A 52,087-nucleotide genomic window follows, 5' to 3' on the forward strand; every position below is an offset into this window, starting at 1 on the left:
ATCAGAAGCACCTGTCAAACTCCTGTTCGTGCCTCCTGAACATTCTCTATCCCTGTTTTCCGGATAAAGGTCAACCCCTGCTCCCCAGTCCGGCGATCCCACGGGTAGTTAGGGGTACCGCTCTCAAACTTATCGGGCAAAAAGTCAGGCTGGTAAACCTGCTCTGACAAAGACCCGGTCCCCCCTTCGATGAAAGAACTGATCTCGAGCCCAGGCCTCATGTATAGCCCACCCGTTCCCTGGGCCCCAGCAGCCCTTTATGCCCGGTAAAGGCCAGGATATCGATCCTTTGCTTCTCCACATCCACCGGCAACACCCCCGCCGTTTGCGCAGCATCCACCATAAATAAAACCCCTTTGCGGTGGGCAATCTCTCCTACAGCATCTATAGGCATAATGGTACCGGTCAGATTTGATGCATGGAGCAGGCAGACAAGGCGGGTTCGTTCTGTGATCGCTTGCTCTATCTGAGAGGGATCAAGACTGCCGTCTGGTGCACACTGGACAGTGGTCACTTCCACACCCTTCTCTTGGAGAGCGTAAAGTGGACGGGCCACAGCATTGTGTTCCATACTGCTGGTAACAACATGATCACCTGGTCTAAGAAGGCCTTTGAGCCCGATGTTTATAGCTATTGTGACATTACCTGTAAAAACGATGCGTGAACTGTCCTCGATGTTGAATAACCCCGCCAGATCCTCCCGTGTTTGGAGCAGCATCTGTCCTGCAGCTACGGTTCTGCTGTGACTCCCCCTCCCCGGGCTTGCCCCTATCCTGCGATTAAACTTTTCTACCGCCTGATAGACACATTCAGGCTTCGGCCAGGAAGTAGCCGCATTGTCCAGATAAATCTCCTCTCCAATTTCCATGGTTTTGTCCTCCATCTAAAACTGTATATAGTTTCAAGTCACATCTTTGGTTGTTTCCGGTAATAAGCAGATCTATAACAATATGTTATAGTTTTATTTGCCTAATATAAATATTATGCACCCATTCCTGATATCCTGCCAGATTATCGATAACATTTTGTTATGTAATCAGTATAATGAAAACAGCGGCCGAAGTCATGTTATGTTGCGGAATTAGAGGAAGCGGTTCCTGATAATTTCCGACCTCCGACCTCTATTTTCAGTAGGGACGCAAATAATCTTTTAAAAAGTTATAAAATGCCTCTACCAGCGGGCTAATTACCTGATCACGCCGAGTGATAAAATAAAGACCTCTTTCCAGCGGCAGATCGTCGATAGGCAGTACAGCAATTTCTCCCGCTTTGATCCGGTTCTGCACAGCAAAACGGGATACAAGAGAGATACCCAGTCCTGCTGCAACAGCATTAATCACAGCCTCTGTACTACCCAATTCCAGTCGCGTTTTCAGACTGTCCGGAGCTATGCCTTTTTCTATTAACTTATTCTCAATGACAAGTCGTGTTCCAGAACCCGCTTCTCTAAATATCACTCGCTCTTCAAGGAAATCTTCCAGAGCAATTGATTTCTTTTTGGTTAATGGATGTTGACTGGATGCAATCACGACAAGTTCATCTTCAAAAATATGTTCCTGCTTCAGAACAGGGTTTTCTAGGATCACTCCGATCATCCCCGCCTCAATTTTTCCATCCTGGAGCAGCTGACCTATTTCTGTACTGTCGGCTATCTCAAGTTTTACCTTAACCTGAGAGTGAAGTGCTTGAAAACGGCCGAGAGCAGCAGGCAGTATATATTCCCCCGGAATTGAACTGGCACCCAGGAGTAAACTGCCGTATAGATCTTTTTGTAGGGCTTGTACATCAGCCAGACTTTCGTTAATTTTGGATAGGATCTGCTGGCTGTATTCATAAACCATTTTGCCGGCTTCCGTAACTTCCATATGCCGGCTCGTCCGATGAAGCAAAGATGTTCCATAATATTTCTCCAGTGAATTGAGTTGTTTGCTCACAGCGGGTTGGGTCAAATGCAGCACCCGCGCTGCCTTTGTAAGACTTTTTTTTATCAACAATAAGTATAAAAGTCTGTAACCAGGTTAAGTTCATAGCTACACCACACTTTCTTTCATGATTATTATTTATTTCTATCCTTCCATTAAAAAATCCTTTCTATCATTGAAGAACAGGTTTTTCTTAATATCAAAGTAGACCCGAGAAATGCAACAACTAACTAACCATTCACAAACGACCATTACAGCAGAGCTGTTCAGTTTCTAACGAATTCGAACCAACGACCAACTACTATATTAGTTGTCTGCCACTGCATGATCACTTAAAATAATAAACGAGGTGATTGCTATGCGCACCGGATATGTAGATCTCCCTTTACACGGGGGACATTGCCCCCCCTGGCTTTTCCAGCGCATGACTAAGCTGGGTCGGTCTCTGCTCATCATTCTGACCCGGGAGGAGGGTACATCAGGTGTACTGGAAAGACTGGCTGATCCCTTCTGGTTCCAGGCTCTGGGTTGCCTGCTCGGCTTTGACTGGCACTCATCTGGTCTGACCACAACCGTATGTGGCGCCCTCAAGGAAGGGCTGCGTGGGTGCGAAAGGGAACTTGGGCTCTTTATAGCTGGGGGAAAAGGTAAAACATCCCGTAAAACCCCCCAGGACATTATTACCTGTGCCGATAAGTACGGCCTCGCGGTACACCCTGACAAACTCGTCTATGCCAGCAGAATGAGCGCCAAGGTGGATAATACAGCTGTCCAGGATGGCTACCAGCTCTATCATCATACCTTTATTTTTACCGGCAAAGGGGATTGGGCTGTAGTTCAGCAGGGAATGAACACCGGCAGCAGGCGTGCCCGCCGCTACCACTGGCTGGGAAGCCGGGTGGATGATTTTGTTTACGAACCGCAGAACGCCATCTGCTGTGACCATCAAGAAAAAGAGGTCCTGAACCTGGTGGACCGGACAAGCTCAAACACTCGCCAAACAATCGCCTCACTAAGCTGCGCCAAGCCTGGTGAGATTGCAAAAGAATACAAGAAGCTGGTGCTCCCCTCACGGCATTCCCTGGACGAGAGAGACATCCAGCCTAAAAATTTGGAACGAATCCTGATAAAAACATACGAACAGCAGCCTGCTAATTTTGAAGGAGTGCTGTCCATTTCAGGAATCGGCCCCAAAAGCATCCGCGCCCTTTCCTTGATCTCAGAGCTGGCTTACGGGGCACGCCCCAGTTATGATGACCCGGCAAAATACAGCTTTGCCCACGGAGGAAAAGATGGTTACCCATACCCGGTCGACAAAAACGTTTACGATCAGTCTATATCTATTCTGGAGCAGGCCATCAAAGAGGCTAAGTTAGGGAGAGAAGAAAAGCTCAATGCCTTTAAAAGACTGCGGTTTATTGAGAATTCAATAAACCGTTAGCAATGTCCAGAAACATGACATTCCAACAACAATGGAGATACCTGCCGTCACCGGCAGCAGTAGAAATGGATCAGGAGAACTGTCCCCCTGATCTCTAAAAGAGATCACGAGTCATCGTCCCCCCGATCTCTCAATAACAAAACCAGGTACCCCTGTAAGATACCTGGTTGTTATCCCAACAGCAAGCAGTCCTATAAGCCGGGTTCTGTGCCTTCGTTACCGAAGGTGGTGATCATCTGTCTGGGACCCTGGTTACCCGGGGCCTCTAGCAACCTACCCGGAGGCGAAGCGGGCAGCTTCAATGCCTCCCTATTCGGTCTTGCTCCAGGTGGGGTTTACCTGGCCGGCCAGTCACCTGACCGCCGGTGCGCTCTTACCGTACCGTTGCACCCTTACCCAGCACCGCTGGGCGGTTTTCATTTCTGTGGCACTATTCCTTGGGGTCACCCCCACTGGGTGTTACCCAGCACCCTGCCCTGTGGAGCCCGGACTTTCCTCACGCACTGCCTTTCGGCATCTGTTACGCGCAATCACCCAGACTGCTTGCCTTTCTTTATTCAATTCTTTAATGGCTTAACGATTATAACACCATCCTGCCCTATATGCAAATTTGTGCAACTTTCCTCTACATGGAAGACTGATCACTGAGTTCGATGGCCTTCTGCACTTCTGCTTCCAGCTCTTCAGGCAGGCCCATGATCTTCACATTCAAGAAGCCCCGCACGATCATGGCTGTGGCTTCTTCTTCGGAAAAGCCGCGGGCCATGAGGTATTCGATCTCCTCCTGGGCGATCTTGCCTACTGCAGCCTCATGAGAGAGGTCCACACCATCCACCCGCGCTTCCAGTTCAGGAACAGCATAGATAACTCCCTCCGGGGAGAGCATCAAACCCTGGCACTCCAGGTGCCCTTTCACTCCCACCTGTTCACCCACCAGGTGGCCGCGGTTGACGATCCGTCCGCCCCTGGTCAGAGACCTGGCGATGATTTCAGCCTTGCTGTCTTCACCCTGCAAGACCACCCGGGATCCCACATCTAAATTGGAATTGGGGTACCCCACTATGATGGAATGGTACCTGGCCACACTGTTCTTTCCCTTCAAATAGGTGGTGGGATACATCTGCACAGTCCTCACCGGAGTCATACTGATGTAGTTGGACAGATAGGTGCCGCCATCCTCAACAACCGACACAGTGCGCGGCCGCACAACAACTTCCTCACCCCAGTTGTGCACCATTGTAAAGCTGAGTTTGGCATTTTTCTTAACATAAATTTCCGTGATCCCGATATGCATACCGGAACCGATATGGCGTCCTGTAGTACACCCTGTAATCAGGTGAAGATCTGCTCCCTCTTCGGCGATAATAATATTGTGGGCACTCTGCAGTAATCCTTCCTGAGCGATGAACATACATGCCTGGATAGGATAGACAGCTTTTACCCCCGGCAGTGCACGGATGAAGTAGCCGCCTTCCCCCTCCAACCCTGCTTTTGCCGTATACTTATCTGTATCGATCTCTACCAGATTCCAGTAGTAGTCTTGAAGCCAATCATATTTTTCCAGAGCGTCTGCAGTTCCCAAAACCTCCAGCCCTTCCTGAAAAACGCTGGCGTGAACCACAGTATTGTCTTCTAAAATAAAACTGCCTGTCCTCTCCTTCTCTGAGGTATCCACCCCGGCGATCAGCATATCCTCTTTATCTTCCTCTGCAAGCTCCTCCAGCTTATTCAGATACGGGTGTTCCTTTCCCCCGGCACTAAATTGATCCAGATCTATTTCCTCTCCCAGGGAAGCTTTTTTATTCAATGCCTGCTGTGCTTTGCGGCGTAATTGATCCTGCATTTCATTACCTCCTTATGCTAAACAACGGGTACAGTGAGCATATCCGTATTTATGAATACAGCCCAGCAGTTCCTGTGGGTTAAATCCACTGCATGAAAGCTGGCCATCATAAAGCACATGCCCCAGATCCGCGGGAACATAGTCAAGAATATATCCGGTGTGGGTAATAATGAGGCCTGCTTTGTTGCGCCCTTCCCTTATCTCCCGATGACAGCGTTCATTGCCGGGAAATTCCCCCTTCTGCAGCAGTTGATTGACAGCCTGTCCGATCAGTGCGATATTTTCCAGGTCAACCCCTGATTCAGGTTCATCCAGCAGTACAAAATTAGGGTTCTGTACCAGAAGCTGCAGCATTTCAGAACGCTTAACCTCTCCGCCGGAGAAACCGTAATTGACATCCCGCTCCAGGAAAGATTTCAGGCGCAGGGGTTCGGCCATTTGATCAATATCATTATCTTCCGGCCCGGTAGCCTTCAAGAGATCACCCAGTGACACTCCCCTCAGTACAGGAGGGCGCTGAAAGGCAATCCCGATCCCCATTTTTGCCCGTTCATGGACTGATAAGGAGGTAATATCCTCTCCTTTAAACAGGATTCTTCCACTTGTTACCTCAAATCTTGCAAAACCCATGATGGCTCCTAACAGGGTGGACTTGCCTGACCCATTGGGGCCAAAGAGCACATGGGTTTCCCCCGGTTTTATATGAAGGTTTACTCCTTTTAAAATAGGTTTATCCCCCACTGCCACATGAAGATCCTCTACTCTAAGCATCGCTGCCTCCCTCATTTCATAATCTAAACTATCTACAAAGATAAAATTCGTTATTATTGCCGAAAAACCTTCTCTAAGCTAAAAAACCCCGATCTCTATTATAACGAGATCGGGGGAAAATCTCCAATGAATAAACTACTAAAGCACAGTTGTTGCACCCCTGTAAATTAAACCCCTCATACTGTCCACAGTTATCGTACCGCCATCCTTTAATAGCTTGGTTGCCCCATCAACACCTACTACAGCAGGAATACCCAGATTTAAGCCGACAATTGCAGCATGAGAGGTGAGGCCACCTTCTTCGGTAATAATCGCCCCCGCATTCTGGATAGCGGCAACAAAATCCCGATCAGTGCTGGCAGCAACCAGAATATCCCCGGTCCGCACCTTTTCCAATGCCTCTTCCGGGGTTGAGCAAATTCTTACTTTGCCGATCACGGCGCGGTTCCCAATTCCAGTCCCACGGACCAGCACTTCACCGACAATATGTACTTTGATCAGGTTGGTGGTGCCTGGTACCCCAACGGGAACACCCGCGGTGATCACAAGTAAATCACCGCACTTGATCATCCCTTCAGCCAGGCTGGTATCCACTGCCTGTTTAATCATCTCATCTGTGCTCTGAATCTCCGCTACACCCAGTGGCCGTACCCCCCAAACAAGACACAGTTTCCTGATTACCCTCTCATCTGGGCTGACGGCGATAATGGGTGCCTTTGGTCTGTATTTGGAGACCATCCTTGCAGTAAAACCTGATTTTGTGGAAGTGATAATTGCAGCAGCCCCCAGATCCTGAGCAATTGTACAGGTTGCATGACTGATGGCATCAGTGGTTGTACGCGGCATTTCCGCTGTCCTTTTTAGAAGCAGGCTCTTGTAATCAAGTGCTTCTTCTGCTCGCTCTGCAATCCTGGCCATCATCCTGACGGCTTCCAGAGGGTATTTACCTGCTGCTGTCTCACCGGAAAGCATGACGGCATCTGTGCCATCAAAGATAGCATTGGCCACATCACTTGCCTCAGCCCTGGTGGGACGCGGGTTGCGGATCATAGAATCGAGCATCTGGGTGGCAGTAACAACCGGCTTCCCCACACGATTGCACTTTTCGATAATTTTCTTCTGGATAAGAGGAACCTCTTGAGCTGGGATAACAACACCCATATCACCCCTGGCTACCATGATCCCATTGGAAACCTTGATTATCTCCTCAAGATTGTTGACTCCTTCCTCATTTTCAATCTTGGAGATAATATGAATGTCAGCCTCCCGAGATTCCAGGATACGCCTGATTGCCAAAACATCACTGGCTCTCCGGACAAAGGAGGCAGCAATCAGATCAACGCCCTGATCAATGCCGAAATGGATGTCTTTGATATCTTTTTCAGTCAGTGCAGGCAGATCCAAAGTAACACCTGGGACATTGACATTTTTCTGATTCCCCAGTTCTCCCCCAATAATAACCTTACACTCGATCTCTGTATCAGTTGAAGAGACCACTTCCAGGTGCAGCATTCCATCGGCAATCATGATGGTGTCACCTGGAGCTACAGCGCGCGGAAGTTGGCTGTTGTTGATCGAAAAACGATTTGCATCACCAGTAATCTCTTCAGTGGTCACCATAACACGTAAGCCTTCTTTTAAGGTGATGCGATCCCCCTGCATATACCCTGTGCGAATCTCCGGCCCCTTGGTGTCCAGCATGATCGCCAGTACCTGCTGTGTTTCCGCGGCTGCCTGGCGCAGCCTCTTGATCCGCGCCTCATGCTCTTCATGAGTACCATGAGAAAAATTGAGGCGTGCCACATTCATGCCCGCTTCAATTAAGTTTTTCATAATCTCTAAAGAATCACTGGTTGGCCCAATCGTACACACAATCTTCGTTTTTCTCATCAAGGCCCTCCTTTTGTTAAATAGCGAGAATTGCCGCCAGTTCCCAGATGCTGCGGTCCAATTCTCTTTTCTGATCCAGCACTTCTTCCAGATCAACAGCAACCAGTTGTTGTGCCATAATCCCCACCATCTGTTTGCTGACACCTTCTCTGAGTAGATCTACGGCTTTTGCCCCCATGCGGCTGGCCAGCACCCGATCCATCGCAGTTGGCATGCCCCCGCGCTGTAGATGCCCGAGGATTGTGATGCGTGTCTCAAGTCCCGTCCTTCTTCTGATCTCCTCACCGACAGCCATCCCACCGGTGGCACCCTCTGCCACAACAATGATGCTGTGGAGTTTGCCGCGGTTCATGCCTCTCTGTAATTTAAAGATCACTTCATCCATATTTAGGGGTTCCTCAGGAATCAGAATCGATTCCGCACCCCCGGAAAGACCCGCAAAAAGGGCGATATGCCCTGTTTTTCGACCCATCACTTCGATAATAAAAACTCGCTCATGTGAAGTGGCTGTATCTCGTATTTTGTTGATGGCATCCACCACATTATTTACCGCTGTGTCAAAACCGATAGAAAGCTCGGTGCCTGTAAGATCATTATCAATGGTGGCCGGAATCCCAACCACTGTCATTCCGTATTCCGCCAGTGCAAGGGCGCCGTGCATCGACCCCTCTCCACCGATGACAACCAACCCATCGATGCCTTCATCCTGCAAATTTTTTAACGCCTCCCTCTGCCCCTGCTCTGTTTTGAACTCCTCACAGCGCGCAGTATGCAGGAAGGTACCCCCGCGGTGAATAATGTCAGCCACAGACCCCAGGGAAAAGCGGACAAACTCTTTCTTTAACAGACCCAAAAATCCTCTCCTGATTCCAACAACTTGCAGGCCGTGATAGATCCCCTTCCGTACTATTGCTCTCACAGCGGCGTTCATGCCCGGTGCATCACCACCGCTTGTCAGCACACCGATTCGGTTTACTCTATGCAAAGAACTCACACCTTTTTGTGGATCAGGGATCAGGGAGACGGTTCTTCTGATCCAAAACTACATTTTACATCATAAAGATATTTTCCCCTTCTATCTTGATGCCTATGCCAATTACTATGGACAATAAGCATTAATAAAATACCTGCGGTTATCAATTGCCGCAGGTAGTACTACATGCAGTGTGTCCTCTTTTACTCAGGATATAAGATACCATGATGCCCATTTTGAAATGCTCCCACGGCTAAACTCGTGGGATTCAGCTTCATTAGAAGGATGCCAGGCATTACAAGTTCGTCTTCTTTGATCAGATTACAACCATGCCGGCTAAAATCTCATGTGCTTCCTCTGCTTCTAACTCCGGCACCAGGATTTCTACCGCCCCCCCATTTCTAGAATGGGGAAAACCGGTAGGACGAAGTGTAACCATCAAACCCTCAGCTATTAATATTTCTTTTAGTGACTCGGCGCGCGCCAGATTAGACGCAATATAAACTACTGTCCACATGAATTTTGGTTCCCCCCTTCCAAAATTCTTGCGGTTAATCAGTTCGCCCTGCTATGAAAAGATTCCTTCTTTTTGACCCTGGCAAATAAATCACTTGACTTCAGTGTCAATTGTTCCATGCCTGGTGTAGATAACAGCACGGCCACGCACCTTGATCGCTGATGTGTCTTCAGTAAACTGTGCGATCATCACTTCACCCTGGTCAAGCTTCTCAGTATGGTGAAACTTGGTGTCCTTCCCGCGGGTGAGCCCTATAATTGTTACCCCATTTTCCAGAGCCTTGATCGCTATATATTCAGCCTGCACAACATTACGAACATCCATACGACAAACCCCCTTCTTCTTTATAATGAAAAATACTTAGCCCTTAACTCTGAAAACTGTTTCCCGTTGTATAAGATACCGTCCCGGGTAAACCAGGCCGCTTAATCCAAAGTTACTCTATGGTATTTAGAGTAATTCACAAAAGTATTTCCAACGACCAACCTGAAATACAGAAGTCGGAAGCCTGAGGTCTGAAGTCTGAGGGGTAAGAGGGAACTGTTTGCGTATCAGCGTAAGGTTTTTGTGGCCACCCCTTTTTAATGAACAAAGCAATCTTTTGACTTCTCCGACGATTAACCACTAAACTGACCCCCTTGCACGTGCGGAAATACACAGAAACCAACGACCAACGACTAACGACCAATGGACTAACTTACTAACTACTAACTACTATTTCCCTATCTTCTTCTAATAGTTTGGTCAAGAATTCGGAATCCTTATCAAGATAATAACACGAACCCGGCCCACATAACTCCTCAACCAGGTAGATAAGCCCTGGTACTTTATCTACTCCAAAGGATCGGCCAGCCTGGATCAATGTCTCCTCTTCAACAAAATAAAACAGGATCGGATTTACTCCGCGGTACTGCACAAGAAGCTCACGCAGTTTTTCCAGAACCTCAGGTGTAATAAATGCATATGAGTTAATTCTGATATAAAGAAAGCAGTCGGGTTCCACATGCCCCGGCACCAGGGGTTTTACACCCTCTCCGAAGATCCGGCAGGAATCATCCTGGATGCTGACACGCCCATCAACAAGGATCAGGGCATCCTCCCGCAGACAGGAAATATCCTCCGGATTTTTGGGTGGGAAGAAGATGACATCCACACTTCCCCCTTTATCCTCCAATGTAAAATAGATTACCCCATTACCCCGTTTCGTAGTACCGCGCCTGCATGAAGTAGCCATACCCCCTACCCTGACCCGCGCCCTATCTCTATATCTACCCAGTTCTGCAATCCTGGTTTTTGCCCTCTTGGCCAGGATATGCTCATAGCCATCCAGCGGGTGGCCGCTGACATAAAAACCTAAGACCTCTTTCTCCCGGGCCAGGAGTTCCTGTTTGGGGTATTCATCAATCGACGGCAGGTTCTGCTGAACTTGCTGTTGCTGTGGTTCTTCAAAGATGTCAAAAAGGGATACCTGCCCGGATAACTGGGATTCTTTATCTTTCTTATCTGCCTGTGCATTTTCTATGCATTCATCGAGCACTGCCATCAGCTGAGACCTGAAAGCCCCCAATGAACTGAAAGCCCCGCACAGAATCAGACTTTCTATCACCCGTTTATTTACCTGTCGCAGATCCACTCGCTGGCAAAAATCATCCAGTGACTGGAAGGAACCCCCCTGTTTTCTGGCAGCAATGATCGCCTGAACAGCCCCCTCACCCACATTCTTGACCGCAGCAAGCCCAAATCTAATATATTTATCTCCTACAACTGTGAAGTTCTCCAGAGACTCGTTCACATCAGGAGGCAAAATCTCAATCTTCAACCTGCGGCACTCCTGGATATAATAAGAGACCTTGTCCGAATTGTTCCGAAAGCTTGTCAGCATAGCTGCCATAAAGGCCACAGGATAGTGTGCCTTCAAGTAGGCGGTCTGGTAAGCGATAAAGGCATAAGCAGCAGAATGGCTTTTATTGAAACCGTAACCGGCAAAGTGCTCCATCAGCTCAAAGATCTCCGCTGCCTTCCGGGAATCCACATCGTGTTCCCGAGAACCGTTAAGGAAGTTCTCCTTCATTGCTGACAGCACTTCCGGTTTTTTCTTCCCCATAGCTCTGCGCAGGGAATCGGCCTCTGCCATGGAGAACCCCGCCAGATCACAGGAGATCTGCATTACCTGCTCCTGATAAAGAATTACTCCATATGTTTCTTTCAAAATGGCTTCCAGGGCAGGGTGTGGATACTCTACCCTGGTTTCACCGTTTTTTCTGCTGATAAAGTCATCTACCATTCCACTCCCCAGGGGACCTGGACGGTAAAGCGCTACCAAAGCGATGAGGTCTTCAAACCGCTGCGGTTTCATATTCTTCAAGATATGACGCATCCCTGTGCTTTCCAGCTGAAAAACACCACTTGTTTCCCCGGAGGATAACAGCTCATAGGTTTGTTTGTCATCCAGGGGAAAGTGATCCGGATCCAGTCTTTCTTGATACTGAGACTCAATGGTCTGCAAGGCATCCCCGATCACAGTGAGTGTGCGCAGCCCCAGGAAATCCATTTTTAACAGGCCAATCTCCTCTACGGTCTCTTTAGGAAACTGGGTAATCAGTGCACCCCCATTCTTCTGGAGGGGTAAAAAATTTACCAGGGGTTCACTGGAAATCACAATCCCGGCAGCATGTGTTGAAGCATGTCGTGGCATCCCTTCAATACCCTGGGCGAGATCCAGGAGCTGTTTTACCTCTGGGTCACTATCATAAAGCTGCTTGAGCTCCGGGGTCTGGACGGCCTTCTCCAATGTGACCCCTAATTCTTCGGGAACGAGTTTGGCAATCCGATCCACCTCTGACAGGGGAAGGTTTAAGACACGCCCAACATCCCTGATCGCTGCCCGGGCCATCATGGTTCCAAAGGTAATGATCTGAGCCACATGGTCATCCCCATATTTGGAGATCACATAATCGATCACTTCCTCACGGCGCTCATAACAGAAGTCGATATCGATATCAGGCATGCTGACACGGTCGGGGTTGAGAAAACGCTCAAAGAGAAGCCCATATTTTAATGGGTCAATATTGGTGATCCCCAGTGAGTATGCTACAAGTGAACCCGCCGCGGAACCGCGACCAGGACCCACTGGAACCTCACGTGTGCGCGCCCAGTTGACAAAATCCTGAACGATTAAAAAGTAACCGGAAAAGCCCATATGCTGAATAACTCGCAGTTCATAGGCCAGCCTCTCTTTGGCCTCTTGTGACACTCCATCGGGATACCTTTTGGAGATCCCTTCTTCACAAAGCTTTCTCAGGTAAGAATCCAAATCATACTCAGCAGGAACCTGAAATTCCGGCAGGTGCATCTCGCTGAAATCAAACTCCACATGACAGCGGTCAGCAATCTCTCTTGTTCTCCTCAGGGCATCCAGGTCATTGGGGAACAGGGAGGCCATCTCCTGTGGTGACTTCAGATAAAACTCCTGTCCGGTGAAGCGGAGGCGGTTTTCATCTTGTAGTGTCTTTCCTGTCTGGATGCAGAGCAGAACATCATGGATGCGGGCATCCTCTCTCCGCAGATAGTGGGCGTCATTGGTAACAACAAGCGGTATTCCCGTCTCCTGTGAGAGCTTTCGCAGAGCCTCATTGACCATCCGCTGTTCAGGCAAATGGTGATCCATCATCTCCAGGAAATAATTATCCCTACCGAAGATCTCCCTGTACTCACAGGCGACATTTCTGGCTTTTTCATAATCCCCATCGAGGATTAACCTTGGGATCTCCCCGGCCATACAAGCACTTAAAGCAATAATCCCTTTATTATTCTGTGCTAAAAGTTCTCTGTCAGCCCTGGGCTTATAGTAGAAACCATCCAGGTAGGCATTGGATACAATAGAGAGCAAATTCTTATATCCTTGTTCATTTTCAGCCAGGAGTACCAGGTGATTGAGGGTATCATCGATGTGGGCCTCTTTATCAAAACGGGTGCGCGGTGCCATATATACTTCACAACCCAGCACCGGGTTAATACCCGCCTTTTTCGCCAGTTTATAAAAATCGATCACACCGTACATCACACCGTGGTCTGTAAGAGCGATGGAAGGCATCTCATATTCAACTGCCATCTGTACCAGATTCTGAAGTCGGGATGCCCCATCCAGCAGGCTGTATTCACTGTGTACATGTAGGTGAACAAAATCCGCGGTCATCTTAGTTCGCTCCATTCATGAAGAAAATACCTGTAAACGCAGCTAGAAATACAAGAACATGTTCAAGGAAGTTATTGATCAACTCCAGGGGAATTCAACAGGTTCCGGTTCTGCCTGCGCGCCCCGGTTTAAGGAAATTGAGCAACTCTAGGGGGATTCAAACACCGGTTCTACCTGTACACCCCAGTTTAAGAAAGTTATTAATATACTCCAGGGGTTTCTGTCCCGTCTTTTTGAGGTGGGCCAAGTCTGGTCATCATATCACCACAGATGGGGAGAAGTAAGATCCCCCTTCAAAATGAAGCGCTATAATTCTGCCAACAGTTTAACATAAGCTTCCTGGTGATACAAGTTTCCCCCGGTGGTTTAAGACAGCAGGTGAGATGTTGGAAGGGGAGGACCCATTGGAATGGATCTCTGTTTGGGATTGGTCTCAACACCTCTCATTATCTGAATCTGAATTCATCCAAATCCATCTGAATTCATCTGAATTCATCTGACACCGGCCTCTTCTTTTTTTTCATCATCTGATAATACCCTACATTCCCGGGGTCGAGGGTTAGGAGGCAGCAGGCTATTCTCCTTTTTCTATCCCTCTGATAATACCGCTAAAAAAATAAAACCTTCTCTTGAACAAAAAAATGTCGAAGGTCGAAGATGCGATAATATTAAAAATGGTCGGGATGACTGGATTTGAACCAGCGGCCTCACGGTCCCGAACCGTGCGCTCTAGCCAAACTGAGCTACATCCCGAGCTCTGCTGAAATCTATTTTACTTCTTTTCATCAAACCAGTCAAGCACACCTTGAGCCGTTCACTGCTGACGCACAAAAGTATTTACCGAGTACAAGGTACATCCCAGGTACCTGTCACCATTTTGGCGAACTTGTATATTTGTATATATCATCTTCCACTGCTGATGACTTTTAACATATTTCTCATCACCAAGAACCTACCTGACCATGTTTTACATGTTTACCAACTCGGCCACACGACTTAGCAGGATTGAAAGGTAAAATATGTCATTTACCGCAAGGCCATATCTATATCAGTACTATTACAAGATTATATATAAAGGTTTTTACAGATATTAAGATGTACTACAAAACATCCTGTTTTGTGACGTTATTTGTTATGAACATCGACAGGAATGGACAGCTTACTGATCTCACCTTCGCTATAATGATAAAGGGAGGTGCTTTTTTTGGTATCAAAAGAAAAAACAGGTTTTATTTGCGATGGACAACTGCTTATCTATATCGTTTATAGCTCTGAAGATTTCGAGGATCTTTGGGGTGGTGGCCTAAATGAATATAAAGATTTTTTATTAGCTCGCCAGCGGGAGTTCCAGCAGTGGCAGGAAGAACACTTTGGTGCCTGGATTGTCCTGGTACCCTTCGATAAACATGACTATTCCGACTGGCTGAAAAAAAACCCGATCCGTCGCTATTACCGCGACAAACATGCCTCCTGGGCACTATGGGTTGCCCAAAACCCCAAGCACCTGGAAAATATCCGTGCGCGTCATCCACTGCAGCACTATATATTAAAGGACGAATCCCTTAAAGCTCTTCTTTTTGGCTGGTTTCTTCCTGTTATTGTACCTAACGCTTCCAGTATGCGCCTGCTGAAACGCCCACTGCCCCAGGATTTGATCTATCAAATCAGACAGGAAATTATCTCCCAAATTCTACAGCCACTTCCGGACTTCCGTCGCACCTCTTACCTGCGTGGCAGTGGTGTAACCATACTGCCCGGTGATCGGCTTGTATACCCAAATGTAATTGACAGGATCAGTGAACAGATTGAACAATCCCTGATAACTACACAGGAAAACACTTCTCCCTCTTACATAAATATCTCTGACTCAAATCATATTTCAATTAATCCATATTGGTGCTACCCGCGGATAGCAATTTTATGTCTTCCCCTGCTTATATTGGGATGTGCCTTCGACTGTGAAACTGTGACTGTTAGGCTGAGCAGAGCAGAGTGCAGTGACCTCCCACTCAAGATCTGGAAGGACTACTTTCACAACTTCGATGTAGAGCTTTATCCAGGCAGGGGTGCTGATTTCGCCATAGCAGGCTTTACAAAACACATCCACAATGAAATCAAAAGAGACCTACCCCTGGACAAAGAACTCAGCCAACCACAGCGACCAGAATACATCATGCGCATAAAATAAGTGGCCCAAATTAGGGGCCAGGTTGCTTTATTGTTTTATCGCACTCGACACTAAGCCCTCTACATTTCATGAAGTTTAAACCACCTTTTCTAAATGAAAAAGGACACCCCGGATTTTACCTAAGTGCCCTTAATTATTTCATCGTTCAGTCTACACCAGGCGTACCAATGCCACTACCAGCACCACCGCGCCAAGCAAAAATCGGTACCAGACAAAAGGAAGATAATTTTTCGTCTGCACATATCTTAAAAGGAAGCCGATGCTGGCTACCCCGGCGATGGCAGAAACGAGTATTCCGATCAAAAAAGAGGCATTTACCATACCCGGGTTTGCTATGATATCAGGCAGCTTGATCAGGCCAGCCCCGAAGATGACCGGTGCTGACAGAAGAAAGGAAAAGCGTGCTGCACCCTCACGGGTAAGGCCGAAAAGCAGTCCTGTAGTCATGGTGATTCCAGAGCGGGAGACACCTGGAATAATGGCCAAAGCCTGGGAAACACCGATCAGCAGACTCTGCCCCAGGCTGATCTTCTTTACATCAGTCAGTTTCCTTCCCCTGCGGTCAGCCCAATAAAGGATCACACCCAGCAGGATCAGCATGGTCGCAATCAGGACAGGGTTGCGAAAAACCGTCTCTGCTTTTTCTTCCAGTAGAAAACCGATCAAGGCACCTGGTATCGTTGCTATCACCAGATACCAGAAGAGACGTCCCTCTGTGGTTTTGGTGCCGCGAAGCCCCCCCCCTGATTAAATCAACCCAGTCTCTCCAAAAATAAGCGATCACAGCAACCAGTGTTCCAAGATGAAGAGCAATATCAAATGTCAGTCCCGGATCGTGCCACCGAAAAAGCCATGGCACCAACACCAGGTGCGCCGAACTGGAGATGGGCAAAAACTCCCCAAGACCCTGCACAATGCCCATCACCACAGCCTGCCAGATTGTCACAAAAACTACCTCCTATCAACTTGTCTATTCACAGAATATAAATTAATTCTTTGTCAATACTCAATTACCTGCTTTTTAACGAATGCGCCGCACCCGGCTTGCTCCTTGCTTCATCTCCATCAGGTAGGCAATATCTGCAGAGTCAGCCAGGTGCTGGTTATGGGAGACCATGATCACCTGGCGCCCCAGGGATTGGCTGAAACCCTTTAAGAACTGCGCCAGCTGTGGGGAATATTCCACAGAGACATGCTTCCCGGGCTCATCCAGGATTGCAGGGCCCCCTACCGGCGGCCGAAAGGCATGCAGTAAAGCAAGACGCAGGGCAAGAGAAATGACATCCACAACCCCTCCTCCCCGGGCATCCTCGGGAGTGGTCTCCACTTTATAATCCCCTTCGTAAGTAGAGCAGACAAAAAACTCCGCTTCCGGGCGGTCGCGCTTTTCCTCCACCACCACCTTGAACTCCATATCTGCTCCAAAAACAAACTGCAGGGCCTGGGTAACCAAGAGTTCTACCTGGCGGCGTCCCTGTTCCCTGGCGTGTTTAGCTGCCTCCAGCAGCAGAAGGCGCACCTGTTCCAGGCACTCCCCTTCCTCATGTATCTCTTTAAGACTCTCCTGAAGAGATGCCTGCTTCTCCAGAATTTTGCGCTCCTCACCCCGCTGCCTGTAATAAACTGCCTTCAGCTGTTCAAGACTCCCTTTCAGGGCAACAAGGTCGTCTTTCACCGCGAACGCTCCTTTTCCAGGAGGTCCCAGGGGATCAGCTTACCGGTCTCCTTCAGCAAATTATCCATCTCCTCTTTCAGAGAAGAGATCTTAGCTGCCAATTCCTCCGGTTTAACCCCGTGCTCTGCTGCTTTCTGGTAGAGCTTTTCCCTCTGCTGCTCCAGCAGTTCTTTTTGGCTCAAAGCCCGCTCCCTCAAGTCACGGGATCTGCGCAGGGCATCCTTGAGGTAATTGATTTGCTTTTCATACTGGATCTGCTCCTTCGCTCCTGCCAAAATCGCACCCCTCCCTTACTTATATTCGTTCAATACTCTCTTTACCGCTTCCTGATCGAGATCCCCGAAACAGAACGGGCATTTCCCTGCCTTTAGCAATAACTCCTGAAAGTCATTCAAATGCCTGTTGATCTCCTTTTGATAGCGTTCCGCTGCCAGGCAGGTGCCGCGGTATGCCTGGTCATGCTCCTGCCACCCCTGCCATAATTCCTGGTAAACTTCCCACCTTCGCCTGCCCTCCTCGATCTCTGCCAACTGTTTTTCCACCGTTCCTAATTCTTTTGTTCGTCCTGTGATATACAGTATTTTCTGCAAATAACGGGCTATATTCTGCAGATCGCCGCTGATCAGGCTGAGTTCCCTCCACTCTTGAAAAAGCGGGTCAACTCTCTGCAGACAATCATCCACAGTAGGCACCTGCACGGTATCTTCGATCACCTGGTCAGCCTGTTCGAGCTGCCGGTTTACCTGGCTGATTTCTATGAACAAATTAATAAGACTGCGGTACTCTTCACTGCATTTTTCCAGATGCCGGCATCCCTCTTCTGCCTGGTCGAGCCTGTCCAATGACGACAGAACCCGCTCCACCCCAGCTAAAGCTTTTTTATTCTCTTCCCACTCATTTTTTATAGCGGTCAGCTCTTCTATTTTTCCGGCGGTCTCTTCCCCCTTGCTGACAAGAACCCCGATCTGTTCGATTTTCTCCTGCAGCTCAGGAAGGTGCTCATAGGACTTCAGCGCTTCTGACAGCAGCAGCAGTTCATCCTGGCACCGCTTCTCCTGCTCCCCTAACCGCCGCAGTTCTGTGTTCACTGACCTTTGTGCCCAGTCCAGGATGTGAACACCTCCCAGCTGCCCGATCACCTTAGCTCTAACAGCTCCGTTTTCAGACAGCAAAAAGGGCCCCTCCAGCTGTGCCCCCAGGTTCAACTCCACTTTGCTGCGCTCATCGATCACGATTTTCCTGATTCCGGTGGCTTGAATGATCTCCACAGGGATCTCATTTCCGAAACCCTCGAAAACAAGTTCATCCTCACCTGGTCTCTTTAACAGGTACTGGTTCTTGCCCGTTGTGCTCCGCAGACGGGTAACAATAGCCCCCTCATCCATTTCCACTTTTACCTTGCAGACCTTCGCTCCGGCGCGAATGAAGTTTGCTCCACGGGGCTCATTATAGAGAACCCACCTCAGTGCCCTTACAAGAGCGGATTTACCGAAATCTGAAGGCCCCACAACAACATTAAGCCCTGAGCCGAACTCCACCTCTGTGTGTTGATGAGACTGAAAGTTATCAATAACAAGCCTTTTGATGCTGCTCATGCCTCATCCTCCCCTCTAGCCAGGGCTTCCTCTGCTAAAGAAATCCTGCGCAGGGCTTCATCAATGACAGCGGAAGGCAGTTTTTCCATTGTTGCAATTTCTTCCAGCAGCACCCGGACGTCAGTGCGCTGGTAGGAACCTGCAGCCTTCACCTCTGTCAGGTACCCCGCCAACCTCTGCTCCCGAAAAGCAGCCTCTTCCAGGCGCGACCTGTCCAGAATATCTTCTCCTGGTGCAGCGCTCTTCAGCCTGATTTTCTCATAAGTCGGCGGATTTTCGCAAAAGTCGATGATCATCACCTGTACCGGTCTTTTCATCTCCTGCTGGTGATTGGAAAGGCGCACCAGTGCCCCGGGGTTGAGGAAATACTTCCCATCCCTTTCCGTGTCGGGGAACCCCAGGTGGTTGTGCCCAGCCAACGTAAAGTCAGCCTCAGTATCCCAGATCTGCTCAATCAGAGTATACAACGCTCCCGGGAAGAGGGTTTTCTGCAAGAGCATCCCATGCACCATATGAATGGCATAGTCACAGTTCTTTTTCTTGATCACATAGTCCAACTGCCGATCACGGCGGTCCATCTCGAAGTGGTAGCCTTGCCCGGTCAACTGCACCCGCAGTCCCTTTTTCTCAAGATAAATGGGCTCTCTCCCCAACAGGTGCACGATCCCCAGCCTGGCAGCAAAACCAAGCATGGTACGAGGCAGGGTTTCGCTGTTGTGCCCAAAGAGGTCGTGATTGCCCGCAATGGTGAAGACAGGCACCGGAAACTGCTGATAGATCTCCAGAAAATCCGCACAGACACTGATGGCAGGAGCAGGAACATCGAAGAAATCCCCCCCGTGCAACACATAGTCCACTTCCTGTTCCCTGGCAATGCTCACCACCTCTTCGAGCTTGCGCGCAAGAGTCGCAGGAAAGTTATCCTTCCTATTCTCAGGAGTAGTACCCCTCTTATGATCATCCGTAAAAAAAAGGAACCGCATACTCATACCTCCCAGGTGCCCAGGTGCCTGTCACCAAAACCCCTAACTTGTCTATACAACTCCACCAAAATGGTGCCTGTCACCAAAAACGCCATCTTGTCTATACAACTGTAACTGTCACTCGCTCCATCTTTTTTCCGTCCTCCGACCTCAACCTCCGACCTCCGACTAGCGCATCTATTTCGAAGCAACTCTTTTTCCAACGCCCAACCACCAACTTGGCTTCCGGCATCTGACCTCTATTCTTCTTTTTTCCGACCTCCGACTTCCGGCATCCCACATCTATTCCCACTTCCAACCTCCCACTTCCAACCTCTCATTTCTCGTAGGTAGGTCCGAAGGGGCCCTCTATCTTCTTAAGTTTCCCCGCTGCCGCCAGTCCCTCAAGGGATTCTTGCACTTCATCTACAGTAATCGTACGGTTGAGAGCATTCTCCAGATCAGGCAGATGAAGGCTGATCTGCCCGATATGCAGAGGAAGAATATTGGTGATTGCTTTAAGAAACTCCTCATCTACGCTGCCGAAATCCTTTTCTAATTCTGTGAAAGGATTTATTGTGCGAGGAGCCTGTGTTCTTGCACAGCGAATCCTTACAGATACCGTTCTTCCTACAACAGCTGATGAAACAAAGGCCATACCTGATGGAAGATAGGGAAGCCTTCCCGCCTCCTCCCCGGAGATATCGGTTTCCTCCTGGATCACCTTGATGTCACTTGCCCTGACCGTGCGGAAGATGATCTTGGTGTTGAGCTGAGCAGTGATGGTTTCATCAAGCAGGGCGGGGCGCTGGGTGGCCAAGACCATGAAAACCCCATACTTCCTTCCCTCCTGGGCCACTTCCCGGAAGATGCTGCGTGCCGGTGAAACAAACTCGATCCCACGGCGGGCAAAGTTGTGTGCCTCATCGGTCACTATAATGAAGGGTGGGAACTTATCCCCTGGTGGATCACCGCGCTGGATGGCATCCTGATAACTGCGGCGCATCCCATAGAGCTTTCGTATCAGATAGGCGCTGAAAACAGTAAGCAGCCAGATGGGTCCCCGGATCACTGTCAGTCGCCTGCGATTGAGCGCACCGGTAATGGGTGTTACATCCTTTTGGAAGATCCCTTCCCTATTCAGGCGATGAAGCCGCCAGCGGATACCCCGCAGACTGCTGGGATGTCCCGCCTGACGGGCTAAATTTACGATTTTCTTTTCATAGGCAGAGTGTTCACCGTAATTTTTACGGATCTCTGCTAATGTTTCCTCCTCTTTCTCCGCCAGCCCGATGCAGTGATCAAGCTTGCCGGCAAAACTTATGAAGGAGTCCTTCCCCTGATGAATGGTCTTCAAGGCATTATCCATCCCCTCAGTGAAGTTCCCCCCTGCAGCTGTAAGGAGAGAGGCCAAATCATTGCTGGTCAAGTCTTCGAAGCTCACCCCGGTGTCCCGGCCCACAGTCAGAATCTCTGTCCTGGCTTGATATTTTTTGGCCCTATCCCCATCCATCCCCTCAAAGGATGTGGCAAGGCTCATCTCGAATAATGGGGTCGAAACCAGAGTGGGGATCTGCTTTTCCAGGAGCTCCTCCAGTATCACCCTCATGCCAAAGGATTTGCCTGAACCCGACCCCCCGAAGATACCGATATGGGGGTACTCCTGCATAGCACAGTGATCGAAAACAAAGGGCACACCGCGCTGGGCTAGTATCCCTAACCCTTTTTTATAAAGGGGGGCAAGGCTTTTCAGCTCCTCAGGCAGTGTTTCCTGCATATCCTCAGTTCCCAGAATCACTCCCAGGACAAGCCCTGCATCTATCGGGCAGGACAGCAGAAGGTCATCAACCTCAGCAAAAGAAGGCAGGTGCACACCCGCCCCTACTGCAACAGGATAAGGGATATCACTTAAAACCCGCACCTTCGCCAGGTGGATGGTTTCCTCACCCAGGCGAAAACCAACCTGCTCCAGCCCATCCCAGACTGCGGGATCGATCAAGGGGCTGCGCTCCATAGTGAGGGGAAGAAACCGATTAAAGGACTTAGTTTCTACAACCTCACCGCGAGGCTTCAGCTCCGGGTCATCTATGACCAGAACCTCCCCGATGCGAAACTTCCGCTCCCGGGAAGCCACATAGATATACTGCTGTGTTGTTACACCAACCACCTGCATTAAAAAACCTCCTTCTACCCCATTTCTCTTTTTCGGGGCCAGGCTAGCTTTATTGCTTTATTGCTTCATGTTGCTTCATGTTGCTTCAGACCCGCCACGGGGACGGCCACAGGGACGGCCCCGTGGGTGACAAGGGAACGGTCCTTTTGTCACACTACTGATACATAGGGGACATTCCTATTGCTCCAAATAGCAGCGGTCTCCCCTATAATTCTCCCCTATAATAATATACATTTTAGATCCTTAAGATCGGATATCAGATGCCAGATTCCGACTTCTGACCTCCGGCCACTGACCTCTATTTACTACAGCTCCCTGCTTGCCCTCAGCGGCCGCAGAAAAACTTCAGCCATGGCCGGATCGAGACAGGTGGCGATCATAGCCTCCACCTCTTCCCTGCTCAGGCGCACCTCCGCATCCACCACATCAAGCCAGAGTGGAAAACCCCTCCCATGTGATGGCGTAATACTGTATAAAAAATTAAGCGCTGGCTCAAAGACACTTTCCTGATCCCTCAGGTAGTCAACAGCCACAACCTGGGGGTGCCTGGCAAAGCGGGCATAAAGACGTCCCTGCTCACCGCTGTCCCCCTCGTGCAGCCGGTATGTTTCTCCTGGCTGCAGCAGTCCGAACAGGATCTCCCGGTCACCCATCAGACCTGGTAAACCCTGCTCCCCCTCTGCAATAAGTGTCTGTGCCAGGGAACAGGTGGCAATCTCCTCGGTCACCCCGAGCAGCAAAACCTCTTGCTCCAATGCGGTAACTTTCAGCTCATTCCAAATTTGGGGGGCATGCATTTTAAGGCGGGCAAAACCACCATCAAAAACTACAAGTCGCGGCCTCGACTCAAGTACCTGCAGTGCCGCCTTGGCCTCCAGTGTTGCCAGGGTTTCCCAGCGCAGATGGGCCATGGCTTCATCGGGATTCTGCCCTTTGCTTATGCGTTCCTCCATTTTCTCCTGGTACCTGGGAAGGAGAGGTGAAAAGATCTCCTGAACCCATATCCTCTCATTACTGCTGCCACTGCTGGTTGTGTGAGCCAGTGCCCGAAAAAAAGTTACCACATACGGGTAACTGGCACCGTAAGTAGCCAGGGAACCATCCACACCTACCAGCGGCCTTCCCTGGAAAAAAGATGATATTTCCTTTCCGGAGAGTCCTGACAGGGGAGCAAAAACCCCCTTTTGCTCTGCCTGCTGTCGCCTTTCCCCGGTGGTTCCTCCCACCCTGTGGCGCTTTTCTAAATAGTTGTTCAGTTCCTTGAGTTCAGAAACCAGTTGATCCTCATGAAGCAAAGAGGCCACCCCTTATCAAAATGCTAAAGAACTCTGGCTGTTAACTATAAGGATATCAAAAATAACCTGATTACTATCACAACTTATGAACTCTATCTTCTCCCGTTCGATATCCTCTAATTGGGTATAACTACTTGGACAAATAGGATTATTGCCATCTTTCATATTCGCTCGCTGTCCTCTAATCGGCTTACTAATTATTTATCCAGCGGTTTATTCAATCTTAATAATACCAAACTGAAAACATGCGGTTGCAATCAATAATCCAACACTGCTTAAATTCTCCTCTCATAAAAAAAAAACCTGCCCCCTCCTGGAAAATTGTCAAGGCAGTGCAAAAATCAAACCATGCCCAAAACACAATTAGTATGCTGCCTGCATGAAGATAGCAGTCTAACACTATAGGTCAGAAAAGGTGACTGTCGCCAAAAAACGCCAATATCTGTTCCCACTTCCAACCTCCCGCTTCCCACATCTCATTTTACCAACCACCACTCCTACAGGGTCATTTGATAGAAAACCACGAAGAGCGTCATCACAGTATTCCACATACTGTGAGCAGCAATGGCGGGATAAAGTGATTGTGACTTCTCACAGAAGATAGTGAGGCAGGCACCCCCCAAAGCCAGGGGAATAAAGCGGACCAGGTCAAAGTGTATCAGACTGAAGAGACAAGCAGTAGCTATTATTCCCCAGACAACACCCAACCGGCTGCGCAGAACAGGATAGATAAATCCACGGAAGAACAGTTCCTCACTTACAGGAGCACAAACCCCCACCAACAGCAGCAGTGGAAGGATCTGCTCCCAACCCCGAGCATTCAAAATCAGTTCAGCAATGGCCTGGGGCTGTGGGGGTTGAGGAAACAGGGAGATAATCACCGCCATGATGAGGGTGACCACCAGGAAAACACCCATCCCCCCGATAATTCCATAGAGAAACAGCTGCGCCAGTCAAAATTATCAAACCCGAGGGCTGCCAGAGGAGCTTTTCTAATCCATGCGGAACACAGCACAAAGAGCACTATCAGGATGCTCTGAAGAAAACCTGCTGTAAACATAATAGCTACTTCAATACTGCCCATTACAGGAAATAAAGACAGCACCCAGTTCGACAGACGAAGACCGAAAAAAGCAAAGAAAACACTAAACAAAAAGATAAGGCCTATAATAATTGCAATATCCACAAATCCCCATGGCGGACGGAAGCGAGGATAAGAGTTTCTTATTTTAAATTCATAAGGGAAAATTTAAAATGCTCCTCTCCAAAATCAGCCTGTATGTGCTAAATTATTGTTAACATATCCTGGGCAAGGGTTCCCCTTCCAGCATACCTAGAATCCTTGTTGCTCCGAGGTCAGTCTCCAGAAGCACCAGACCTTCCTCCTCGCCGAGCACCTGGCCGATCTTTACAGAACCCTTCCCTTCCGGCAGATCTCTCATCGCCTCCAGGACACTGTCTGCCACTGACGGGGCTACAACCGCAATCACCTTGCCCTCATTGGCCAAATACAGGGGGTCAATCCCCAGCATCTCACAGGCCCCAACTACCTCACGGCGAAGCGGAATCTCCTCTTCCTGGATCAGGATACCCCTTTTGCTCTGCACAGCAAGCTCATTTAATGTAGTGGCTAAACCGCCGCGAGTGGGATCCCGCATACACCTGACACCATCCCCCCCGGCTTCCAGGATCGCTTTAGCAATCCGGTTGAGGGGAGCACAGTCACTCTCTACAGGTGTGGAGAAAGAAAGCCCCTCCCGCTGAGCCAGAATAGTCAAACCGTGGTCCCCCATGGTGCCGCTGATCAGAACCACATCACCGGGCTCCATCCGCCTTGGAGAAAGAAGCCTGCCATCAGGGATCACACCAATACCGGCAGTGTTGATAAAAACCTTGTCTGCACTTCCCCTGTCTACAACCTTGGTGTCCCCGGTGACTATATGAACACCCGCGTCTTTTGCGGACTCCCGCATGGACTGCACGATCCGCCGCAGATCCGCAATAGGCAGTCCCTCTTCAATAATAAACCCGGAACTCAAATACAAGGGCTCCGCACCACTCACCGCCAGGTCATTGACCGTTCCACAGACAGCGATAGTACCGATATCCCCTCCGGGAAAGAAAATGGGGTCCACCACAAAGGAGTCAGTTGTAAAGGCAATCCTGCCTCCACCCACCTCCAGGACCGCTGCATCCAGCAGTTCATCCAAAATAGGGTTTCCAAAGGCATCCTGAAAAACATCTTTGATCAACTGATTGGTGAGCGCCCCACCACTGCCATGACCAAGAATAATCAGATCATCTTCTTCATACTTCAACTGCGAACACCAGCTTTCTGTCTTCCATAACGATAATAAGCAGCGCAAGACCCTTCTGTAGAAACCATGCATGGCCCCACAGGTTTCACCGGGGTACAGACCTTGCCGAACAACGGACACTCATAGGGAAGCTTCAAACCCTTGAGCACCTCTCCACAGGCGCATCCCTTACGGCATTTCCCCGGTTTTACAGTAATGGGAAAGCGCTTCCTGGCATCATACTGTACATACTCCTCCCGCAGCTCCAGGCCGCTTTCCGGCACCTCACCGATCCCTCGCCAGCGGGCCTGTATAGGAGTAAAGTATTTCTCGATAAAGCCCACAGCCACCGGGTTCCCCTCGGGCCGCACCGCCCGTTTATACTGAATATCCACAGCCGGGCTCTCATTACGATACTGACGTACAATGAGCAGCAAGGCCTCCAGGATATCGGCGGCCTCAAACCCGGTCACTACACAGGGTTTCCCGTATTCTTCAGCAATAAACCGGAAGGGCTCTGTTCCCAGGATAGTGCAGACATGCCCCGGATTGAGAAAGGCATCGATCTTCACCTCCGGGTCATCCAAGAGCACCCTCATGATGGGGGGAACCACTTTATGCAGTGAAAAAACAGATAAATTCTCTAGCTCCATCTGTACCGCCTGATCTAAAGCTGCAGCCACAACAGGTGTTGTGGTCTCAAAACCCACACCCAGGAAAATCACCTGTTTATCGGAATTTTCCTTGGCCAGTTGCAGAGCATCAGATGGTGAGTAGACCACACGCACATCCGCCCCTCTGCTCTTTTCCTGCAGCAAACTGCTTTCAGTACCGGGGACACGCATCATATCTCCGAAAGTAGCCAGAATAAGCCCATCCTGGCGCGCCAAAGCCATCACCACATCCAGGTCATGGTCATCTGTAACGCAAACCGGACATCCCGGACCAGATAGGAGATGCATCTTTTCAGGCAATAGATCCCTGAGTCCACTCTTGGCAATGGCTACAGTATGGGTGCCGCAGACCTCCATCACTGTTATCGGGCGATCGATCTCCTGGTGCAGCCTGTCAAGCAGATAGCGTGCATATTCTTTTTTACTGGATTGCCTCATGAGCATCCTCCCAGGCATCAAATATTTCTTCAGCTGATTTTTCGTCGATCACCTGAATGGCATAACCCGCATGGAGCAGCACATAATCCCCTACTTTCGCCTCAGGAGTCAGCATGATGTTTACTTCTTTGACATTACCTCCAATATCCACTTCAGCAAGCGGTCCATTAATCTTCAAGATCTTGGATGGAATGGCAAGACACATCTTTCCTGATCACCTCACTCGCAATATAGACTTGCCCCAGAGAAACCCCACCATCATTGGTCGGAACCTTCTTATGGCAGAGAGCCCTAAAGTCCTCTTCCGCCAGTCTCCGGCGCAGCAAGAGAAAGAGCAGTTTATTCTGGAACACCCCGCCGCTCAAGGCCACCAGATTCAGCCCTGTATTCTCCCGCATCTTTTTCAAAACCATAATGATCATTTCGGCAATTGTGCTGTGAAACCTTCCGGCGATCTCCGAAACTGGGGTGCCATCACTCAAATCCGCTAGAATCCCCTGGAAGATTCCCCGCACCCCAAGTGTGTAAGGCCTGGAACCGGTACATAACTCAAAACTGTATGTACCGGCAGCTTTTACATCTGCCAGGGTTTCCATCTCAATGGCCGCCTGCCCCTCATACTGCACTTTGGTGCAGATCCCCAGGAGAGCGGAAACAGCGTCAAAAAGGCGGCCACAGCTGGAGGTCAAAACAGTGTTGAATCTATTCTCCAACTGCCTTACCAGCACCTGCTGCTCTTCCCTGGACAGCTCAGGCAGATACCTTTGGGCGTATTTCAAACCGGCATCACCAAAAAGTTCATATAGGTAGGCGAAGGACATCCTGGATGGCCTTTTTATTGTAATCTCCCCGGGCAGCGGCAGATAGGAAAGATGTGCCATCCGCTCCAGGTTTGCCGGGGTGCCCGCAAAGAACTCAAACCCCCAGATGGCACCATCCAACCCGTAGCCTGTTCCATCACAGACAACTCCCAGAGCAGGCTCAGTCACCCGGTTTTCCGCCAGACAGCTGGCCATATGGGCGTGGTGGTGCTGGACGCCGATTTTTTGCAGCCCTTTAACGCTAGTCTCTTGAAGTCCCTTATCCCCGTTAAGCTCTTTTGACCCTTGAAGCCTTTTAGCCCCGTTAAGTCCCCTAGCCACTTTAAGCCCTTTAGCCCAGCGGGTTGCCAGATAATCCGGGTGAAGGTCGTAGACAACGACCTCCGGCTTTACATCCAGCATCGTTTCAAAGCGGGGGATGGTGTATAAAAACTGCTGATAGTTTCCGTAATGGTTGATATCCCCCAAATGCTGGCTGAGATAAGCTCCCCTTCCTTTGGTCATACAGAAGGTGCTTTTTAAATCCCCACCACACCCCAGCATCACCGCAGGAGGCTCTACTGGCAGATCAACAGGCAGGGGCACATAACCCCGGGCGCGGCGGAAAATTTGCGCCTCCCCACCCACAACAGCTGCCACCGAATCATCACAGCGGTTAAAGATCTTGCGGTTGTGCAAAAGGAAGTAGTCGGCAATCCCCTTCAGCTTCTTTAAGGCTTCGTCATTGTCGATGATCAAGGGATCATCGCTGATATTGGCGCTGGTCATCACCAGGGTCTCCAACCCCTCATCAAAAAGAAGATGATGCAGGGGTGTATAAGGAAGCATTACACCCAGTGTATTGATCCCCGGCGCAGTCTCAGGCGGCAGATCATCAAGACTCATCCGCTCCAGAATCACAATGGGATGTGCCGGACTCTCCAGCAGTTCTGCCTCCTGTGGGGAAATATGGCAGTACCTTTTGGCCACATCCAGGTCCTTGCACATCACTGCAAAGGGCTTGAACTCCCTCACTTTGCGTCGCCTTAAAGCCGCAACCGACTCTCCATTAGTGGCATCACAGACCAGGTGAAAGCCCCCCAGTCCCTTTACTGCCAGGATCTTACCCTCTTTCAAAAACTGATGTCCCATCCCCGGATAAACATTCTCCTCCAGGTCGCACAGGGTAGTATGTGGCCCACACTCCGGGCAGCAGTTGGGTTGGGCGTGAAAGCGCCTGAACATGGGATCCTCAAACTCATGTGCACACTCCGGACACATGGGAAAATCCCGCATGGTGGTCTTCTCGCGGTCATAAGGAACATCCATGATAATAGTAAAGCGGGGGCCGCAGTTGGTGCAGTTGGTAAAGGGGTAGTGATAGCGGTGGTCATGCGGATCCATAACCTCACGATAGCAGTCCTCACAGGTGCTCACATCCGGGGAGATGATCACATCCTTGTGGCCACTCTTCTCACTGTGCTTGATAAAGAAGTGGTCAAACCCTAGAGAATCCCGGGGCTTGATGCTGTGCTTGACAATCGATGGCCAACTTGGGTGGGTGGTCGAGGATATCCTGTAAAAAGGCATCAACAATCTCTTCCGAGGCCTCGGCCCAGATGGTCACACCCTCCGAAGAATTCAATATCCACCCCTTGATCCCGTATTTATTAGCCAAACGAAAAACAGTGGGGCGAAACCCTACCCCCTGAACTACCCCTTCAATCCGAATCTCCCGGGCAACTGTCATGCCAACTCCCCCCATCTGTTATTGCATGACTACTTTTATTGTAACACTACGGGGGAGGGGTGTAAATTGGTGACAGAGGGACGGGGGTCATGTCATCCTGGATGACATGACCCCCGTCCCTCTGTCACCTCCCGTCCCTCTGTCACCTCCCCGTCCCTCTGTCACCTCCCCGTCCCTCTGTCACCTCCCCGTCCCTCTGTCACCTCCCACTTGTCTATGTAGTTGGCTACTGCCAGGATGAAGGTGCTGTGTGACCAGGTAAGGGGCGCCACAGATAAGGGTTCTCCTGTATAGGGGTGGAACTGCTCTGCTAAAATTCCGCTTTCCATGGCGCGATCTGCCGCCCATTCCAGGATGGACCTGGCCTGGGCCAGTTCTTCTTTGGTTTTGGCCTTGGCGGCGTACCACTCAGCCAGCCAGAGGGTGGTTATTATCCAGGGGCTGCCGGGAACATTTTCAATATCATCACTCATCCGGTAGTACCAGTCAGCTGTATAGCGAGCCAGCCCTCCTACCCATGTATTTACCCTTAACCCTTCCTCAACCGCTTTCATGGTCCTCTCCACCCGGGGGTCATCAGCCGGGAAAACACCAAAGCCAAAAAGCCCATAAAGGCTGGAATCAAGAGTAAAATCGGGGATCGGCTCCATTTTTCCTTCCCTTTGGCGGTAATAGATCCCCCGCAGGAAACGCCCCACTTTTTCATGATAGAGATAGCGTTCCATACCTTCCCGTACCTCTTCGGCACCCTGACGGTAATGCTCCGCACTCCTTGTATCACCGAAGAGATTCCCTAAATTGGCAGCAGCCATCAAACCTGCATGAACAGAGGCTGCAGTAAAACTGAAAACCCCCCACCTCTCCTCCCAGAGATCATAGCTAGACAGAGGAAGGCCTGTTTGGGGATCACGGAATTGGAGTAGAAAATCACCCATTTTTTTGGCAAGATTCCAGTAAAAAGGCGCCATTTCCTCGAAATCATGGCACTGCCGGTAGTGATGCCAGAGGGCACAGCTTACCAGTGCTGTTTCATCCTCCTGAATGGGAAGTTGCTCTCTGGCATCCCTTATCAAGGGATACCAGCCAGACCCCGGGGAGCCATCAGGATTATATCTCTGTAAATTATAACCACCATCAGTGATCATTTGGGCGGACAACCGAAAAAAGCGCACAGGTATCTCGGGAAAACCCACCCGGTCCAGTGCAACAGCAACAAGTGCAGCATCCCGCGGCCAGATATAGTTGTAGGTATCCCGGGCAGTGGCCAGGATATCGCTGTCAGTTGCCGCTAAGATGGCACCATTGTTATCGCAGTGTGTGCGCACAATGAGCAGGCTCTGCTTAAAGAGCTTGCTCACCTTTTCAGGGAGGTCGCCAAAATTCCAGTCATGTCTGTTTACCCAGTTTCGACAGTAGTCCATAGTTTCCTGAAGGAGATAGCCAGGTCCATGGTCACGTACCAAATTATCTAATTCCCGCACAGCCTCAAGTCGATCCCCTAAAGCTATCCAGTACCAAAGGTTTTCCTCCTCCCTTGCCTCTAGGTTTATTTCAAAACTAATAGTGCTGTCCACGGACCCGTGGTCAATGGGGTTTCCCCCTAGCCAACCATCTTCAGCATCCCTCCAGGTGCCCTCTGCCCCTAGAAAACGCTTGCGGCCCGTTGCATATTGGAAGATCCCTCTTCCCTGAGCCGCTCCATTGGCCAGCAGATAGATATCGCGTTTATAGTGGCAGATGCCCCGGGAGACAGGGTCAAAAAGGGCGGTATCACCGATGTTATTTTCACTTATAGAGAAATCATGGTTGAAAAATATCCTCATCCGGCGTGGCCAGTTTCTTAAATTTTTTATCGTCATTTTTCTGACAAAAATATTAAAATGTGGGTGCACACCATCATTGATCTGCACATCCAGCCCCATCTTTTCATTGATTGCCTGTACAAAGGTAACCAGACTGTCCTCCTGGTAGCCTAGCTTTTTTTGCCAGTCATCTTCCCACAGCCATGAAAAATGGCCGCCCTCCCAAAAACCGGTGCTGCAGCGCTGCCCTCCGATATGATTTTCCATTCCCACAACAGGATAGTAAAGATCCCGCATATTTAGTTGGCTGTCAAAATTGATCAACATGTTTCCATTACCCACTACCAGTGCTCTCGGCATCCGCAAATCTCCTTATCTAGTAAATTTGCCTGAATGCAATAAACTAATTGACATTGGACATAATACAAGAGAATTGTTTTTCCTTTTCAATTAATCATTTTTATCATTTTTCCCGAACGCCGAAGAATTAATCTCTATTTTTTGAGACGGGTCGTGACACCCAAAAGAAGGAGGGAGTCAGGGTGGCCCTGTGGGAACTTTTTCTTTTATTACTAGCAATATTAGTTGTAGGAGGTCTGGCTTGGATGTTCAATAAGAAGCTTTCCGGAAGTCGACCCTACCGGAAGAAAATTCAATCTGCTCAAGAAAAAACACCCGAGAGCAGCCGGCCTATCCAGCAAAAAGAGGATATGGAGGTTGCGGAGGAGGTGACACCACCACTCTCACACCAGGTACCCCAGCAGGAAAAACATCATATTTTACCGGAAATCCCTCATTCCTACGGGGATACCTTCATTACCGCAATTGCCCGGGATCCTTACTGGATCTTTGCCTACTGGGAAATCAGCGAAGCTACAAAAGAAGATATTGCTGCACGTTTCGGCCATGATGCCTGGGAGTCATCCCGCCCAGTGCTTAAAGTATATGATGCTACAAACCTTTACTTTTTTGACTCCCGGGAGGCAGCAGAAATACAGATCAACGGCTATGCCAGTAACTGGTATATCAACACCGGGATGCCTGGCCACAACTATCTTATAGAACTTGGCCGCATTCTCACTGATGGAACCTATGTCTTTATCGCCCGTTCCAACATGGTGAGCACACCCCGAGACGATGTTTCTGAAATCGTCGATTTGGAGTGGCTGCTTCCCACGGAATATGAAAAACGGGTTTACGGAAGGTATATAGAAATACATGGCTCACCTGGCTTTATCGAGGAAATGGCATTAAAAGCTGTTGCAGCCAAAGAACATGAAGAATACATCGGTTCCCCCATGAACTGGTAAATATCACTGGAAGGGAAGAAATTATGACAAAAGGTTACTTTGCTTTGATTTTACACGCTCACCTCCCCTATGTCCGCCATCCGGAACATGAATATTTTTTAGAGGAAAAGTGGTTTTACGAAGCGATCACAGAAACCTACCTCCCCCTCCTCTGGACCTTTGAAAAGCTGGCAGAAGATGGGGTCGATTTCCGGGTTACTTTTAACCTCTCACCAACACTGCTTTCAATGTTCAATGATGAACTCCTCCGGCAGCGTTATGTCCGTCATTTGGAGCACCTTCTGGAACTGGCCAACAAGGAAGAGGCCCGCACAAGATACCAGCCGGAGTTTCATGGCAACGCCCTGATGTACCGGGATCTGCTCTCCCGTGCACACTACCTCTTTACAGAAAAATACCGCTGGAACCTTGTAGAAGCCTTTAAACGGCTTCAGGATGCCGGTAAACTGGAAATTATCACATCCGGAGCCACCCACGGCTACTTTCCCTTGTTAGGGGTGCAGAGGGAAGTTATCAACGCCCAGGTAGCAATAGCCGTTGATCTCTATGAGCGCTGCTTCGGGCGGCGCCCAACAGGATTCTGGCTGCCGGAGTGCGGTTTTAAACCAGAAGATGACAGAATATTAAAAAAACATGGCATTAAATATTTTTTTGTTGAGAATCATGGGATTCTCTATGCTTCCCCACGCCCCAAGTTTGGAAATTACGCCCCCATTTACTGTCCCTCCGGTGTGGCAGCCTTTGGCAGGGATAGAGAATCATCAAAACAGGTTTGGAGCGCAAAAGAGGGGTATCCTGGGGATTTTAACTACCGCGATTTTTATCGGGATATCGGCTATGATCTGGATCTTTCCTATATCGGGCCTTACCTTCCCGATGGCCACATCCGTACACACACTGGAATCAAATACTACCGGATCACCGGCACCAGTGACCACAAAGAGCCCTATGTCAGATCCTGGGCCTTGGAAAAGGCAGCAGAGCATGCAGGGAACTTCATGTTCAACCGCGAAAAGCAGATAGAGTGGCTTGCCGGAATTTTCGATCGCAAGCCGATAATCGTTGCCCCCTATGATGCTGAGCTATTCGGTCACTGGTGGTTTGAGGGACCCCAATGGATTGACTTCTTGATTCGAAAGATCCGCTATGACCAAAAGAACATTGAGATGATCACCCCGGGTGATTACCTGAACATCTTCCCCTGTAATCAGGTATCAACTCCCTGTGAATCCAGTTGGGGTTGGAAGGGCTATCATGAGGTGTGGCTGAATGGTGCCAACGACTGGACCTGGCGGCATCTACATAAGGCTGGAGAACGAATGATCGAACTGTCCAATACCTATCCAGAGTCAGAAGGCATACAGAGGCGCGCCCTCAATCAGGCAGCCAGAGAACTCCTCCTGGCACAAAGCAGTGACTGGCCGTTTATTATGAAAACCGGAACAATGGTGGAATATGCTAAAATGCGTTTCCAATCACATATCGCCAACTTTAACAGGATTTATGAAGAAGTTAAAAGGAACTCCATCGATGAAGGGTGGCTGAGCTGGATAGAGAGCTGCAACAACCTCTTTCCCGAGATCGACTACCGAGTCTACCAGACACATCATGTAACCGATCTCCCGGGCCCGCTGTCCCAACAAACGGCAGCAGTTAGTGGTTAGTGGTTGGTGGTTCGAAAAAAGATGATAGTGCACAACGCGCGCAAGGGAAATAAACTAACCTGTGCCTTGACTGAAAGAACCAGTGCTCTAACCTTTCAAATAACTAATATTCGGGTAGAAAAGATTGACCCCCGCATAAACGGGAGTCATCTTTTTTGCTTAACCTTCTAGGGACGGTTCTCTTGATCCAGCTTTTTTAAGAAAGCCGGATCAAGAGAACCGTGAATCTGTATAAAAAGTACTGGGTTTGAACACCATAATACGTAGATTCATTCACTGCAAGGCATGCCATATGTTGTGGTGTCGGACTACAACAAATTCCCACAATCTACCGTCCCCTTGATCCATTGACCCTCTCTGGTACAGGTTCAGGACATGGGTAACACTATGCCCCCAGTCTAATCACTAACTTGCCAATCACCAACGACCACTAAACTGTCCCCTTTACACGCAGAAATGCACCAGGAACCGTCCCCAGTGCACGTCCTGTGATCGCGTTACTTCAGAATGTCTTGGATTTTTTGTACGTACATGTCGGTCAGGGATTCGGCGGTTTCTTGGTTGAAGGCTTCACTGTATACTCTGCAGACCGGTTCATCGGCATCCGGGAGTATGAGTGCCCACCCCTCGGGGTGTTGTACTTTGATCCCTTCTGCTGTTTCGATTTTTTGTTCGCCTGACTCCTCTGCCAGATGGCGCAGCACTTTACCTTTATCATTCCAATCGACATCTACATCTCTCCTGACTGTGACAAATCCAGGGAGTTCAGCCAGAACCTCTGACAGCGTCCTTTCCCGGCGCGCCAGGTATTCGGCAAGTGAAGTCAAAACTGCAAGAGCATCGCTGTAGAGGAGAAACTGGGGGCAACGTTGCTGTGAGGCGCACACATCCTCTTCTAGAAATGTCTGCATCATAGACCAGGGCGCTGTTTTTGTGCGTCTGACATCCCCTCCCTGCTGTCGTGCCATCTCCACCACCGATTCAGGAGCTGTTACCGGAAAGGCTAAAATGGAGTTTTGGTTGGACTGCATAGTGATCAGGGAAAGGAGTGCATAAAATCTGTCCTCACTGACAATCCGCCCTTGATCATCAACCAGCACCACCCCTTCACCACCTGAATCCAGCACAGCACCATAATTAGCTCCCTGCTCCCGCACAACCTCACCGAACTGTTCCGCGGCTTTCAGCAGTTCCGAAAAGGTCTGGGAATGCGTGCGAGGAGCAGCAAAGGTGATCACCTGACAGCCCAGGGCATCAAAGAGACCTGGAAGCAGAGCACCAAGCTGGCTGGGGTCGTAATCGACAACGATCCTGTATCGTTTACGCCTGATCAGCTCCCGATCGAGGAATTTCAACAGATAGTTGATATAAGAACGGTTGACATCAGGCAGATATTCCACCGGGTGAATTTCTTCCTTCATCGCGTAGCGGTATTCCTCGCGGCTCAGCAGGCCCTCCACCTTGCGCTGTTCTCCGCGAGAGCAGTCCGCTCCGCGATCATTCATCAAACGAACGTTGATTTTATTGTGGCCCACCCGATAGATGTGCACCCCTCCTAATAAATCGAAGGCGCGGATCCCGTAGCGGTGTACCGGCATGGTTACTTTTCTCAGATCAACAACTTGCAGGCCACTGCTCATCAGACCGGAAAGAACGGCATTTTTGATGACCTGGGTATCAGGGTATCCATCTGAGCCCAAGGAAAGCCTTCCTTGTTTGGCGAGACTTGAACCCAGGGCCAGCCCAAGGCAGCAGGCAAAATCCGGAGTGATCTCTGTGAAGAGGTCCCCGGTAATACCGCTGTTGCCGAAAAGCCGCGCCCTGCCGCAGTTTCCCCACACAAGGCTCTTAGACAACCTCGTTCCCTTTTCCACCCACTTCTCCGGCCAGATCTTGACCCCGGGCTTGATCACACTCCCTTCACCAACAACACTCCTATCTCCGATCATAGATCCCTCAAAAGCCCTGGCACTTGACAGCAGTAGGGCACCTTTTCCTAAAACCGCTCCCCGCAGTTCCGCTCCTTCCCCTACCATGGAATTATCCCAGAGGATACACCTTTTCAGGGATGATCCCTGTCTGATCTGCACCCCATTACCCAGCACAGCCAGGGGACCGATACTGGCATTGGGGCCGATGATACAGTCATCGCCGATGACAACCGGCGGGATCAATGATGCTGATGCATCAACTTGCACATTTTCGCCCATCCATATTCCGGCACTGGCCTCTCTGCCAGGTAAGGAAAGAAGTGTGCCCTTCTTTTCCAGGATGTCAAACTGTGATTGCATATACTGCTCTGCATTGCCAATATCACACCAGTACCCTTCGGTTACAAAGGCGTAAAGGGGTTCACCAGCAGCCAACAGACGCGGGAAAAGGTCTTTGGAAAAGTCAACCATCTTGTTTGCATCGATATATTCCAGGATCTCCGGCTCCAAAATGTAAATCCCTGTGTTGACAGTATCGCTGAACACCTCCCCCCAACCCGGCTTTTCCAGGAAGCGCACAATCCTCCCTTGCCCATTTGTAATCACAACCCCATACTCCAGGGGGCAGGTAACCGTCGTCAGAACCAGTGTCGCCAGAGCTTTCTTCTGTCGATGAAACTCAAAGGCCTCCTGCAAACTGCAGTCGGTCAGTGCATCCCCACTGATCACCACAAAGGTTTCATCCAGAAAAGCAGCGGCATTTTTTACACTTCCTGCTGTACCCAGGGGTGTATCCTCAGTGAAATACCTCAGCTTGACACCGCGACCAAAATTGCTGCCATCACCAAAATAACCCTTGATCTCCTCAGGGAGGTACTGCAGGGTAACAGCAGTTTCGGTAATATTGTGGCGACCAAGCAATTCGACAATGTGCTCCATACAGGGACGGTTCAGCACCGGCACCATGGGTTTGGGCAGAGCACAGGTCAGAGGGCGGAGGCGTGACCCCTCTCCTCCAGCCATGATCACTGCTTTCAATGATATCTCCCCCCTTTAATGGTTTCTGCTAACTCTTCTGTTTGTTCTTCTCCTATGAGATATCCAGGAACCGCATACCTGCCAATATCTGCTATTCCCTGACGCATTTTTTTTCTGCAAATCAATTTTCGCAAGCCAGGAATCGGTCTTCCATGCGCTGGCTTCATAGTCATCATGAACCTCTGCGTAAACTTCCTTGGTTTTATAAGCGATTTCCTCCCAGGTATACAGCTTGCGCAGGTCCTGATAAGCTCGCTCGGCCAACCTGTTCGCCAGATCCGGCTCATGGAGCAGACGCAAGATGTTGTCAGCAAAAGAATTGGGATTTCCCACGTAGCACTTCAAGCCATTTACCTCATGGTGAACGATCTCACCAAGCCCCCCTACATCAGCCACAACTACCGGGGTATGGGCAGCCATAGCCTCCAGTGCCACCATCCCAAAGGGTTCGTAGAGGCTGGGAAAGACAGCCACATCCGCCTCCCGGTAGAGAAAATCCCTGGTGTCATCATCGATATAACCTGTAAAATAAACCCTTCCATAAACACCCATGTCCTGGGCTTTGTTTCTCAGATAATCCAAGGCCGGCCCCTTCCCGGCAATAACGAACTTAACATCTGAATAATACTGGAGTACCTTGGGAACCGCATCCAGGAGAATTTGGGCACCCTTTTCCTGAACAAGCCTCCCCACAAAAAACACGATCTTCTCACCGGGAGCAGCATAGTGGTGCAGAGAGAGGTGTTCTATATCTCTCCGCTGATAGCGGTCCAGATCAACCCCATTGGGAACTATCCGTATCTTGTCTGCAGGAAGCTGAAAAACACGCTTTAACTCCTGCTCCATATAGTGACTGCAGACGATAACCCGCCAGGATTCATAGGTTAACCACCACTCCACATCACTGATATAACGCTGCAGATCATTATGCAGACCCTGATTGCGCCCATACTCGGTAGCATGGATGGTGGCAATCAGGGGTTTCCTGTATGCTTGTTTGAGTGCCCTGCCGGCGTAGGCAACAAGCCAATCATGAGCATGTACCAGGTCTATCTCTTCCATGGAATTGACCAGCGGTACAGCATACTCAACCATCCGAATGTTAAGCTGCAGGATCCAGGTAAGAAAATCAGGGGCAGAGAGATTATAGGGCTGCAACCTGTAAACGAAGACACCGTCGACCTCCTCGTGCTCCTTGGAGTTCGCATCGCCGATGGTGATCAGGTGCACCTCATCCCCCGCCATGGCCAGCGCAGTTGTCAGGTCATAGACATGCTGGGCCAGTCCCCCCACACTGCGTGGGGGATACTCCCAGGAAAGCATTAAAATCCGCATTACCGCATCTCCTTGCACATTTCTTTTCATGACATACCAAATATCCAACGCAAAAAGCCTCTGTTCAAGAAAGTGATGAGCCAACCCTTGAGATATATTGAGAACTTTTTGCCTTCTGGTGCCTGTCACCATTTAGCCACATTTGTATAGACAAGTTACGCTTCCGGGTGGCTGGCACCAGTGAGGGGCTAAGGTATTTCCCCGGTGTGGATCTCCAGGGACCAATTTCTCCCATGGTTGTTGTCCCAATTACCGGCGTGGTCTTTAAAACAGAAGTTTAGCCTGCTTTCATCATCAGCCTCAAACTCGACCTCCCAGACACCATCGCTCCTTTTCATAGGTAGATCGGAAACAGAATTCCAGCTGTGAGAGTGTCCGTAACCCCTGTGCAAGTAGATGTCCCGCGCTCCCGCCTGTGCCAGGAGTCCGTTGTACTTAACAGTTACCCTTTCTCCCAGGGTCAAGGGAACAGGAGAAATAGCAACACCCCCCTCTACCTCCACCTCCCGCCTTTTGTGGGCATCGGTACTTCCTTGGGCGATGCGGCGAGTTCTGGTTTCACTGCGGCGTTTTTGATGTAACATATATACCACTCCCTTCTAAAGTAGATGTCTGAACCAAGATGCCAGCTGTCGAAAACTATCGACTGGTCTTTTTGACGATCCCAGGACTGCATGGGTATCTAACAGCTATCATCCAACCAGCAACGGCTATTCTTTGCTGCTCCTCAACAAGGGCAAATTAATAAGTGAGATCATTGTGCTAACAAAGATAAACCGCTATTTTCTTTTCTTAGGAGCTTGCGGTGACATAGTTGTCAGATCAAAAATGAATCCTGCCAGAAACAAATAATTACTGCGAATTCAGCAACTGTATACAAAAATCAGTGTTTAACCTACCATGGCAACAGCCGCGGCAACAGTCGATTTTTCTCCTCTTAGTATGCAACCCCGCAAGGTAAATATACGGGAAATACATGAACAGGATTAAATATAGGGATAATAAACAACAGAAACAGAACTTGGAAAGCAGGGAAAAATATGATTCCCTTTTTCAAATGGCTAGGTAAAATTATCAGGCGTTCAGCAGGTGAGGCTGTTGGACATTTGCTAAAACCAGGTGATCCCGGTTATCAGGAGGAACGCACCCTCACTTCAAACCTGGATCAAAATTTGAAAATAATCACTGAAGTTTTTGGGCTCAGCGATGACCTCATGTCCCGTAAGATTACCATCGGAAGAGGCAAAAAACATACACGTGCAGCAATAGTTTACCTGGATCCTCTGATCAATTATTCCCAGCTGCAGCAGGGCCTGATGCGCTCACTAATGACTGTGGAACATCTGCCCAGCGCCGGAATTACAACAGAATGGCTGATCAATAATGTCATTTCCAGCGGAAGAGTCATTGAAAAAGATAAGTGGGTGGAGGTTACTGATGAAATCAACCGCGGATCTGTCTGCCTTTTTATCGAAGGGTTAGATAAGGCACTTCTCATCAAAATTGTTGAAAAAACAAGCCGACAGGTTGATCAACCTGTCGTAGAGACAGTGTCACGGGGACCCAGTGATGGCTTTAACGAAGATGTGCGCACAAACTTGGGGTTACTGCGTAAACGATTACACACATCCCGCCTGGCTGTGGAAAACCTGGAGATCGGTGAATTGACAAAAACAGAGGTAAAACTGGTTTACCTGAAAGGCTATATAGCTGAAGGCTTAATCACAGAAATCAAAGAGCGTATGCGGCGCATTAGAGTAGACGGCATCCTCGACAGCAGCCAGGTGGAGGAATTGATCCAGGACTGCCCTTACAGCCCATTCAGCACTTTGGATGTTACAGAGAGGCCGGACAAACTGGCAGGGAACCTATTGGAGGGAAAGGCCGCTTTGATGTTCGACAACACCCCCTTTTCCCTTATTATACCCGCCACCCTGGGTGCACAGGTACAAAGCCCACAGGACTATTATGACCGCTACTGGTACAGTTCTTTTATCAGACTCCTGCGCTGGATGGCGCTTCTGATCGCACTCCTGGGCCCCTCACTCTATATTGCTATTATCACCTTTCACCAGGAACTGCTGCCCACACCCTTACTGATGACTATACTAATATCCCGGGAAGGAGTGCCCTTCCCTGCCTTAGCGGAGGCTCTGCTCATGGAGCTTACCTTTGAAGTGCTGCGTGAGGCAGGGCTCCGACTCCCCCGAGCCTTCGGCCAAACCATCAGCATCGTGGGTGCCATCGTCATTGGTCAGACAGCGGTAAACGCAGGATTGGTATCACCGGCAATGGTGATCGTTGTGGCATTGACAGCAATCGCAACCTTCACCATTCCCTCATCAAGCCTGGCCAACAGCGTCCGCATTCTGCGCTTTCTTTTTATGTTTTTTGCGGCCTCCTTTGGTTTGATCGGTGTTCTAGTAGGGTTTTCCATCCTCTCCTATCACCTCTGCTCCCTGCGGTCATTCGGTGTTCCCTACCTTACCCCCCTGGCACCGGTATCTTTAAGTGATTTAAAAGATACCTTGATCCGAGCACCCGCCTGGAAAATGCGCTTCCGGCCGCGCCTTATCGGTTACACCGACCCCCAGCGGCAGAACGCTAACTTAATACCCCGCCCAACAAGGATGCGGGGTAAAACCTCCAATAAAAAAAGGAGGAAAAAATAATGCTGGACAAGGGACGCATCAGCAGTGTGCAACTGTTACTGCTGTTAATAATTGCCGATGCCGCCACCGCTTTTCTTTATGGCCCGGCGGCATCAATACAACTCGCAGGCCGGGACAGCTGGCTCAGTGTTTCTGCCTTAGCCTCAGTTTCTGGACTGGCGGTAGCACTGGTATCTATTGGACTGGCCCGCAGGTTCCCACAGCAGGTCTTTACTGAGTATTTGCCTCAAATCCTGGGCGGTATCCCCGGGAAGATTTTAGCTGGGATTTATGCTGCAGTTTTTATCCATTACACCGCTGTCATTGTCAATGAGGGATCCACCTTTATCCATGTAGCCTTTTTAAGGGAAACCCCTGTGATGGCTATAGAGATTATTGGCATTCTGGCGGCCATCTACGCTGTCTGCCTGGGTATCGAGGTTATCGCCCGGCAGAACGAACTGAGCTGGCCGGTGTGGGCACTATCACTTTTACTTATACTTCTCCTGGTGGCCAAGGAGATTAATCCCGAAAATTTCAAGCCATTTCTGGAAAACGGGATTATGCCTGTTATCAAAGGTAGTTTTGTTGTCAGTCCCTTCCGAGGGGAGGTCTTCCTATTGCTCATGCTTTTTCCCTACCTCAACCAGAAGCAGGAAGCACTTAAAACCGCTGGTTACTATGTTCTTGCCCAAGCAGTTCTCCCTGGAATAATTACAGCAGTAATAATAGGGGTCTTTGGCGACATCGTTCCCACTTACATGGTCTTCCCTACTTATAATCTCGCTCGCTATATCTCGGTGGCCCAGTTCCTGGAACGCATTCAGATCCTAATAGTGGTCATGTGGATGGCGGGGTTGATCGTCAAGATGGCAGTATTCTATCACTCCGCCGCAATTGCCGCTGCCACAACTCTGGGACTCAAAAATTACCGGATAACCCTTCTTCCCATTGCTATTGCCACAGTGGTGATCAGCAGGGTGTTTTACGGGACCCAACTGCATTTGACTAATTTCCTGTTTAAGACCTGGCCCTACTACGGAGGTGCTGTACAACTGCTGATCCCAGCTATAATGCTATTGATCGCCATCATCCGCAAGAAAGGTGGAGAAAATGCATCATGATTAAGTTGATTCGGAAAGTAGTAAGCCTTTTCCTGGTCATTTTGATCCTGTTGACCTCCGGGTGCTGGAACAGGAGAGAAATACAAACACTGACCATCAATTCTGCCATCGGTTTTGATCGGATCACCACAGGTGGGCAATCCAAAATCCTGCTCTCTGTACTTACAATAAAGCCCTCTCGCGCTTCAGGAGGAGCCGGGGGTATGGGAGCAGGAGGTGGTGGGCAAACACAGGCAGCAACAACCGGAGAGGTTATTTCGATCACCGGGGAAACCATCCAGGACGCAGTGCGCAACTGGGACCAGCGCTCTTCCAGGCAGCTGTTCATGGGTCATACTGTGCTTTTTGTGATCGGGGAATCTATTGCCAAAGAAGGGATCGGTTGGGTGATCGATTTCGGTAACCGCAACCGGGATATTCCTGAGCGAGCTATGGTTGTGGTCTGTGAAGGGTCGGCCCGGGACTGTCTCCAGGCCCAGTCGGAATTTGAACCAATGCTTTCCACTGAGGTCTTTAATATACTTAATCTCAACAAATTTTTTACCTCCAAAACCCAGGGAACAAATCTTTTTCAGGTAATGTACGACCTTGTAACCCCGGGGAGAGAAGTTTCTATGGCCTTCCTGAAAACCTTTACACCGCCGGAAAAGGGATCCGCTGTCAGGCAGATCCCAGCAACTGGCGGAAAAGACGGTGAAGGTGACCAGCCCCAGCGGAAGGTTTTCACTTTAACGGGAGCTGCAGCCTTTCGCGGCGAAAAACTGGCGGGACGATTAAATGAGGTGGAAACCCAGGGGCTGTTATTTATCAAAAGCGAGGCACAGGGGGGGATAATTCCCATTACCTTTGACTCCACCCGAAAAAACATATCATTTCTTTTCCGGGATGTTAGTACCAAGGTAAAACCGGTAATCAAAAAGGATGGGATCACTTTTCAGATCAAGATCAAGGGAACAGGTGAACTGATCGGAGCAGCACCTCAAACCGTTGATATTACAAAGAAAAGTAATGTTAAAAAAATGGAAGGCCTGATCAACCAGGAGGTAGAACGCCGCTGCCGGAATTCAGTAGTCAGAGCCAAGGAAATGAGAGCTGATATTTTCGGGTTTGGAGATAAAATCCACCGCACCCATCCCCAGGTTTGGAAAAAAATCGAGAACCGCTGGGAAGATATTTTCCCTCATGTCGACATAGATATCAAAGCGGAATTTTCCGTGGAGCACTCCGGCTTGATCAATAAGTCGCTGGAGATAAGGTAACCACTCACGACAGATCACGGAGACGGCAGACTGTGTGAAAACCATTGTACCCTTTTTCTATCCCTCACTTACGACTAAATTCCGGTTCTTTTTAGGGATAAGGGACACCAATTACCTGCTATTTCAGTTATACCCCCCACTTCTGGCCGTTGACCTGGTGATTCTGCTAGTTATCACACAGGCTGACGGTTCTTGTGATCTCTTTTGTGAAACCGCAGGAGATCACGAGGACAGTTCTTGTGGCTGGTCTGATTCGCTTTTGATTCATTTCGAATGGATCAGGAAGACGGCATAAGGTGTGGTTTACCAACCACCAATATATCGGACGGCAGTTTTGGTCTAGCCGCTGCACAGTTGGAAAACCATCCACAAAATATTGCTGATATTTTCTGGATATACTTGACATATCATGACACAAAAGGGATAAAATATTATAATATTTATCTTTACGGAGATATCTGAATATTCAAGTAGTATTATAGCGACAAGTTGTCGATATCGGCGTGAACAGTCGTTAATCGGATTTGATCTATTTCTCATATATGGTATATATTTATAACTACCCTATCATTAACAATGGACAACCTAAGAATAAATAATTGGCCACGAAGGTCTTGTTGCTCTTATGAATATGAGAGCGGGTTTCGTGGCTTTTTGTCTTTTTTGAAAGGCAAACACTTTACCATCTCAAAAATATAAATGCAATCGACGACTTCCGGCATCAGACATCTATTTTCAGGTAGGTGATGGATATCAGCGCAAATAACAAATTGGTACTCAAAAAAATTGAAGAGCTCTATGATGCCCTCTTCTATCACAACGGATTTGGAGAAATGCGTATTGAAATGCGCTTTTTGAAGAAGGGGCAGAAAGAGATCGTCATTCACTGCGGTAAACAGTACCGCTATGTTGTAGACTATCCGGACGAAACATGCCAGAGGCCTGCCCCGGGAAGGGGGTTGGTAACAACAAAAACATAACAGTGTTTACAGATCCCTAAATGTCCAGGAACGGCGGGTGTTACGGTTTACCGACCTCTGACTTCTGGCATCTGGCATCTGGCCTCTATGTACTTTTCGGCCTCTGACCTCTGGCATTAGACATCTAAAGAGCCCGGGGGTCATGTGGCATGATGATAGATTATTAATACACTGAGGAGGTGGTAAGTTTTCTAACTGCCGGGAGAGTCGGCGAAGCAGGCGGCCTGTCGTGGGGGCCGGAGGTTGCTTGCATGAATACCCGACAGCTGTAAAAGTTTTTCCCGGTATCTATGTACGTATCTATGCACGTATCTATGTACGTATCTATGTACGGCCTCGATTTTTTAATAGCCGCGGGTGTGGGGCCCGGGCTCAGGAAAACATGATGACCGAACACAAAAAATTTAAAGAGGGCGGTTCTGTGGGTGAACCCTTCTACAAAAATCAGGAGGGAATCACATTGAGTAAGAAGTTAAGAAAGCTGCTCAAGGGCACCGGGGGTTTCACCCTGTTGGAGCTCATTGTAGTCATCACCCTGATGGGCTTCTTGATTGCCATTCTGGCACCACGGCTGGCCAATATGACCGATGTCGCTGTTGACATGCAGTGCGACAACAACAAACAGCGCTTGACCGAGATCGTCAGCACCTTCATCACCATGAACAACCGGCTGCCTGACGGGCTGGTAAGCTTAGCGGTGAAGGATACAACTGATGCTTGGACAATCAGCTCTGACGACGGCAACCCCGCGAACGGACCGGAGTTCCTTTCCCGGGAGATGGCTGATAACAACAACCTGGGCGTGCTTACTGTAACAGAAGCAGATACGGATTTAGTGGAAGCCTTGATAGATATGGGCATCTCGAAAATCTACTACTACAAGGATATGGGCGGCACTGACCCTGATGCCAAATGGGTGCTGCAGGATCCCATCGACTTGACTGCTGCTACTTTTGAAGTGGGTCTGGCTGTAGTAGGATATGATGGTGAATTTGCAGCTGGCGCACCCGCCCTTGCGGATGGTGCAAAATACTCCAATGCAGGCCTCATCGGGCGCATCCTGCTGGGTGTCCACTCCGAGTGTGAGCTGGTGGAAAACGGCATGATCTCCAATGCCGGAGTTTATGCCGATGCCCAGCGCAAGACCGAGTACTACAAGTACGGCTACTACACGATCATCATGCCGCGGTTTGAGGATCAGGCCACTGCTCTTGACGGAATCACTGTCAATGCGTTCCTCGATACCAATGACAACGATACTAAGGATACTGGCGAAAGAGTATTTACATTAGCTGATTGGGACGCTGAAGAAATCTGGGACTACTATGTGATGTGCCCTGAGGGACACAAGTTCCACATGAGCATCGATGGGGAGCACCTCTACATTCTTTATACACCGACACCATAAACATTACACACGTTGTATTGTATGACCCCAAACCGAAGCTGATTGATATAACCCGGGGGAGGGTAACCCCCTCCCCCCATTTTAACCAGACATCTTTATCATATCTCTTCAACAGCAGTACCGCCCAGCATTGGCCGAGGCGAAGCAGTGTTCCGGCAGCAGTTTTGCTCTGCTGGTTTTTGACTTTATCTTTGCAGTCGGCAAAGAGCATTTATTATTCACTTATAGATTATTCCACTGCAAAAGTCATTTTCTGTTTGAAGCACAACTACATATAGTGAGCAGCTTGACGGATAACCACAACCCTTAGCTTTTAACAAATGTTAAAACAGGGTTTCCGCATTTGAATCATACAGGGTGAGCATATAGACCGCTTTTCCATAAAGAACCGAGGAGATTTATATAAATCTGCAAATACCCCAATTGCTGGGTGATATTTTGAAAACAACAGGGAAATAATCCCTGCCACATACAGCTTTTTCATTCAGAAATGCCTGCAAACATCCCTTTAGGCAATGCGAAAGTGTGGTGAGGAGAAATTTTCGATAAGCGAAAGAAGAATTGTGCGGGTTTCACACTGCTGGAACTGGTGATCATCATCACCATCATGGGCTTCCTGGTGGCTATTGTCGCCCCTTTTATGGGATTCCTTGACAACAGGCAGAGGACGAAGATGACCAGGGAGAGGATGATGGTCATCTGCACCGCAATCCTGGGTGATGACAGTGCCCGCGATAACCGGAACATACCACCCGGCAGCTATGTGGGGGACCGCGGGTGCCTCCCCCTCCTGCACCCCTCTGAATGGGACGACGAAAATAAGCGCTGGGATTGGCCGCATTTGGAAACCGATCCTGAAGACCCGGAAACAATTGAAGACAACAACGGCACCGGGCAGCCCCTCTCCCTCTGGGAGGAGGTGACTGCTGAAAAAGACGACTGGCGGGGTCCCTACATCTCCTGTCCTCATGACGAATACCCCGGGGATACCGATAATCTGAAACCGGAGATGCACGAGTTCAAGATGCGCCAAACTGAAGGGAAGCTGGCTGATGCCTGGGGCCGCTCCATCCTCTTCTGGAAAGAGTATGAAGAGGGCGGAGGAGAGGAAACCGCCACTCTCTGGATCATCAGTGAGGGGCCTGACCGCAAAAGCGGCTGGCGGGATGCCATGAAAGGAGGCAACATGGTGCTGCCTGGAGATCCAAAGGCAGTACGCTATGACCCAGCAGCAAAGGAGAGCAAGGATGACATCGTCGTCAAAATCACACCCAATGAGTGGTATGCCCCCGGCCAAGCAGCCCAGGAATCTAGAGAGAAAAAGACGCATCAGCTGCTGGAAGAAATTAAAACAGCACTCCTGGGACCTGCAGGTGCCTTTGATGCCAACGGCAGGAGGATCATCAGCGGTTATCTGGGTGATCTGGGGTCCTGGCCGTCCCTTTACGAGTGGGTAGCAAGCAGTGAAAACGGTGAGGGTCATTGGGAGGAAGCGGACGGCGGCGAAGGACAGCCCCGCGGCCTCTGGGATGAAAGCTGCGTTGAGGAACCGGTGGCCGGCACCGGCTTCCGGTGGAGCGGACCCTACCTCTCCAGACCCTGGGGGAAAGGTGAGGAAGAGGTGCTGCGGGATGGCTGGAACAACCCCCTCAAGTTCACTCTGGATGAGAATGCACAAGTCCTTACCATAACCAGTGCAGGCCCTGATGAAGAATATGGTACGGAAGATGATCTCTTCATCGAGATCGCGGCAGCGGAGTGGCAGGTTGAGGAGTTAACTGAGGGCAGCCTGAAGGGACGGCTTGAGAACAACAACCCAACATTGGGTGAGGTAATAGTTGTTTTCTACTACCATCCGGAGGAAGAACCAGCAGAATCGGAACCTATCCCGCTGAAAGATCTCGAAGAAAACAGTATCGAAAATATCGATTTTTTAATAGAAGTACCGGAAAGCTCCTCTTTCATCTGCACAGGGCAGCGCCTTGTCAAGGTGTTCTCTGTCAATGATGGTATAAGAGGAGATGAACTCACCCGGACAACTGTCTATATCAGCACCAGGGGGACACAGTCTCCAACAATAGTACAACTTGTTCTGAAAATTCCGCCCGGTGAACCCGTTGATAACGGTGAACCTGGCTAGCCCAAGCGAACCCAGTGAACCCGGTTGAGCCCAGTGAACCCAGTGAACCCGTTGAACCCGGTGAGCCCAGTAATGGTGAATCACCCCCCACACCATGAGGGGAAATTGCCTAACCAGGCTTACCATGCATAACAATAAAAATGTGCACAAAAAACCTTCAGCAAAGGTGGTCATATAACTTGTTTTCCATTCTTGCATTGGAATTGGATGGCCCTATTATCCGGGCAGCTGTACTCAAGCAGACAGTGCGGGGGATCCGCGTGATTGAGTGTCTGGAGAGCAGCCGCCCCTCAGAAGGCGAATCTTTGACTGCAGAAGAATTAGAGATGCTGATTTCCAGAATCGATAAATGCCCGCGCAGTTTGGTGGTAGTCACACCACAGGTGGAGATGGTGGAGATCACCATGGAAGCCAAGCGTGTGGAGAAGATGAAACCCTATCAGATTCGGGAGGCGGTTCGCTGGGAGGCGGAGCCCTATTCTACCCTTCCCGCTGCAGAGTGCCTTTCCGGTTTTGAAATTGGCCATCTCATGGAAAAGAACGAGACAGGAGTTTGGGTGACCATGCTCCCCCAGGAGGACTACCAGGAGCTCAAAAGGGTCACAGCTGAGGCAGGGCTCAGGCTAAAACGTGTTTATCCACCTGATCTATGTTTCTCTGAAGCTGCAGCTCACTGGAACACTGAGCTCGAGCAAATTGCAGTCAACATCGGGCATGAGAGCATCAGGTTTGCTTTGATGTTAAATGGAGAGAGCATTGCCTACAGGATGGTGCCTGCGGGAATCGAGGCCATCCAGGGATACCTCGATGGTGATAGGGTGGACAAAAATATGGTGGATGCAGTGCGCGATGTGCTGGCAGCCTGGGATGGGCGTCACAAGGTTATCGTCACCAGCGGCTGCGGTGCCCTGGACCGCATGGTCAATGGCTTCTTTCGCCGCGAGTTCGGTGTCAAGGTTGAACCCCTCCACATCCCCGCTGAGATCAGTGAAAATGCCGCTGTTTTTGCCAATGCCGTGGGGGCAGGACTCAGGGAGCTCTATTTCGGGACGAGCTGGAAAACACCGGGGATCACCGATGCTGCGGACCTGGCCAAACTGATCAGAGAATCGATCCACATCTATCCCCTGGTGGCCGCAGCAGTGGTTATTGCCTTTTTCTTCGGCCACTACTTTTGGATCAACCATCAGATCAATGTTGTCGAACAAGAAACCATTGTACTGACCAGACAGCGGGATCACCTGAAAACCCTCGATGAAGAACAGAAGAAGCTGGAAAAGGAACGGAATCTGCTCTCCACCAAGTTTGACTTCTTGACAAATGACGCAGATGCTGCACTGAATGAAAAACAAATACTCTTTAACACACTTGGTGCATGTGCCCCATGGGATCTACAGCTGAAGGAAGTGAAATCCGCTCAAGTAGACACAAAGGGTAAAAAGACTAAAGGCGCAGCAGCAACCGCATCAAACCTTTGGGATATCTCCGGTACAAGCGGCAGCACCGCATCCATACATAACTACGTTGCTGCCATTCACAAAAAAGATTGGTGTGAATCTATCCAGCTGGTCAGCATCAAACTGAGCAGCTCTAAAACCAGGACAGACGAGGAGATAGAGCCTTCATCCTCTTATGATTTTATCCTTAAGCTCAAGGTCAAAAACAGTTAAGGGGTGAACAGAGTTGAAACGAAAACTGACAAAAACTGAGAAATTCCTGATCATCACTGTTATATTGGTTGCTGCCCTTTATTTCTATGTCAATAAATTCTATGACCCCGCCATGACAAAACTGAATAACTCTCGCCAGTCAGCAGTAGCTCTGCAGAGTGAAATCAATCAGCTGGGGGGTTATGGTGGGGAAATGATGCTCGAAAAAAAAAGTCAACAATCTTCATAAAGAGGTCGACAAACTCAATAAAGAGGTCACCGATCTGTCTGCATCCAAAAAAGCCGAAGAACCAGGTGGAGACCACAACCCTGGCCACCCGATTAGCCAGCCTTATCCCACAGGGGGTACGGGATCTCAATGAACTCCTCTTCAAAGAAGAACTGGAGGTTGCCAAAAGCCTGAATAAACCGGAGGATGCTTTTCCCTGGCGTGAATACAACTGCTCAATGGAAGGCAGCTATAGTGAACTGGTCAGCTATCTTGGACTGCTGGCCAGGATGAATGAAGTCGTTGTCATCAAAAATATACATGTAAAAGAGAAATCTGAGGGTTATATCTATACCCTTTCCTTTACACTGTTAATTTAGTTGGAGGTGTTTACCTTTAACACCCAATCTGTACCCTTTCACAAAAAACAGGTAAGCCATATTGAAGAACTGCTGCTGCTTACCAAAGAAATGGATGCCTCTGATCTGCATCTTTCTGCTTATTCTCCTCCGGCAATCCGGGTGGGGGGGTACTTGATGCCTGTTAAATGCCCCTCCCTGACACCGGAAGAAATACGGAGACTCATTGATCAGCTGCTCACACCCAGACAGAGAGAGGTGCTGGAAGAGAGAAAAGCTGTGGACCTGGCAGTAGAAGTGAGCGGTATGGGACGCTTTCGTATCAACTCCTATTACCAGAGAGGCTTTATCACTGCTGCCATCCGCCGCCTGGCAGACAGGATACCGGAGCTGGAAACCCTGGGGCTCCCCCCCTCGGTCTGGAAGCTTGCGGATCTCAAAGATGGCCTCGTCCTGGTTACAGGCACAACAGGCAGCGGTAAAACTACCACTCTGGCTGCGATCATCGAACGCATTAACGCCACATCACGCAGAAACATCATTACCATCGAGGACCCCATCGAATACCAGCACTTTAACAGGCAGAGCATCATCAACCAGAGGGAGCTTTACAGCGATGTGCCCTCTTTCTTTGATGGGCTGCGCTCCGCACTGCGCGCCGATCCCGAGGTGATCCTGGTAGGGGAAATGCGCGACCTGGATACCATGCGTACCGCGGTAATGGCTGCGGAAACCGGGCATCTTGTTTTTTCCACACTCCACTCCCGTGATGCCGTCTCCTCCATCACCCGGGTCCTGGGTATCTTCAGCCCGGAGGAACAAAACCAGATCAAGCAGCAGCTTTCTATCTCCCTGCGTGCGGTCATCTCACAGCAGCTGCTCCCCAGGGCAGATGCACCCGGTCTCCGTGTCCTGGCATCAGAGGTGATGTTTATCACCCCGGCCATCAGCAACCTGATCCGTCTGGGAAAACTGGAGAACATCTTTACAGCCATCGAAACCGGCAAGAAACATGGAATGCAGACCACAGAGCAGTCCCTCTTATCCCTTTATAAAAAGGGATTGATCGACTACCGGACAGCACTGCAGAGCGCCCGCAACCCCTCATTTATCAAAGAAAAAATAGGTACTTCGTAGTCTCTCGGAAACAAACCTACAAAAGACAATAACTGGGAGACGATAAGTATTCAAAAACTGCTTTGTGCTCTTTGACAACTTCATATAGCAATGGCAAGAGAGAAAAGATCGACTAATGCCTCAGAAGGCAATACTTAAGTAAGCCCGGACCCAAGGAAAAATCCAGGGTTAGAAAAGAAGCAAACCAACAAATATGTCTATGCTACTTTATTTATCAGACCTAACTTAAGAAAAAGGGAACCCTTCAATGTCTTAACTTGAGCATCCAAGTGTTGGTTAATAGCTGCAAGAGAGGCAATCCAGAACCAGCGCTTTTCTGCTCGCAGCCGGGCGCTTTCAATATTGTAATCCACCAAAATACGTTTTAATGTGCGTTCCACAGAGGTGCGTTTAGCAAATCTTTTCTTCCAAGCCGCTGAACCCCGAGGTGTTTTAGTAAATAAGCGCAGGTCATCTTTTGGCTTCGTATAGATAACCCGTCCATAGGAAGAGGGAGAACAAGCCTGTCTGTGAGCGCACTTATCCAGGCATTTATACAAAGGACAGCGCCATTTTAAACGGTGACGCTTCTGATTAATACCCCAATACACCATCTTTAAACCTGCAAGACACACAGGTATGCCCTGCTCATTGAACTTTGCGGGAGGAAGAGAAGGCTGTCCTTTCCTTCGC

The 52,087-nt window shown here is 49.4% G+C and carries 42 protein-coding genes, 1 tRNA gene, 1 other RNA gene and 1 pseudogene; 14 read left to right on the plus strand and 31 right to left on the minus strand.

Annotated elements, in window-relative coordinates:
- Positions 1 to 14 precede the first annotated feature (14 nt).
- The 3 genes from SSCH_RS19450 to SSCH_RS11735 form a co-directional block, all read right to left on the minus strand.
- Positions 15 to 170, minus strand: coding sequence for a hypothetical protein (locus SSCH_RS19450; RefSeq protein ID WP_198142429.1), 156 nt, complete (start codon positions 168 to 170; stop codon positions 15 to 17).
- A 47-nt stretch (positions 171 to 217) separates the two neighbouring features.
- Positions 218 to 868 (minus strand): aminotransferase class V-fold PLP-dependent enzyme, encoded by a 651-nt coding sequence (locus SSCH_RS11730; protein WP_052835601.1) that lies wholly within the window; start codon positions 866 to 868, stop codon positions 218 to 220.
- 259 nt (positions 869 to 1,127) lie between these two features.
- Positions 1,128 to 1,994, minus strand: coding sequence for a selenium metabolism-associated LysR family transcriptional regulator (locus tag SSCH_RS11735; protein ID WP_052835602.1), 867 nt, complete (start codon positions 1,992 to 1,994; stop codon positions 1,128 to 1,130).
- Positions 1,995 to 2,280: 286 nt separating this feature from the next.
- Between SSCH_RS11735 and SSCH_RS11740 the strand changes: the two genes are divergently transcribed.
- The gene (locus SSCH_RS11740; RefSeq protein ID WP_044665625.1) at positions 2,281 to 3,363 is read left to right on the plus strand and encodes a DUF763 domain-containing protein; all 1,083 of its coding nucleotides are present in this window, start codon (positions 2,281 to 2,283) and stop codon (positions 3,361 to 3,363) included.
- Between the two features lie 178 nt (positions 3,364 to 3,541).
- On the opposite strand, the gene rnpB is transcribed toward SSCH_RS11740, so the two are convergent.
- The 9 genes from rnpB to SSCH_RS11785 all read right to left on the minus strand — a co-directional run bounded on the left by rnpB (position 3,542) and on the right by SSCH_RS11785 (position 14,305).
- Positions 3,542 to 3,909: RNase P RNA component class A (gene rnpB / locus SSCH_RS16890), an RNA gene on the minus strand.
- 79 nt (positions 3,910 to 3,988) lie between these two features.
- Positions 3,989 to 5,206 carry a SufB/SufD family protein gene (locus SSCH_RS11750; RefSeq protein ID WP_044665627.1) on the minus strand — a complete coding sequence of 406 codons (1,218 nt, stop codon included), beginning with the start codon at positions 5,204 to 5,206 and terminating at the stop codon, positions 3,989 to 3,991.
- A gap of 12 nt (positions 5,207 to 5,218) precedes the next feature.
- Positions 5,219 to 5,977 (minus strand): ABC transporter ATP-binding protein, encoded by a 759-nt coding sequence (locus SSCH_RS11755; protein ID WP_044665628.1) that lies wholly within the window; start codon positions 5,975 to 5,977, stop codon positions 5,219 to 5,221.
- 138 nt (positions 5,978 to 6,115) lie between these two features.
- Complete coding sequence (pyk, locus tag SSCH_RS11760) at positions 6,116 to 7,867, minus strand: pyruvate kinase (RefSeq protein WP_044665629.1); 1,752 nt, start codon at positions 7,865 to 7,867, stop codon at positions 6,116 to 6,118.
- A 16-nt stretch (positions 7,868 to 7,883) separates the two neighbouring features.
- Positions 7,884 to 8,852 (minus strand): 6-phosphofructokinase, encoded by a 969-nt coding sequence (pfkA, locus tag SSCH_RS11765; protein WP_269746197.1) that lies wholly within the window; start codon positions 8,850 to 8,852, stop codon positions 7,884 to 7,886.
- A gap of 304 nt (positions 8,853 to 9,156) precedes the next feature.
- Positions 9,157 to 9,357 carry a DUF2007 domain-containing protein gene (locus tag SSCH_RS11770; RefSeq protein ID WP_044665630.1) on the minus strand — a complete coding sequence of 67 codons (201 nt, stop codon included), beginning with the start codon at positions 9,355 to 9,357 and terminating at the stop codon, positions 9,157 to 9,159.
- Positions 9,358 to 9,447: 90 nt separating this feature from the next.
- Positions 9,448 to 9,681 (minus strand): trp RNA-binding attenuation protein MtrB, encoded by a 234-nt coding sequence (mtrB, locus tag SSCH_RS11775; RefSeq protein WP_044665631.1) that lies wholly within the window; start codon positions 9,679 to 9,681, stop codon positions 9,448 to 9,450.
- Between the two features lie 376 nt (positions 9,682 to 10,057).
- Positions 10,058 to 13,567 carry a DNA polymerase III subunit alpha gene (locus SSCH_RS11780; RefSeq protein ID WP_232294417.1) on the minus strand — a complete coding sequence of 1,170 codons (3,510 nt, stop codon included), beginning with the start codon at positions 13,565 to 13,567 and terminating at the stop codon, positions 10,058 to 10,060.
- A gap of 660 nt (positions 13,568 to 14,227) precedes the next feature.
- Positions 14,228 to 14,305 (minus strand) — tRNA-Pro (locus tag SSCH_RS11785).
- Between the two features lie 451 nt (positions 14,306 to 14,756).
- Here SSCH_RS11785 and SSCH_RS11790 point away from each other — a divergent pair.
- The gene (locus SSCH_RS11790) at positions 14,757 to 15,740 is read left to right on the plus strand and encodes a hypothetical protein (protein WP_044665633.1); all 984 of its coding nucleotides are present in this window, start codon (positions 14,757 to 14,759) and stop codon (positions 15,738 to 15,740) included.
- Positions 15,741 to 15,890: 150 nt separating this feature from the next.
- On the opposite strand, the pseudogene uppP reads toward SSCH_RS11790, so the two are convergent.
- From uppP to SSCH_RS11860, 15 genes and pseudogenes are all read right to left on the minus strand, one after another.
- A pseudogene (gene uppP / locus SSCH_RS11795) lies at positions 15,891 to 16,662 on the minus strand (undecaprenyl-diphosphatase UppP).
- A gap of 99 nt (positions 16,663 to 16,761) precedes the next feature.
- A complete protein-coding gene (locus tag SSCH_RS11800; RefSeq protein ID WP_044665634.1) occupies positions 16,762 to 17,415 on the minus strand; it encodes a P-loop NTPase family protein in 654 nt (217 codons plus the stop codon).
- Positions 17,412 to 17,690, minus strand: coding sequence for a hypothetical protein (locus SSCH_RS11805; protein WP_052835603.1), 279 nt, complete (start codon positions 17,688 to 17,690; stop codon positions 17,412 to 17,414). Before SSCH_RS11805 ends, SSCH_RS11800 begins: the two co-directional genes overlap by 4 nt.
- Before the next feature lie 15 nt (positions 17,691 to 17,705).
- Positions 17,706 to 19,010: an AAA family ATPase gene (locus tag SSCH_RS16865; RefSeq protein ID WP_052835604.1), complete on the minus strand. Its 1,305-nt coding sequence runs from the start codon at positions 19,008 to 19,010 to the stop codon at positions 17,706 to 17,708.
- On the minus strand, positions 19,007 to 19,993 hold the full coding sequence (locus SSCH_RS11815; protein ID WP_044665635.1) for a metallophosphoesterase family protein: 987 nt from the start codon (positions 19,991 to 19,993) through the stop codon (positions 19,007 to 19,009). The genes SSCH_RS16865 and SSCH_RS11815 overlap by 4 nt, the downstream gene beginning before the upstream one ends.
- Positions 19,994 to 20,093: 100 nt before the next feature.
- The gene (locus SSCH_RS11820) at positions 20,094 to 20,285 is read right to left on the minus strand and encodes a hypothetical protein (protein ID WP_044665636.1); all 192 of its coding nucleotides are present in this window, start codon (positions 20,283 to 20,285) and stop codon (positions 20,094 to 20,096) included.
- 24 nt (positions 20,286 to 20,309) lie between these two features.
- Positions 20,310 to 22,145 carry an ATP-binding protein gene (locus SSCH_RS11825; protein WP_044665637.1) on the minus strand — a complete coding sequence of 612 codons (1,836 nt, stop codon included), beginning with the start codon at positions 22,143 to 22,145 and terminating at the stop codon, positions 20,310 to 20,312.
- Between the two features lie 305 nt (positions 22,146 to 22,450).
- The gene (locus SSCH_RS11830; RefSeq protein WP_044665638.1) at positions 22,451 to 23,440 is read right to left on the minus strand and encodes a DNA double-strand break repair nuclease NurA; all 990 of its coding nucleotides are present in this window, start codon (positions 23,438 to 23,440) and stop codon (positions 22,451 to 22,453) included.
- 497 nt (positions 23,441 to 23,937) lie between these two features.
- Entirely contained in the window at positions 23,938 to 24,357 is a 420-nt protein-coding gene (locus tag SSCH_RS11835) for a CPBP family intramembrane glutamic endopeptidase (RefSeq protein ID WP_084711140.1), read from the minus strand.
- 378 nt (positions 24,358 to 24,735) lie between these two features.
- Entirely contained in the window at positions 24,736 to 25,758 is a 1,023-nt protein-coding gene (hypE, locus tag SSCH_RS11840) for a hydrogenase expression/formation protein HypE (protein WP_044665639.1), read from the minus strand.
- Entirely contained in the window at positions 25,755 to 26,849 is a 1,095-nt protein-coding gene (hypD, locus tag SSCH_RS11845) for a hydrogenase formation protein HypD (protein ID WP_044665640.1), read from the minus strand. The genes hypE and hypD overlap by 4 nt, the downstream gene beginning before the upstream one ends.
- On the minus strand, positions 26,833 to 27,027 hold the full coding sequence (locus SSCH_RS11850; protein WP_232294420.1) for a HypC/HybG/HupF family hydrogenase formation chaperone: 195 nt from the start codon (positions 27,025 to 27,027) through the stop codon (positions 26,833 to 26,835). Before SSCH_RS11850 ends, hypD begins: the two co-directional genes overlap by 17 nt.
- Entirely contained in the window at positions 27,017 to 29,239 is a 2,223-nt protein-coding gene (gene hypF / locus SSCH_RS11855; protein WP_084711142.1) for a carbamoyltransferase HypF, read from the minus strand. The genes SSCH_RS11850 and hypF overlap by 11 nt, the downstream gene beginning before the upstream one ends.
- Positions 29,148 to 29,399: an acylphosphatase gene (locus tag SSCH_RS16875; protein WP_052835608.1), complete on the minus strand. Its 252-nt coding sequence runs from the start codon at positions 29,397 to 29,399 to the stop codon at positions 29,148 to 29,150. Before SSCH_RS16875 ends, hypF begins: the two co-directional genes overlap by 92 nt.
- A 161-nt stretch (positions 29,400 to 29,560) precedes the next feature.
- Entirely contained in the window at positions 29,561 to 31,561 is a 2,001-nt protein-coding gene (locus tag SSCH_RS11860) for a glycoside hydrolase family 15 protein (RefSeq protein WP_044665642.1), read from the minus strand.
- 182 nt (positions 31,562 to 31,743) lie between these two features.
- On the opposite strand from SSCH_RS11860, the gene SSCH_RS16880 reads away from it, so the two are divergent.
- Together SSCH_RS16880 and SSCH_RS11870 are read left to right on the plus strand one after the other, a co-directional pair.
- Entirely contained in the window at positions 31,744 to 32,511 is a 768-nt protein-coding gene (locus tag SSCH_RS16880) for a DUF4912 domain-containing protein (protein ID WP_052835609.1), read from the plus strand.
- 23 nt (positions 32,512 to 32,534) lie between these two features.
- Complete coding sequence (locus SSCH_RS11870; RefSeq protein ID WP_044665643.1) at positions 32,535 to 34,175, plus strand: glycoside hydrolase family 57 protein; 1,641 nt, start codon at positions 32,535 to 32,537, stop codon at positions 34,173 to 34,175.
- A 497-nt stretch (positions 34,176 to 34,672) separates the two neighbouring features.
- Here SSCH_RS11870 and SSCH_RS11875 read toward each other — a convergent pair whose 3' ends face one another.
- From SSCH_RS11875 to SSCH_RS11885, 3 genes are all read right to left on the minus strand, one after another.
- Complete coding sequence (locus SSCH_RS11875) at positions 34,673 to 37,135, minus strand: sugar phosphate nucleotidyltransferase (RefSeq protein WP_232294425.1); 2,463 nt, start codon at positions 37,133 to 37,135, stop codon at positions 34,673 to 34,675.
- A 24-nt stretch (positions 37,136 to 37,159) separates the two neighbouring features.
- On the minus strand, positions 37,160 to 38,479 hold the full coding sequence (locus SSCH_RS11880) for a glycosyltransferase family 4 protein (protein WP_084711146.1): 1,320 nt from the start codon (positions 38,477 to 38,479) through the stop codon (positions 37,160 to 37,162).
- Between the two features lie 188 nt (positions 38,480 to 38,667).
- On the minus strand, positions 38,668 to 39,063 hold the full coding sequence (locus SSCH_RS11885; protein WP_084711144.1) for a carbohydrate-binding protein: 396 nt from the start codon (positions 39,061 to 39,063) through the stop codon (positions 38,668 to 38,670).
- Positions 39,064 to 39,519: 456 nt separating this feature from the next.
- Between SSCH_RS11885 and SSCH_RS11890 the strand changes: the two genes are divergently transcribed.
- From SSCH_RS11890 to SSCH_RS11940, 10 genes are all read left to right on the plus strand, one after another.
- A complete protein-coding gene (locus SSCH_RS11890) occupies positions 39,520 to 41,151 on the plus strand; it encodes a spore germination protein (RefSeq protein ID WP_052835610.1) in 1,632 nt (543 codons plus the stop codon).
- Positions 41,151 to 42,254, plus strand: coding sequence for a GerAB/ArcD/ProY family transporter (locus tag SSCH_RS11895; RefSeq protein WP_044665645.1), 1,104 nt, complete (start codon positions 41,151 to 41,153; stop codon positions 42,252 to 42,254). The genes SSCH_RS11890 and SSCH_RS11895 overlap by 1 nt, the downstream gene beginning before the upstream one ends.
- Positions 42,251 to 43,513, plus strand: coding sequence for a Ger(x)C family spore germination protein (locus tag SSCH_RS16885; protein WP_052835611.1), 1,263 nt, complete (start codon positions 42,251 to 42,253; stop codon positions 43,511 to 43,513). The genes SSCH_RS11895 and SSCH_RS16885 overlap by 4 nt, the downstream gene beginning before the upstream one ends.
- A 746-nt stretch (positions 43,514 to 44,259) precedes the next feature.
- Positions 44,260 to 44,493, plus strand: a complete 234-nt coding sequence (locus SSCH_RS11910) for a hypothetical protein (RefSeq protein ID WP_044665647.1) — start codon at positions 44,260 to 44,262, stop codon at positions 44,491 to 44,493.
- A gap of 229 nt (positions 44,494 to 44,722) precedes the next feature.
- Positions 44,723 to 45,901: a type II secretion system protein gene (locus tag SSCH_RS11915; RefSeq protein WP_044665648.1), complete on the plus strand. Its 1,179-nt coding sequence runs from the start codon at positions 44,723 to 44,725 to the stop codon at positions 45,899 to 45,901.
- A 538-nt stretch (positions 45,902 to 46,439) separates the two neighbouring features.
- Positions 46,440 to 48,041 carry a prepilin-type N-terminal cleavage/methylation domain-containing protein gene (locus SSCH_RS11920; protein ID WP_084711145.1) on the plus strand — a complete coding sequence of 534 codons (1,602 nt, stop codon included), beginning with the start codon at positions 46,440 to 46,442 and terminating at the stop codon, positions 48,039 to 48,041.
- 179 nt (positions 48,042 to 48,220) lie between these two features.
- Positions 48,221 to 49,711, plus strand: coding sequence for a hypothetical protein (locus SSCH_RS11925; RefSeq protein WP_044665650.1), 1,491 nt, complete (start codon positions 48,221 to 48,223; stop codon positions 49,709 to 49,711).
- Positions 49,712 to 49,724: 13 nt separating this feature from the next.
- On the plus strand, positions 49,725 to 49,940 hold the full coding sequence (locus SSCH_RS11930) for a hypothetical protein (protein ID WP_044665651.1): 216 nt from the start codon (positions 49,725 to 49,727) through the stop codon (positions 49,938 to 49,940).
- A gap of 65 nt (positions 49,941 to 50,005) precedes the next feature.
- On the plus strand, positions 50,006 to 50,299 hold the full coding sequence (locus SSCH_RS11935; RefSeq protein ID WP_044665652.1) for a hypothetical protein: 294 nt from the start codon (positions 50,006 to 50,008) through the stop codon (positions 50,297 to 50,299).
- 6 nt (positions 50,300 to 50,305) lie between these two features.
- A complete protein-coding gene (locus SSCH_RS11940) occupies positions 50,306 to 51,415 on the plus strand; it encodes a type IV pilus twitching motility protein PilT (RefSeq protein ID WP_052835613.1) in 1,110 nt (369 codons plus the stop codon).
- 197 nt (positions 51,416 to 51,612) lie between these two features.
- Here SSCH_RS11940 and SSCH_RS11945 read toward each other — a convergent pair.
- Positions 51,613 to 52,087 (minus strand): transposase (locus SSCH_RS11945; RefSeq protein ID WP_044665662.1); only part of this gene is annotated, 475 nt, incomplete at its 5' end.

It is taken from the genome of Syntrophaceticus schinkii, from assembly GCF_000946815.1.
In the GTDB taxonomy this organism is placed as follows: domain Bacteria; phylum Bacillota; class DSM-12270; order Thermacetogeniales; family Thermacetogeniaceae; genus Syntrophaceticus; species Syntrophaceticus schinkii.

Excerpts from the sequence above, each read along its gene's own strand:
- hypF (WP_084711142.1), bottom strand. The coding sequence starts at position 29,239 with ATGCCTTTTTACAGGATATCCTCGACCACCCACCCAAGTTGGCCATCG.
- SSCH_RS16865 (WP_052835604.1), bottom strand. The coding sequence starts at position 19,010 with ATGAGCAGCATCAAAAGGCTTGTTATTGATAACTTTCAGTCTCATCAA.
- hypD (WP_044665640.1), bottom strand. The coding sequence starts at position 26,849 with ATGAGGCAATCCAGTAAAAAAGAATATGCACGCTATCTGCTTGACAGG.
- SSCH_RS11895 (WP_044665645.1), top strand. The coding sequence starts at position 41,151 with ATGCTGGACAAGGGACGCATCAGCAGTGTGCAACTGTTACTGCTGTTA.
- SSCH_RS11825 (WP_044665637.1), bottom strand. The coding sequence starts at position 22,145 with ATGCAGGTGGTTGGTGTAACAACACAGCAGTATATCTATGTGGCTTCC.
- SSCH_RS11780 (WP_232294417.1), bottom strand. The coding sequence starts at position 13,567 with ATGGAGCGAACTAAGATGACCGCGGATTTTGTTCACCTACATGTACAC.
- SSCH_RS11910 (WP_044665647.1), top strand. The coding sequence starts at position 44,260 with ATGGATATCAGCGCAAATAACAAATTGGTACTCAAAAAAATTGAAGAG.
- SSCH_RS11890 (WP_052835610.1), top strand. The coding sequence starts at position 39,520 with ATGATTCCCTTTTTCAAATGGCTAGGTAAAATTATCAGGCGTTCAGCA.
- SSCH_RS11870 (WP_044665643.1), top strand. The coding sequence starts at position 32,535 with ATGACAAAAGGTTACTTTGCTTTGATTTTACACGCTCACCTCCCCTAT.
- pyk (WP_044665629.1), bottom strand. The coding sequence starts at position 7,867 with ATGAGAAAAACGAAGATTGTGTGTACGATTGGGCCAACCAGTGATTCT.
- SSCH_RS11880 (WP_084711146.1), bottom strand. The coding sequence starts at position 38,479 with ATGCGGATTTTAATGCTTTCCTGGGAGTATCCCCCACGCAGTGTGGGG.
- SSCH_RS16875 (WP_052835608.1), bottom strand. The coding sequence starts at position 29,399 with ATGACAGTTGCCCGGGAGATTCGGATTGAAGGGGTAGTTCAGGGGGTA.
- SSCH_RS11755 (WP_044665628.1), bottom strand. The coding sequence starts at position 5,977 with ATGCTTAGAGTAGAGGATCTTCATGTGGCAGTGGGGGATAAACCTATT.
- SSCH_RS11750 (WP_044665627.1), bottom strand. The coding sequence starts at position 5,206 with ATGCAGGATCAATTACGCCGCAAAGCACAGCAGGCATTGAATAAAAAA.
- SSCH_RS11885 (WP_084711144.1), bottom strand. The coding sequence starts at position 39,063 with ATGTTACATCAAAAACGCCGCAGTGAAACCAGAACTCGCCGCATCGCC.
- mtrB (WP_044665631.1), bottom strand. The coding sequence starts at position 9,681 with ATGGATGTTCGTAATGTTGTGCAGGCTGAATATATAGCGATCAAGGCT.
- SSCH_RS11835 (WP_084711140.1), bottom strand. The coding sequence starts at position 24,357 with ATGGGTGTTTTCCTGGTGGTCACCCTCATCATGGCGGTGATTATCTCC.
- SSCH_RS11815 (WP_044665635.1), bottom strand. The coding sequence starts at position 19,993 with ATGCGGTTCCTTTTTTTTACGGATGATCATAAGAGGGGTACTACTCCT.
- SSCH_RS11740 (WP_044665625.1), top strand. The coding sequence starts at position 2,281 with ATGCGCACCGGATATGTAGATCTCCCTTTACACGGGGGACATTGCCCC.
- SSCH_RS11770 (WP_044665630.1), bottom strand. The coding sequence starts at position 9,357 with ATGTGGACAGTAGTTTATATTGCGTCTAATCTGGCGCGCGCCGAGTCA.
- SSCH_RS16885 (WP_052835611.1), top strand. The coding sequence starts at position 42,251 with ATGATTAAGTTGATTCGGAAAGTAGTAAGCCTTTTCCTGGTCATTTTG.
- SSCH_RS11860 (WP_044665642.1), bottom strand. The coding sequence starts at position 31,561 with ATGCCGAGAGCACTGGTAGTGGGTAATGGAAACATGTTGATCAATTTT.
- SSCH_RS11730 (WP_052835601.1), bottom strand. The coding sequence starts at position 868 with ATGGAAATTGGAGAGGAGATTTATCTGGACAATGCGGCTACTTCCTGG.